Consider the following 45,988-nt stretch of genomic DNA (forward strand, 5'->3'; position numbering starts at 1 on the left):
CCGCTGAAGATCAACGTCGCCGCGATCACGCCGTTGATGTCTTACGCCTTCGCGCAACGGCACAAGATTCTCGCCGTGGCGGTCGACCGTGATGCGGTGACCGTCGCCAGCGCCCAGCCTTACGTCACCGGTTGGGAAGCCGATCTGACTCACGTGCTGAAACTGCCGATCAAACGGGTGGTGGCCAACCCGGCGGACATCCAGCGCTTCAGCGTCGAGTTTTTCCGGCTGGCCAAATCAGTCAGCGGCGCCAGCAATGCCGATGCGCAGAGCGGCAACCTCGGCAACTTCGAACAACTGCTCAACCTCGGCGCCAGCGATCAGGAGCCGGACGCCAACGACGCGCACATCGTCAACATCGTCGACTGGTTGTTCCAGTACGCCTTTCAGCAGCGCGCCAGCGATATCCACATCGAACCGCGACGGGAACAAGGCACCGTGCGCTTTCGCATCGACGGCGTGCTGCACAACGTCTATCAATTTCCGCCGCAGGTGACCATGGCGATCGTCAGTCGCCTGAAAAGCCTTGGGCGGATGAACGTCGCCGAGAAGCGCAAACCGCAGGACGGCCGGGTCAAGACCAAGACCCCGGAGGGCGGCGAAGTTGAGTTACGCCTGTCGACGCTGCCCACCGCGTTCGGCGAAAAAATGGTCATGCGGATTTTTGATCCGGAAGTGCTGCTCAAGGATTTCGATCAACTGGGTTTCAGCGCCGACGATCTGCGGCGTTGGCAGGACATGACCCGCCAGCCCAACGGCATCATTCTGGTCACCGGGCCGACCGGTTCGGGCAAGACCACAACGCTGTACACCACGCTAAAAAAACTGGCGACGCCGGAAGTGAACCTCTGCACCATCGAAGACCCGATCGAAATGGTCGAGCCAGCGTTCAACCAGATGCAGGTGCAGCACAACATCGACCTGAGCTTCGCCGCCGGTGTGCGTGCGCTGATGCGGCAAGACCCGGACATCATCATGATCGGCGAGATCCGCGATCTGGAAACCGCCGAAATGGCTATTCAGGCAGCGCTGACCGGGCACTTGGTGCTGTCGACCCTGCACACCAACGACGCACCCAGCGCGATCAGCCGTCTGCTCGAACTCGGTGTGCCGCATTACCTGATCAAAGCCACCGTGCTCGGCGTTATGGCCCAGCGTCTGGTGCGCACGCTGTGCCCGCACTGCAAGGCACCGCAGACGCTGGAGGAAGAAGACTGGCAAACCCTGACTCGCCCGTGGCAAGCGCCGCTGCCGGGCAATGCGCAACGGGCGATCGGTTGTGTGGAGTGCCGCGACACCGGTTATCACGGGCGCGCCGGGGTTTACGAAATCATGCAACTGAGCGACAGCCTGAAGGCGTTCATCACACCGGACACCGATCTGGCGGCGATTCGACGTCAGGCGTTCAAGGAAGGCATGCGCAGTTTGCGTCTGTCCGGCGCGCAGAAGGTGGCGGCGGGACTGACCACGATTGAGGAAGTGTTGCGGGTCACGCCGCAGAGTGAGCTCAAGTAACCCGTCAGGGAACTGGATCGGGGCTTGGCAATCCAACGCCCTAGTTAACCCCCAGGAGTCACCTCATCATGCGTCTCAAACTTGCTGTCGCCACCTTGGCCCTGCTGTCCCTTCCCGTTGGTTCGGCCATGGCGGACAGCTTTTGGCGTAACGTCATTTCGTCCGGTGCGACCACCGGTTCGACCTACCTGACCTTCAAGGATCACAAACTGATCATCGCCGCCCAGGACGATGCCGGCAGCTTCGTCGCCAGCGACGGCGGCATTCGCGGGCCGTACCTGGAAGCCGCGATGCAGAAAGTACGCGCCGACAACCCGGGCCTGCAGGCCACGGACATGGAACTGGCGAATGCGATTCTGGCGAAAAACGCCGTGGCTTCCGAGTAAGCCAAAAGCAAAAGATCGCAGCCTTCGGCAGCTCCTACAGGAAAATGCATTCCAAAGTAGGAGCTGCCGAAGGCTGCGATCTTTTGATCTTCAGCGGTAATCGTCTGCCAATACTTGTGTGAAGTGCCGCTCAAACGGGCGGTATTTTTTTGCCCGGATTTCCGCTCAACGCCTAACCCCTGTGGGAGCGAGCCTGCTCGCGAAAGCTTTCTTTCACCCAATATTTTCGGTGACTGAACCTCCGCTTTCGCGAGCAGGCTCGCTCCCACAGGGGAAGGTGTGCTTGCCGGGAAATCAGCGGTAATCGTCCACCGGCACGCACGCGCAATACAGGTTGCGATCGCCGTAAACGTTGTCCACCCGATTCACCGCTGGCCAATACTTGTGCGCTTTGGTGTGCGCATCCGGGGTGATGCCTTGTTCGATGCTGTACGGCCGCTCCCACACCCCGATGACATCCGCCAAGGTATGCGGCGCGCGTTTCAACGGGTTGTCTTCTGCCGGCCAGTTACCGTTTTGCACCTCGGTGATTTCCGCTCGAATGCTCAGCATCGCGCCGATAAACCGATCCAGCTCAGCCTTGGATTCACTCTCGGTCGGCTCGACCATCAACGTCCCCGGCACCGGAAATGACATGGTCGGCGCATGGAAGCCGTAATCCATCAGGCGCTTGGCGACGTCTTCTTCACTGATTCCGGTCTGCGCCTTCAATGGCCGCAAATCCAAAATACATTCATGCGCCACCCGCCCGTTACGCCCTGTGTACAGCACCGGGAACGCGCCGGACAAATGCTGCGCCAAGTAATTCGCCGCGAGAATCGCCACCTCGCTGGCATCGGCCAATTGCGGGCCCATCATGGCGATGTACATCCAGCTGATCGGCAAAATACTCGCACTGCCCCAAGGCGCGGCACTGACGGCGCCGTTCTGCGGCAGCGGCCCGTCGATTGGCACCACCGGGTGATTGGCAACGAACGGCGCCAAGTGCGCACGAATCCCGATCGGTCCCATCCCCGGCCCACCGCCGCCATGAGGAATGCAGAAGGTTTTGTGCAAATTCATGTGCGAGACGTCGGCACCAATGTCCGCCGGTCGTGCCAGCCCGACCTGCGCGTTGAGGTTGGCGCCGTCCATGTACACCTGACCGCCGTGTTGGTGGATCACTTCGCAGATTTCGCTGATGCCCTCCTCGTACACGCCATGGGTCGATGGATACGTCGCCATCAAACACGACAACTTATCCCCAGCCTCAGCGGCTTTGGCTTTCAAATCTTCCAGATCAACGTTGCCCGCCGCGTCGCACTCGACGATCACCACGCGCATCCCGGCCATCTGCGCCGACGCCGGGTTGGTGCCGTGGGCTGACGAAGGAATCAGACAAATATCCCGAGCGCCCTGTTGCCGGCTCTCGTGATATTTGCGAATCGCCAGCAGCCCGGCGTATTCGCCCTGCGCACCGGAGTTGGGCTGCATGCAGATCGCATCGAAACCGGTGATCGCGCAGAGCCAGCGCTCCAGCTCCTCGATCATCAGCGTGTAGCCGACGGCTTGCTCGCGCGGCACGAACGGATGCAGGTTGGCGAATTGCGGCCAGGTGATCGGGATCATCTCGCTGGTGGCGTTGAGTTTCATGGTGCAGGAGCCCAGCGGGATCATCGACTGGTTGAGCGCCAGATCCTTGTTCTCCAGTTGTTTGAGGTAGCGCAGCATTTCGGTTTCGCTGTGGTGCGCGTTGAAGACCGGATGGCGCAGGTACGGCGTTGTGCGCTGAAGGTTTTCCGGGATGCCCGAGGTCAGCGCCTCGGCGTCGAGATCGTCGACGCTCAAGCCGTGATCAGCCCCGAGCAAGACATCGAACAGTTTCGCCACGGTCGTTTCATCGCAGGTCTCGTCAAGGCTCAGCCCGACGCGGCCACGGCCAAGAATCCTCAGATTGATCTGCGCAGTCTGAGCGCTTTGAATAATCGCGGTTTGTGCGCCACCAACGTCGAGCGTCAGCGTGTCGAAAAACTGCGCGTTCAGGCGTTTCAGCCCATGCCGTTCAAGGCCTGCCGCCAGAATGCAGGTCAACCGATGCACCCGCTGGGCAATGCGTTTCAGACCTTCCGGGCCGTGATACACCGCGTAGAAACTGGCGATATTCGCCAACAGCACCTGCGCTGTGCAGATGTTCGAGTTGGCCTTCTCGCGGCGGATATGTTGCTCGCGGGTTTGCAGGGCCATGCGCAACGCGACGTTGCCCCGAGCGTCTTTCGACACACCGATGATCCGCCCGGGAATCGCCCGTTTATATTCCTCACGACTGGCAAAAAATGCCGCGTGCGGGCCGCCATAACCCATCGGTACGCCGAACCGTTGCGATGAACCAAACACCACATCCGCGCCCAACTCACCCGGCGGGGTCAGCAACAGCAAACTCAACAAATCCGTAGCGACGCACGCCAGCGCTTGCTGCGCGTGCAAGTGATCAATCAATGGACGCAGATCGCGCACTTCGCCGTGGGTGTCGGGATATTGCAGCAGCGCACCGAATACCTGGTGCTGCTTCAAGTTATCCACAGCGTCGATGATCAGCTCAAAGCCGAAGCCCTCGGCGCGGGTCTGCACCACGGAAATGGTCTGCGGGTGACAGTTCTCATCGACGAAAAACAGATTGCTCTTCGACTTCGCCACACGCTTGGCCAGCGCCATGGCTTCAGCCGCCGCCGTGGCTTCATCGAGCAGCGAGGCGTTGGCCAATTCGAGGCCGGTGAGGTCGATGGTCAGTTGCTGGAAATTCAACAGCGCTTCGAGCCGGCCTTGGGCGATCTCCGGTTGATACGGCGTGTACGCGGTGTACCAACCGGGATTTTCCAGCACGTTGCGCAGGATGACGGTCGGCGTCAGGGTGCCGTGGTAGCCCATGCCGATCAGGCTGCTCCAGACCTGATTCTGCTCGGCATAACCGCGCAGTTTGGCCAGCGCCGCTTGTTCGTCCAGCGCCGGCGGCAGATCGAGTGCGCGATTGAAGCGGATGCCCGGCGGCACAGTCTGTTCGATCAGTTCGGCGCGACTGCCGAGGCCGAGGCTGTCGAGCATCGCTTGTTGCTCGGCGGCATCCGGGCCGAGGTGACGACGCAGGAAGGCATCGGGATCGCGTAACTGGCTCAAGGACGGCAACTGGGACATGACGGGCTCTCTCTTGGCTGGCGCTCGGCGTCAATGCAACACGGTCAAACCAGCATAGCAGTGCCCTTGAAGATCAAAAGATCGCAGCCTTCGGCAGCTCCTACAAGGTCTACACCATCCCCCTGTAGGAGCTGCCGAAGGCTGCGATCTTTTGATCCTGAAAAAAAAGCCCCGACAAGTCGGGGCTTTGGGTATTGCTTAATGCTTACTCGCCGATGGCAGCCTTGTAAGCGCCGGCATCCAGCAGCTTGTCCAGCTCAGCCGCGTCGGTTGGCTTGATCTTGAAGATCCACGCGCCGTACGGGTCGGAGTTCAGCAGTTCAGGCGAACCACCCAGCTCTTCGTTGACGGCAATCACTTCACCGCCGATCGGCGCGTAGATGTCGGAAGCGGCTTTCACCGACTCAACCACACCGGCCTGATCTTGTGCAGCGAAGACTTTGCCGACTTCAGTCAGCTCGACGAACACCACATCACCCAGCGCTTCCTGCGCGTGATCGCTGATGCCCACAGTGACGGTGCCGTCGGCTTCCAGACGGGCCCATTCATGACTTTCGGCAAAACGCAGGTCGGCAGGGATATCGCTCATCTTCGGTGTCCTCGAGAAATTGTCAGCGGTCGTGCCCGCCGGAAAAGGTTAGATCAAAGTTTTGCCATGGCGGACGAAGGTCGGCTTGACCACACGTACCGGGTACCACTTGCCACGGATTTCCACTTCGGCGCGGTCGGCGGTTGCCATCGGAACACGCGCCAGGGCAATCGATTTGCTTAGCGTAGGGGAGAAACTACCACTGGTGATCTCTCCTTCGCCAACATCGGCGATACGAACCACTTGATGAGCGCGCAAAACGCCGCGTTCTTCCAGCACCAGACCGACCAGTTTGTGCGCCACGCCAGCGGCTTTTTCCGCCTCCAGGGCAGCACGGCCGATGAACTGCCGCGAGGCCGGTTCCCAGGCGATGCTCCAGGCCATGTTCGAGGCCAGCGGCGAAACGTCCTGATCGATGTCCTGACCGTAGAGGTTCATCCCGGCTTCAACGCGCAAGGTATCGCGGGCGCCGAGACCGATCGGGGAAATGCCGGCGCCAACCAGATCGTTGAAGAAACCCGGAGCCTGATTGGCTGGCAGGACGATTTCCAGACCGTCTTCACCGGTGTAACCGGTGCGCGCGATGAACCAGTCGCCGTCGGTATAGCCTTCGAAGGGTTTGAGGTGCTGGATCAGCGTGGCGCGGGATTGAGTCACCAGCTCGGCAATCTTGTGCCGGGCTTGCGGGCCTTGAATGGCCAGCATCGCCATCTCGGAACGCTCATGCAATTGCACGTCGTAGCCGGAAAGTTGCGCGTTCATCCACGCCAGATCCTGATCGCGGGTGGACGCGTTGACCACCAGACGATAACCCTCGTCGAGGCGGTAGACGATCATGTCGTCGACGATGCCGCCACGCTCGTTGAGCATGGTGCTGTACAACGCACGGCCGGGGCGGTGCAGGCGTTCGACGTCATTGGCCAGCAAATGCTGAAGCCAGGCCTTGGCCTGGTTGCCGGTGACATCGATCACGGTCATATGGGATACATCGAACACCCCGCAATCGCGGCGCACCTCGTGGTGCTCCTCAACCTGCGAGCCGTAATGCAGTGGCATGTCCCAACCGCCAAAATCGACCATCTTCGCGCCGAGGGCGAGATGCAGGTCATACAGAGGCGTACGCTGTCCCATGGGTTTCTCCTTCCGGGCGTGGCGAAGGTGCGGACAGCCGCTGCACGGGCGAAAGCCTTGAAATAGAAGGCTCTCAGCCGATTCCAGCGAACGGGTCTGTCAGACGAACCGCACCGAATGCCGCGCATTGTAGCCGCATGATTCAGGACTCACTACTAAGTGTTTCGATGCGCCGAGCGGCGAATCAGGCCGATGACCGGCAACAGTCCGACCAAAACCAGGGTCAGCGCCGGCAACGACGCCCGCGCCCATTCGCCTTCGCTGGTCATTTCAAAGATGCGCACGGCCAGCGTGTCCCAGCCAAACGGGCGCATCAGCAGGGTCGCGGGCATTTCCTTGAGCACATCGACGAACACCAGCAGCGCGGCGCTCAACGTGCCGGGCAGCAACAACGGCAGATACACTTTGAAAAACAGTCGTGGCCCACTGACACCGAGGCTACGTGCCGCTTCGGGCAAAGACGGCCGTATACGCGCCAGACTGTTTTCCAGCGGGCCGTAGGCGACCGCAATAAAGCGCACCAGATACGCCATCAGCAACGCCGCGAGACTGCCGAGCAGCAAGGGTTTGCCCGCACCACCGAGCCAGCCGGAGAGCGGGATCACCAACTCGCGATCGAGATAACTGAACGCGAGCATGATCGACACCGCCAGCACCGAACCCGGCAAGGCGTAACCGAGATTGGCCAGACCCACGCCGGAGTTGATCGCCGGCGTCGGCGCCAAGCGCCGGGCGAAGGCCAGCAGCAAGGCGACGCTGACGGTGATCAGCGCCGCCATGCCGCCCAGATAGAGGGTGTGCAGGATCAGCCCGGCGTAGCGCTCATCGAGATCGAAGCGCCCGCGCTGCCAAAACCAGACGATCAGTTGCAGCATCGGAATCACGAAGGCGCAGGCGAACACCAGTCCGCACCAGCTCATCGCCGCGAGGGCTTTGAATCCGCGCAGGTGATACAGCGCTTTCACCCGAGGCCGCTCGTTGCTCGCGCGGTTGGCGCCGCGTGCGCGACGTTCGCCGTACAGCACCAGCATCACCACCAGCAGCAACAGGCTGGCCAGTTGCGCCGCGCTCGACAGGCTGAAGAAGCCGTACCAGGTTTTGTAGATCGCGGTGGTGAAGGTGTCGAAGTTGAACACCGACACCGCACCGAAATCGGCGAGGGTTTCCATCAGCGCCAGCGCCACACCGGCACCAATCGCCGGCCGCGCCATCGGCAACGCTACGCGCCAGAAGGCTTGCCACGGCGATTGGCCGAGCACCCGCGCGGCTTCCATCAAGCCTTTGCCCTGCGCAAGAAACGCGGTGCGCGCCAGCAGGTAAACGTACGGGTAGAAAACCAGCACCAGCACGATAATCACCCCGCCGGTGGAGCGCACCCGGGGTAGGCGCAGGCCTGTGCCGAACCATTCGCGCAGCAGGGTTTGCACGGGGCCGGCGAAGTCGAGCAGGCCGACGAAGACGAAGGCCAGTACGTACGCGGGGATAGCGAACGGCAGCATCAGCGCCCAGTCGAGCCAGCGCCGTCCGGGGAATTCGCAGAGGCTGGTGAGCCAGGCGAGGCTGACGCCGAGCAGCGTCACGCCGACACCGACGCCGAGTACCAGCGTCAAGGTGTTGCCGAGCAGGCGCGGCATCTGGGTTTGCCACAGGTGCGACCAGATTTGTTGATCGATGGTCTGCCAGGAGAGCAGCAGAACGCTCAGGGGCAGCAGCACCAACGCGGCGATGGCGAAGACGATGGGGTACCAGCGGCGTTGGGCGGGGTGGGCCACTTCAAAGGTCTCGCGGGGAAATCGTGGAGTGTAAGGAAGAAAGCGAAAAGATCGCAGCCTCCGGCAGCTCCTACATTGGGAAATGTGATCACCCTGTAGGAGCTGCCGAAGGCTGCGATCTTTTGATCTTTACAGCAGCAGACTCAGTTCCAACCCGCCCGATCCATCATGCGGATCGCTTCAGCCTGACGCTTGCCCGCCACTTCCACCGGCAACGTATCAGCAATGAACTTGCCCCACGCCGCCACTTCTTCCGAAGGCGCCACCGCCGGGTTGGCCGGGAATTCCTGGTTCACATCAGCAAAAATCTTCTGCGCTTCCGGCGTGGTCATCCATTCAACCAGAGCCTTGGCCGCTTCCGGGTGCGGTGCATGTTTGGTCAGGCCAATCCCCGACAGGTTCACGTGCACACCGCGATCCGCCTGATTCGGCCAGAACAGTTTCACCGGCAGCTCCGGCTTCTGCTTGTGCAGGCGACCGTAGTAGTAAGTGTTGACGATGCCCACATCGCACTGCCCGGCGTTGATCGCCTCCAGCACTGCAACGTCATCGGAGAACACGTCGGTGGACAGGTTATTCACCCAGCCTTTGAGGATTTCCTCGGTCTTGGCTGCGCCGTGAACTTCGATCATGGTCGCGGTCAGCGACTGGTTGTAGACCTTCTTCGCCGTGCGCAGGCACAGGCGCCCTTCCCAGTTCTTGTCGGCCAGCGCTTCGTAAGTGGTCAACTCGCCCGGCTTCACCCGTTCGGTGGAATAGGCGATGGTGCGCGCGCGCAGGCTAAGGCCAGTCCAGGCGTGGGTGGACGAGCGATATTGCAGGGGAATGTTGGCGTCGATGGTTTTCGAGGTGAACGGCTGGAGGATGCCCATATGCTCGGCCTGCCAGAGGTTGCCGGCATCAACGGTGAGCAGCAGGTCGGCGGTGGCGTTTTCACCTTCGGCCTTGATGCGCTGCATCAGCGGCGCTTCCTTGTCGGTGATGAACTTGATCTTCACCCCGGTCTTGGCGGTGTAGGCATCGAATACCGGTTTGATCAGCTCATCGATGCGCGACGAGTAAACCACCACCTCATCAGCGGCCTGGGCCGTGGTGCTACCGATCAGGGTCAGGGCCAGTGCGGTCAGAAGACGCTTGGGTGCCAACATGGGAGTGGTCTCTCGGTCGGGAAATGTGGGCCAAATGATAAGGACTCACATTTACCACCTCAATCGAACTCTTTTTGAAGGAGTTACCAGATGTTGCATGATCGACCGCCATCCCTGTAGGAGCTGCCGAAGGCTGCGATCTTTTGATGTTGTTTTTAAGATCAAAAGATCGCAGCCTGCGGCAGCTCCTACAGGGGAATGCATTTCAAATGTAGGAGTGAGCCTGCTCGCGATGAGGCCATCAGCAGCAACGAAATGATCAAGGTTTGGCGAGGGCCGGAAGATCCCCCGTCAACCCGAGGGCCTCCCGCACAAACAGCGCCTTCGCCTCGGGCATCTGCTCCACCAGCTTCAACCCGGCATTCCTCAGCCAACGCACCGGCAAACGATCCGCCTGAAACAACCGCTCAAACCCTTCCATCGCCGCCATCAGCGCGAGGTTGTGCGGCATGCGACGACGCTCGTAACGGCTCAGCACTTTCACATCAGCCAGACGCTCCCCGCGCTCGGCCGCTTGCAGCAATACTTCGGCCAACACCGCCGCATCGAGGAAACCAAGGTTCACACCCTGCCCCGCCAACGGGTGAATGGTGTGCGCCGCGTCACCGATCAGCGCCAGCCCTTCCGCCACATAACGCTTGGCATGACGCTGACGCAGCGGCACGCACAGGCGCGGATCAGCACTGATGACTTCGCCAAGGCGACCTTCGAAGGCACGCTCCAGCTCGCGGCAGAAACCCGCTTCATCCAGCGCCATCAAACGCTCGGCTTCGCTCGGCGTGGTCGACCAGACGATCGAACACCAATCCTGCTGCCCGTCACGCTCCAGCGGCAGAAACGCCAACGGCCCGTGATCGGTAAAGCGCTGCCAAGCGATCGACTGGTGCGGCTGGCTGCTGCGCACGCTGGTGACGATGGCATGGTGCATGTAATCCCACTCGCGCGTGGCCATCCCGGTGAGACGGCGCACCGCCGAGTTAGCCCCATCAGCGGCAATCACCAACGGCGCGCGCAACTGTCGACCATCGGCGAGCGTCAGCAGCCAGTCATCGCCCGAACGGCGCATCTGTTCCAGCCGCGCATTGGCCAGCATGCCCAGATCGCAATCGTGCAAACGGTCGAGCAAGGCGTCCTGCACCACGCGGTTTTCGACGATGTGGCCGAGTACTTCGGCGTGCACGCTGCTCGCCGAAAAATGAATCTGTCCGGTGCCGCTGCCGTCCCACACGTGCATGTCGGTGTACGGGCTGCTGCGCCGTGCGGCGATGCCGTCCCAGACGCCGAGGCGTTCGAGGATTCGCTGGCTGGCCGCCGATAACGCGCTCACTCGCGGTTCAAACGCGGCTTCGGCGTCGAACGGTTTGACGCTCAGCGGGCTGCCGTCGAGCAGCAGCACTTCCAGCCCGCTATCCTGCAGCGCCAACGCCAGGGCGCTGCCGACCATTCCGGCTCCGACAATCAGCAGATCTGCGCGCATGTCCATGCTTTAAGCCTGTCTCGCTTGCGGCTTGAGCCGCACGTAAAGGGTTTTACCGACCCGCGCGACAAGGTTGCCGGCGCCGTCATGAATGTCGACCTGCAACTGCGGCAGGTATTTCTCGCCATTGGCGGTCTGCCGGCGAATCTCGCCGAGCAAGGTCTCGTCGATGCTGAACCGGGCGAACACCGGGCCTTTGCCCGGCGCGATAAAATCGATATCCGCTGCCTTGTCCCAGACGATGTACTTCGAACCGAGGTTTTCCATAAGCATCAGCATGAAAAACGGATCGACCATCGAGTACAGACTGCCGCCGAACTGCGTACCGACGTAATTGCGGTTGTACCAGCCGAGGCCCATCGTCACTTGAACGTCGCGGAAGTCATCGCTGATATGGCGAACGCGCACGCCAGCGCCAAGGTACGGCGGGTAGAAGGTCATCACCCAGCGCATCAACCGCGCCTTGCCGAATTTTTTAGTCAACCACTTAAGCATCCGGACGCGTCCCCAACCCCATGGCCTGACGCGCAAACCAGCGCTTGGCCGGTGGCAACAAATCGAGGCCAAGCAAGCCGATATTACGGCCCAGCGACACCAGCGGCTGCGTGCTGCCGAACAGGCGCGTGACCTGATCGGAGAAACCGACGGTGAGATCCTGATCGAGACGCTGACGCTCGCGATACGCCTGCAACGTGGCGAAATCGCCCAGCGGTTTGTCGCTGGCCAACAATGCAGAGGCCAAGGCATCGGCATCGCGCAGTGACAGGTTGAAACCCTGCCCGGCTATCGGGTGCAGGCTGTGCGCCGCGTTGCCGAGCACGGCCAGATGCGAGCGCACTTGCTCTTCGGCCTCGACCAGCGTCAGCGGATATAAATGCCGCGCGCCAACCTGTTTCAACGTGCCGAGGCGATAACCGAACACGCCCTGCAATTCGCTGAGGAAATCACGCTCGCTCAAATCGGCCAGACGCTGCGCGTCCATGCCCAAACGCGTCCAGACCAGGGCGCAACGGTTTTCCGGCAGCGGCAGCAGCGCCATCGGCCCTTCATCGGTGAAGCGCTCGAAAGCCATGCCGTTGTGCGCTTCGCTCGGGGTGATGTTGGCGATCAGCGCGCTCTGGTTGTACGGACGCTGGCGCACGTTGATGCCCAACTGCTCGCGCAGCCCGGAGCGACCGCCATCGGCGAGCACGGCGAGGTCGCATTCCAGCGTGGTTTCATCGTTGAGGGTCAGGCGATAGCCGTCGGCCAGCGGCTCCATGCGCGTGACTTCTGCCGGGCAGCGCCAACTTATCACCTCTTTGTCGACGTGCTGCCACAGGCAATGGCCGAGCCAGGCGTTTTCCACCACATAACCAAGTGCCGGTACGCCCTCTTCCATCGCCGACAGACGCGCGGTGGAGAAGCGACCACGGTCAGATACGTGAATCTGTTTGATCGGCTCGGCTCGGCGGGAGATTTCCTGCCACACGCCCAAGCGTTGATAAATCTGTCGCGAGCCGAAGGACAGCGCCGACGAACGTGCGTCGTAGCTCGGCTGCCAACTGTCGCCGGGGGCGAACGGCTCGATCAGCACGATCTTCCAGCCGCGCGCCTTGGCCCCGGCCTGCAAGGCCAACGCCAGACTGGCGCCGACCAGACCGCCACCGATGATTGCCAGATTGACTCGACTCATGCCGCGTGTGTCCTTGCTTGCGCCATCAGCGCTTCGATGTCGGCGACGGTTTTCGGTACGCCGGTGGTGAGGATTTCACAGCCTGTTTTGGTCACGACCACGTCGTCCTCGATGCGCACGCCAATGCCGCGCCATTTCTTCGCGACGTTTTGATTGTCCGGGGCGATGTAGATGCCCGGCTCCACGGTCAGCGCCATGCCGACTTCCAGCACGCGCCATTCGCCGCCGACCTTGTACTCGCCGACGTCATGCACATCCATACCCAGCCAGTGGCCGGCACGGTGCATATAAAAGGCTTTATAGGCCTCGCTGGCGATCAACTCGTCGACCTCGCCTTGCAACAATCCGAGCTTCACCAGCCCCGTGGTGATCACCCGAACCGTGGCCTCGTGCGCCTGATTCCAGTGTTTGTTCGGGGCGATTTCGGCGAACGCGGCTTCCTGCGAGGCCAGCACCAATTCGTAGATCGCTTTCTGCTCGGGCGAAAACTTGCCGTTGACCGGCCAGGTACGAGTGATGTCGCTGGCGTAGCAGTCGATCTCGCAACCGGCGTCGATCAACACCAGATCGCCGTCCTTGAGCAACGCGTCATTCTGCTGGTAATGCAGGATGCAGCTGTTGCGCCCGGCGGCGACGATCGAACCATAAGCGGGCATTTTCGCCCCACCCTTGCGAAATTCGTAGTCGAGTTCGGCTTCGAGGCTGTACTCGTAGAGCCCGGCCCGACTGGCCTGCATCGCGCGGATATGGGCTTGCGCCGAGATCCGTGCGGCTTCGCGCATCACCTTCACTTCTGCCGCCGATTTATACAGGCGCATGTCGTGCAGCAGATGATCCAGCGCAACGAATTCGTTCGGTGGCTGCGCGCCAAGGTGCGCCTTGGAGCGGATCACGTTGATCCAGTCCATCAGGTGACGGTCGAATTCGGGGTTGCTGCCCATCGCCGAATACACCCGGTCGCGGCCTTCGATCAGGCCCGGGAGGATGTCGTCGATGTCGGTGATCGGGAAGGCGTCGTCGGCACCGAAGTCGCGGATCGCGCCTTCCTGCCCTGCGCGCAAGCCGTCCCACAATTCGCGTTCGGCGTTGCGTTCACGGCAGAACAGCACGTACTCGCCATGCTCGCGGCCGGGCATCAAGACGATGACGGCTTGCGGCTCGGGAAAGCCGCTGAGGTATTGGAAATCGCTGTCCTGACGGTAGACGTGCTCGACGTCGCGGTTGCGGATGGCGACCGCGGCGGCGGGCAGGATCGCGATGCTGTTGGGTTCCATCTGCGCCATCAGGGCCTTGCGGCGACGGCTGTATTCCGCTTTGGGGATATGGGTCATGGGCAGATGGCTTTCCCTGGCACGCGATTAATGCAGCGACGGTTTGGCCGCTGGCGGCACGTCGGCTTTCTTGGTTTCCGAGAACAACAGCAGCGGCGCGACGCGCAGGTACTCCATGACTTCCATGTAGTCGGTCTCGCCGTCTTCGGATTCTTCCAGAGCGTCTTGCACCTGGGAGATCGCCGCCAGATCCTGCAGCACTTCGGTGGCTTCGGTGCTGAGCATGCTACTGTCGCGGCAGTTCAGGCCGAAACCGCTGAGGAAGCCCTGGCACCACTCGCCCAGTGCAGCGGCGCGCTCGGCCAGCGGCGCGTCATCGGTCGGCAGCAGCAGAACGACGGTAACGTCGTCGCCGGTGAGTTCGCCTTTGACCATCTCTTGCAGGCCGATCAAGGCGTTGCGAACGTTGTCCTGCGGCTCGCTTTCGAGCAGTTCGGCAGCGTCGATCAACCATTCTTCGGCAGTGAAACCGGCGCCGGCGCAGCTGCGTCCGAGCAGCAGGCCATGCAGTTCGGCAGGCGAGACGTTGTGGCCGCTGGAAGTCAGCAGCGTGGCGAAGGCTTGGTACGGGGAATTCTGAATGGTCATGGGCAGCTAGGCGCCAGACGGCGCTATGTCTAGAATGAAGGCCTTGTATCCTACATCGACAGACTCGCCAAGACTATTAAAGGCTGTCCGCCAGCTATCCCATCAGACAGACTCCAACTCAGTGGACACAATGGAAGACACCGACCTGCAAGCGCTGATGGCCAGACTCGAACTGTTGATTGGTCGAGTCGAGCAACTTAAGAGTCAAAACGCACTCTTACTAGCTCAGGAAAAGACCTGGCGCGAGGAACGCGCTCACCTCATTGAAAAAAACGAAATCGCCCGGCGTAAGGTCGAATCGATGATTTCGCGCCTCAAGGCCCTGGAGCAAGACTCATGAGTTCAAGCAATAGCGTCACCGTGCAGATCCTCGATAAAGAATATTCGATCATCTGCCCACAGGAAGAACGCAGCAATCTGGTCAGCGCCGCGCGCTACCTCGACGGCAAAATGCGCGAGATCCGCAGCAGCGGCAAAGTCATCGGCGCCGATCGCATCGCCGTGATGGCCGCGCTGAACATCACCCACGACCTCTTGCACAAAGAAGAGCGTCCGGATATCCAGGCCAGCGGTTCGACCCGTGAACAGGTGCGCGACTTGCTCGATCGTGTCGATCTGGTGCTCGCCGACGATCAGACCAACACCAAGGGCTGATTCGACTGGCCGCTTGCGGTATACTCGCGGCACTCCCTGGGGTGCTTGCCAGTTGACGATGTCCCTGAGCCGATTCGCACTACCCTGGAAGTTGCACGTTGGGCTGGTGTGCATGTCCGCTAGACGGAAAGCCTTAAAGTCTACTGCATCTTCCACCTTGAACTTTCGGGTTCAAGGGCTAAGTTGACAGCGGTTCATCCGGGGAGCCTGATTCGAATCCGATGTCGGTTAAACCGACATCGGATTTTTTATGCGTACGTTTTCGTCCCACCTGCCGAAGCCGAACCATGACCGAACCCGCGCTGCTGCCCCGCCCGCAACTCCGCCGCCTGCTGCGCAAGGCGCGCCGCTCGCTGAGCAAAAGCGAGCAACGCCAGGCCGCCAAAGGCCTGTACCGGCAACTGGCGCAAGACCCGCACTTTCGCCGGGCCAAACACATCTCTCTGTATTTACCCACCGACGGTGAAATCGATCCGCGCCTGCTGCTGCGTGAAGCACAGCGTCGAGGCAAGGCGACGTATCTGCCGGTGCTGAGTGCCTGGCCGCGAACCAAAATGGTCTTCCAGCGCATTCGTCCCGGCGAGAAACTCAAACCCAATCGCTTCCGCATTCTTGAGCCACGCGCCAATCTGGCTCGGCAACGCAAGGTCTGGGCGCTGGATCTGGTGTTGTTGCCATTGGTGGGGTTTGACGATGTCGGCGGGCGACTGGGCATGGGCGGCGGTTTTTACGATCGCAGCCTGGCGTATCTGGCGCGGCGCAAAAGCTGGCGCAAGCCGACGCTGTTGGGGCTGGCCCATGAATGTCAGAAGGTCGAACGCTTGGCGCAGGCGAGCTGGGATGTACCGTTACAAGGCACGGTCAGCGACAAGGCGTGGTATTTCGCGGGATAGGACGCCGCAGATCAGCGGCGTCGGGCGTGCAGTTTCAGCGCTTGAACGCGGTCGACTGTTGAACCTGTTGCGCGACTTCGATTGGAGCGTCAGCTTTGGTTGTCCACAGACTCTGCGCGTAACCGGTGGTCACGACGCCCAGGCCAAACAAAATTACCAAAGTCCATAGTAAATCCGGTTTGCGTTTCATCGATTGCCCCCCTCAAGGCACATCAACACGATGACAGCAGCGGTTTCCGTTTGTAGGCCGTGCAGCAGCGTCAAGCTTTAAAGGCCGGCATTTTGCGGCAACGTGAACCGCTGCGCAAACGCTGACGTCAACCGACTGTCGGTTTGTCATAAAATTGCCCGACAACTTGTCCACTGATCCCGCCAGGAGAACAAAACATGGCCTATTGGCTGATGAAATCCGAGCCCGACGAGCTCTCGATCAAGGGCCTGGAAAAACTCGGCAAAGCGCGCTGGGACGGGGTTCGCAACTACCAGGCACGCAACTTCCTGCGGGCGGTGGCGGTGGGCGATGAGTTCTTTTTCTACCACTCCAGCTGCCCGGAACCGGGAATAGCCGGGATTGGCAAAATAATCGAAGCGGCGTACCCGGATCCGACGGCGCTGGAGCCGGAGAGTCATTACTACGACCCGAAGGCGACGCCGGAGAAGAATGCGTGGAGTGCGATTGACGTTGAACACGTCGAGACGTTTGCGCGGGTGTTGAAGCTGGATTATCTGAAGCAGCAGACGGCGCTGGCGGAGATGCCGTTGGTGCAGAAGGGCTCGAGGTTGTCGGTGATGCCGGTCACACCTGAGCAGTGGGCGGCGGTGCTTGCCCTGCGCTGACGCGCAAAAAGATCGCAGCCTCCGGCAGCTCTTACAGGGAACCGCATTCCAATGTAGGAGCTGCCGAAGGCTGCGATCTTTTGTCTTTAATGCTTATTGAATGATCAGGTTATTGAACAACAAATCCTCAACCACCGGCTTCCCAGTCTCATCATTCATCACCTGCTGAGTCTGCTTCAACGCTTCCTGACGCAGCTTCTCTTTACCTTCGATGCTGCCCATCGCCTCGGTCGTCTGCTGAGTAAACAGCGCCACCAGTTGATTACGGATCAACGGCTCGTTGGCCTTGACCAGTTTGGCCGCGTCATCGCCGGTCACGCGCAGCGCCACGTCGGCCTTGTAGACCTTGAGTTTCGGCGTGCCGTCCAACCCGTAGTTACCCACGAACGGTGGGCTCAGGCTGATGTAGCTGACCTTCGGCGCTTCGCCCTCTTTGGCTTCTTCGGCCAGCGCTGCCACAGGCAGAGACAGGGCCAGCAACAACATGATCCACGCTTTCACAATTCGCTCCTTATCCGGTTTGCGGCCTAGCATAACGACCCGCCGCGCAAGCACAAGCTTATGGCTGACTATCAGGGTCGGGCATGCTCGTTGACCCGTTAACTGACACACCTACACTTATCGGCCATCACTCCCAAAGGAATAGCCCTGATGAAAGCCGTGCTGTGCAAAGCCTTCGGCCCTGCCGAATCGCTGGTGCTGGAAGACGTCGCCAGTCCTGTCGCGAAGAAGAACGAAATCCTGCTGGACGTGCACGCCGCCGGGGTCAACTTCCCCGACACGCTGATCATCGAGGGCAAGTATCAATTCAAGCCGCCCTTCCCGTTTTCGCCGGGTGGCGAAGCGGCGGGCGTGGTGCGCGAAGTTGGGGAAAAGGTCAGCCATCTCAAGGTCGGCGACCGCGTCATGGCCCTGACCGGCTGGGGCAGCTTCGCCGAACAGGTCGCGGTGCCGGGCTATAACGTTCTGCCGATTCCGCCGTCGATGGACTTCAACATCGCCGCCGCTTTCAGCATGACTTACGGCACCTCGATGCACGCGCTCAAGCAACGCGCCAACCTGCAGCCGGGCGAAACCCTGCTGGTGCTCGGTGCATCCGGCGGTGTCGGCCTGGCTGCCGTGGAAATCGGCAAAGCCATGGGCGCCCGTGTTATCGCCGCCGCCAGCAGCGCCGAGAAACTCGCCGTGGCCAAGGCTGCCGGCGCTGACGAACTGATCAACTACAGCGAAGCCAGCCTCAAGGACGAAATCAAACGCCTCACCGACGGCCAGGGCGCCGACGTGATCTACGATCCGGTCGGCGGCGATCTGTTCGATCAAGCCATCCGCGCCATCGCCTGGAACGGCCGCCTGCTGGTGGTCGGCTTCGCCAGCGGGCGCATCCCCGAACTGCCAGTCAACCTCGCCCTGCTCAAAGGCGCGGCGGTACTCGGCGTGTTCTGGGGCTCCTTCGCTCAACGCCAGCCACAGGACAACGCGGCGAACTTTCAGCAACTGTTCGGCTGGTTTGCCGAGGGCAAGTTGAAGCCGCTGGTGTCGCAAGTGTATCCGCTGAGCAATGCGGCGCAGGCGATCAATGACCTTGGGCAGCGTAAGGCTGTAGGGAAGGTTGTGGTGCAGGTTCGCTGAAACCACACTGTCATTCAGGCCAGTAACGCTGATGCCGCGTTACTGGCCGTTTCATTTCTCACCTTGAAACCCCTGCCTACCACACTCTACAAAGTTGTTTGGCGGTAACTATGTATCGCGACACTGCCCGTGGCGCTGCTTAGATTTACATCACAATAACTCTCGAATCTCCGCCGGCAAATAGGTCACGTATTTTCGTGTCGGATTGTCTCGACAGTTTCTGACGATGGTTGGAACGCGTCTATTCATCTTCGCAATCATCGCCAGACGTTGCTCATCCGACAATTGATGCCTGGTGAGTGAGTTTGAAAGATAGGCACGTGTATATTCAAAAACAGCCGAATCGACCCAGTCGAACTCGCTCATATTTCCGAGGTTTTCGTTAACGGCCCGGCATTTGACCGTTTTTAACCACTGATTGATATCCAACGACTGGTCTTCGAGGCGGAAGATCATGGGCGCAATGATTTCCTGTTGCTCAGGTTTATCACCTTCAACGTCCCAAGGTTTAAAGCGCCACTGCGCGATCGCAACTCGAACGGCCTCGGCAAATTCAGGGTGAGTGCTTTCCTGAATGCTGATCTCGCTGACTGAACCATCCGCGCTGGCGATGAAGCTAACCTTCACCTTGCCCGTTACTCCTGCCCTTTGCAGCTCTCGCGGATAAATCGGCTTGGGATTGTTTTCCGGTATCAAAAACACTTCTGAAGCCAGCGCAGAACCACCGATCACCAACAAAAACACCACAAAAAACCACCGCATGATTGCACCCTTCCCTAGTGAGTTGTCCTATCCGGCAACAGCACAAAGGATACGGAGCAATGGCTTTTAACTGAACGGCGCAGCTTCGCCAATGCGTGCAGGACGTTTCTCTAATCCCATCGTGAATCTGGGAGAACCCGCAGAGCGAATTAGCGAAGGTAATTTTTCTGACGGATGTTTAGCTACTTTATGGGCGCACAACATCCCCCGGCATCAAATGCTCCAGCACCTTCTCGCTACGCGACTCCACCAACTGCCCCTTGTCGTCAAAACGCAAAACAATCAGCCAGTCATAAACCCCCACCGGCCATTTCGGCTGGCCGATCAGTGCCGGGCCGTTGCCGCCGAATGCGCCGATGAGTTTGTTGATGTGGCCGTGGTGCCAGGCGATCAGGATGGTTTTCGCCTGATTGCTGTCGCGTAATTGGCTGACCAGTTTGTCGACGTCGTTATTGGCGAAGGGTTGTTCGATCGGCAGTTGCAGCCGTTGCGACAGCGGGATCAGCGTTTGTCGTGGGCGGATGCTTTGTGGGCTGTCGGCGGTGGCAATCAGGCGTTGCGGGGTGAGTGTTTCGTCGGCCAGTTTCAGCGGGGTGAAATAGTCAGCGTACGCGGCGGCGCGCTGTTGGCCTTGGGCGTTGAGCTCTCGGCCCACGTCCGGTTTTTCCGCGTGGCGGACGATCAGTACGGTGGTGTTGCGCAGCCCCGATGCGCCAGAACCGTGGGCGAAACTCAGCACCAGCACCGAAACGGTGACGACGGCCACCATCAGCAACCTCGGCAATAACCTGCGCACATTCGGGGCCATGTTTCATCTCTGCAATCAGTCATTCATTGAGCGCGAGTCTAAGACACAACGCGCTGATCGCTACAAAAACGCCCTGTTCTTACAGCTGAGCGACAGGTTCGTAAAGGAACGTGCGACTTCCAACATTTTCCGCTGTTTTGCCGATGCGAACCGGTGCTATTTTCGGTAACGAAACTGTAACATTCGCATCCGCAGTCAAAACAAGAAATCTGGAGCTCTTGAATGTTTGCTTTCTTTCGCCCTGCCGCACATCAGGCTCCATTGCCTGAAGAACAAATAGACAGCACCTACCGACGCCTGCGCTGGCAGATCTTCGCCGGTATCTTCATTGGCTACGCGGGTTATTACCTGCTGCGCAAAAACTTCTCGCTGGCCATGCCGTACTTGATCGACGAAGGCTACAGCCGTGGCGATCTGGGTCTGGCGATGTCGGCGATTGCCATTGCTTATGGCTTGTCGAAATTCCTCATGGGCCTGGTGTCCGACCGTTCCAATCCACGCTTCTTCCTGCCGTTCGGCCTGTTGGTTTCGGCGGGCGTCATGTTCGTGTTCGGTTTCGCGCCTTGGGCAACGTCCAGCGTGACCATGATGTTCATTCTGCTGTTCATCAACGGCTGGGCTCAAGGCATGGGCTGGCCGCCGAGTGGACGGACGATGGTGCACTGGTGGTCGCAGAAAGAACGCGGCGGCGTGGTGTCCGTGTGGAACGTGGCGCATAACGTCGGCGGTGGCCTGATCGGCCCGTTGTTCCTGCTCGGCATGGGCCTGTTCAATGACTGGCACGCAGCGTTCTACGTACCGGCAGCGGTAGCGCTGGGCGTGGCGGTGTTTGCCTTCATCACCATGCGCGACACCCCGCAATCGGTCGGCCTGCCGCCGATCGAGAAGTACAAGAACGACTACCCGGAAGGCTACGACGCCAGCCACGAAGACGAATTCAGCGCGAAAGAGATCTTCGTCAAATACGTGCTGCGCAACAAAATGCTTTGGTACATCGCCATGGCCAACGTCTTCGTCTACCTGCTGCGTTACGGCGTGCTGGACTGGGCGCCGACGTACCTGAAGGAAGCCAAAGGCTTCACCGTCGATAAAACCTCGTGGGCGTACTTCTTCTACGAGTGGGCGGGTATTCCGGGCACGCTGCTGTGCGGCTGGATGTCGGACAAGATCTTCCGTGGCAACCGTGGCCTGACCGGCATGGTGTTCATGGCATTGGTGACTGTGGCGACGCTGGTTTACTGGCTGAACCCGGCCGGCAACCCGACCGTCGACATGATCGCGCTGGTCTCGATCGGCTTCCTGATCTACGGCCCGGTGATGTTGATTGGTTTGCAGGCGCTGGAACTGGCACCGAAGAAAGCCGCCGGCACAGCGGCGGGTTTCACCGGTCTGTTCGGTTATCTCGGTGGCTCGGTCGCGGCCAGTGCGGCGATGGGCTACACCGTTGACCACTTCGGCTGGGACGGTGGTTTTGTCCTGCTGATCGGCGCGTGCCTGCTGGCGATGGCCTTTCTGGCCCCGACGCTATGGCACAAGCAAGTCGCCAGTCAGAGTCGCGAAGCGGTCGCCTGATCGCACTGTGACTGACAGCGCTTGAGCCGCGCCTCCAGATTTCGGTCTGGCATGGCGTGGCTGCGCAGGGCGTGTACGGTCTGCTCGACATAATCGCGAGTGGTGCCGTATCGCCCGCTGGCGCTTTCGAACACCTGACTCAGCACGTGATCCGGCAAGTTGCCGGCATAGCTGGGCAGGTGCCGCTCCAAGACAAATCCCAAAGCCTGAACCTGACTGCCATCTGCGAGCCGGCAGTTGAGCCAGTGTGGCCGATAGGACGGCACCGGCATCTCGCGTTTCCACAAGGCGTACAACGCTGCATCGAGATTGTCTTCCGGCAAGCGATAAGCGAAGCCGCTGCACGAACCGCCGCGATCCAGACCAAATACCAGACCGGGCATTTCCGGCGTACCGCGATGCTCGTGCGACCACAGGTACAAGCCGCGATGGTAGCCATGCACGCGTCCGCGCACCCTTTCCACCGCCGAACATTCCGGCCGCCAGATCAGCGAACCGTAGGCGAACAGCCACACCGGCCCGCCCTTGTGGCGCGCCATGGTCGATTGCATGGAAGCGAGAAGTTGTTCGTGCGTCAGCTGCGGCCCAAGATCGAGCCGCGGAGGGTAATTCAGATTCAGAAAAGCGTTTTCAATGGCGCTCATGGCGAATAGCGTTCAGCTCCCCGCGGGTAAAGAATTACTTAATAGAACGCACCGCTGTAACAATAAGGCACATATGTTTTAAGGCAATTTGAGTGCCATGGCACAGTTCTTAATTGATTGCCTGATTGATATATAACCTAGCGGTATTTATGCAATTACATAAATACCGATCGGCTATATAGAGAGTTATAACGAATCAGGAGCGCGGCTCAAGAGCGCGGGGCGTAGGCAAACACGTCGGCACGCATTTGATGGGCGTCCATCCCGGCTTCGACCAAGGCGTCGAGGGTGCCGTAGACCATGGCCGGTGAGCCGCTGGCGTAGACGTGCAGCGGTTTCAGATCGGGGAAATCCTCACAGACCGCTTCGTGCAGCATGCCGCAGCGCCCTTCCCAACCGCATTGATCGCTGACGACTTTGTGCAGGAACAGGTTGGGCAACTTCAGCCATTCGTCCCAATGTTCGATCTCATAGAAATCTTCCGGACGACGCACGCCCCAGTACAGATGCACGGGATGTTTGAAGCCGTTGGCGCGGCAGTGTTCGATCAACGCGTGAATCTGACCCATGCCGGTACCCGCAGCGACCAGCACCAGCGGCCCGTCCGGCAGCTCGGCCAGATGCGTATCACCGAATGGCAGCTCGACGCGCACCATTGCGTTGCGTTGCAGCTGTTCGATCAGGCTCAGTGCACTGGCTTCGCGCGCCAGCACATGGATTTCCAGATCGCGTCCGCCATGCGGTGCCGAAGCCATGGAGAACGCCGACTTCTCGCCGTTCTCGCGTTCGATCATCAAGTATTGCCCGGCGTGATAGCGCGGTGGTTTGCCCGCCGGCGCACGCAGCCGCACGCGCCAGGTGTCGCCACCGACATCGCGGCATTCGATGACCTGACACGACAGGCTGCGCACTGGCAGTTCTCCCAGCGCGAGCACGCCATCCCACAGCAGGATGCAGTCTTCCAGCGGCTCGGCTATGCAAGTGTAGAACTCGCCGTGGTCATGCACCTTGCCGGCCTGTTCGACGCGGCCTTCAACCAGCAGCGCCGCACACACGTGACAGTTGCCGTTGCGGCAGCTTTGCGGGCATTCGTAGCCCAGGCGCCGCGCACCATCGAGAATCCGCTCACCGGGCTGTATCTCGAGCACTGCTCCGGAGGGCTGCAGGGTTACACGCATCAATCTATTCCTAACTGATTCCAGATGGCATCGATCCGCTGGGTGACGGCGTCGTCCTTGACGATCACGCGGCCCCACTCGCGAGTGGTTTCGCCCGGCCACTTGTGGGTGGCATCGAGGCCCATTTTCGAACCCAGGCCGGAGATCGGCGAGGCGAAGTCGAGGTAGTCGATCGGCGTGTTATCGATCATCACCGTGTCGCGCTTGGGATCCATGCGCGTGGTGATGGCCCAGATCACGTCGTTCCAGTCGCGGGCGTTGATATCGTCGTCAGTGACGATAACGAACTTGGTGTACATGAACTGTCGCAAAAACGACCAGACACCGAGCATCACGCGCTTGGCATGCCCCGGATACGACTTCTTCATGGTCACGATGGCCATGCGGTACGAACAGCCTTCCGGCGGCAGGTAGAAGTCGGTGATTTCCGGAAACTGCTTCTGCAGAATCGGCACGAACACTTCGTTCAGCGCCACACCGAGGATCGCCGGTTCATCTGGCGGACGGCCGGTGTAGGTGCTGTGGTAGATCGGTTTGATCCGGTGGGTGATGCGCTCGACGGTGAACACCGGGAAGCTGTCGACTTCGTTGTAGTAACCGGTGTGGTCGCCGTACGGGCCTTCATCGGCCATTTCGCCCGGATGGATCACGCCTTCGAGGATGATTTCGGCAGTGGCCGGCACTTGCAGGTCGTTGCCACGGCACTTGACCAGTTCGGTGCGGTTACCGCGCAGCAAACCAGCGAAAGCGTACTCAGAGAGGCTGTCCGGCACCGGTGTTACGGCGCCGAGGATGGTCGCAGGGTCGGCACCCAATGCCACGGACACCGGGAACGGCTGGCCTGGATGCTTCTCGCACCACTCGCGGAAGTCGAGCGCGCCGCCACGGTGGCTGAGCCAGCGCATGATCACCTTGTTACGGCCGATCACTTGCTGACGGTAGATACCGAGGTTCTGGCGTTCCTTGTTCGGGCCTTTGGTGACGGTCAGGCCCCAAGTGATCAACGGGCCGACGTCGCCGGGCCAGCAGGTCTGCACCGGCAGCATCGCCAGGTCGACGTCGTCGCCTTCGATGACCACTTCCTGGCACACCGCGTCTTTGACGACTTTCGGCGCCATCGAGATGATCTTGCGGAAGATCGGCAGCTTCGACCACGCGTCTTTCAAGCCCTTCGGCGGCTCGGGTTCCTTGAGGAACGCCAGCAGCTTGCCGATTTCGCGCAGCTCGCTGACCGACTCGGCGCCCATGCCCATGGCCACCCGCTCGGGCGTGCCGAACAGGTTGCCGAGCACCGGAATGTCGTAGCCGGTGGGCTTTTCGAACAGCAGCGCCGGGCCCTTGGCCCGCAGCGTGCGGTCACACACCTCAGTCATCTCCAGCACCGGCGAGACGGGAATCTGGATGCGTTTCAACTCTCCGCGCTGCTCAAGCTGCTGCACGAAATCCCGAAGATCCTTGAATTTCATTGACGATGGCACCCTCAAAATAGGCGTACATCCTACCTGCTATGCAGCCCTGTGGCAGCCTGTCGCTGCTTACTTGGCTGCATTCGTCTGGGCTTTGCCAAGGTTTTCCTGGCGTTGCAGGTTAATGAACAACGGTTCCATGATCGGTGCCACCAGACGCGCGCCGACTTCCGACAGGTGATTGTCGTCGGTGTACAGCGAGTAGCCGTCGAGCTCGGCATGACACAAACCCTTGTCGTCACACAGACGCGGCGCCGGGTCGACGATGCGCACCGCCGGGTCTTTGGCCAACTCAGCGAACAACTGACTGATAAACACCTGGCGCTCGTGGTGAATGGCGACTTGCTGACCAACACCTTCAACCGAACGATCGAGCATCGCCAATCGCGTCAGGCGATACGGCGGGCTGTAGGGCTGCAACGGCGCCTCTTTGACCAGCCAGACGCGATGGCCGCTGGCACGCAATTGCGCAACCCGCGCACGCAGACCGTCGGCCAGACGTTGCTCGGCATAGGCGCGATCATAACGACCGTCCGGAGTCCGCAGGACGTGGCCCAGGTCGCCATTGGCTGCACCGTAGACATACAGACTCCAGCGCGCGACCAGCACCACATCGCTGACGGTTTTCTCTTTCAACGCCTGCTCGATCCGGCGATTGAAATGCGCACACACCGGGCCATGTTCCAGACCTTCCACCGGAATGCAGCCCGGTGAACTGGCGAGAATCACGCTGACGTCGTGGGCTTTCGCGCCGTCATCGAATATCGGAATCAGTGCCGTGGCGTGACTGTCGCCCCAGACCAGCGCCTGCGCGGGCACGTCGGCCACACCGTAATGACAGAACAGTTTGTCATCAGGTGTCTTGTCGTCCGCCAGACACGCCATCAACTCCGGCCGCCAGTCGTGGCCCTTGGCATATTGCAGGGCCTGATCGGACAAGCGCCACGGCAAGCCATCGGTCCAGCGCAGCGTTTGCCCGGCCAGCGCCAGCACCAGCACACCGAGGGCGCCGGCAATCAAAATCGGCCGACGACCGGCGAGCAAACGGCGCTCGCGGAACGGTGTCTCGATGAATTTCCACGACAGGTAACCCAGCACCAGGGTCAGCAGAATCAAACCGGCGCTGTCGAGCGCAGTGGTGTCTTCGACGCTGGCATAGCTGGAAAACACGAACACCGGCCAATGCCATAGGTACCAGGAATAGGAGATCAGGCCGAAACCGACCATCACCTTACTGCTCAACAATTGACCAACCACCGTCTCGCGATGACCGTTGGCAAAAATCAGCAACACCACACCCAGCACCGGCAGCAACGCCGCCGCACCGGGGAATGGCGTGGACTTGTCGTAACCGAACACCGCCAGCAGGATCAGGCCCATGCCGAGCAAACTCAGCAGTTGCGCAGCCATCGGCTTCAAGCGCCAGGCCTGCTTCGGCGCGACTGCCAGCATCGCACCGGCGAGCAGTTCCCAGGCGCGCATCGGCAGCAGGAAGAAGGCTTTTTCCGGGTGGTGGCTGACCGCCCACACGCTCAGGCCAAAGGACACCAGCAGAATCGCGAACAGCGCCAGTCGCCAGTGTTTGAGGCGACTCGACATGACGGCCAGTAGCAGCGGGAAGAGAATGTAGAACTGCTCTTCAACCGCCAGCGACCAGGTGTGCAACATCGGTTTGAGGTCAGACGCGACGTCGAAATAGCCGTCCTGACGCATAAACAGAATGTTCGAGACGAACAGCACCTGATAACGCACCGAGCGCCCCAGCTCTTCGTAATCCTTGGGCGCCATCAGGAACCAGCCCACCGCCAGCACGGCGACGATCATCGCAAACAGCGCCGGCAGAATCCGCCGCGCACGACGTGCCCAGAACTCGACGAAGCTGAAACGCCCGGCCTGACGCTGGTTCCAGATGATCGAGGTGATGAGGTAGCCGGAAATCACGAAGAACACGTCTACGCCGACAAAACCGCCGGTAAACCCCGGGACGCCAAAGTGGAAAAGGACCACGGCGATGACCGCAACGGCCCGCAAGCCGTCGATATCCCTTCGATAAGCGAGTGTGCTCATAAATCTTGAATGCCAATCAGTTGGTTATTATTTGTACAGCCTGATTCTCTTACGCGGAAACGGTCTCGTACGTTGCTGCTCATTCTGCAAGGCACAGACCTTACCAGATCGCCATCGTCCCTTCGCCCGGACAAAATACGGGCAAAAAAATGGCGCCCCCGTAGGGACGCCATTTTTATCGGCTCAATCTGCGATGTTACTTGCGCTTCATCGACAGGAAGAACTCGTCGTTGGTCTTGGTCGTTTTCAGCTTGTCGACCAGGAACTCGATCGCTGCGACTTCGTCCATCGGGTGCAGCAGCTTGCGCAGAATCCACATGCGCTGCAGTTCGTCGTCGGCGGTCAGCAACTCTTCGCGGCGGGTGCCGGAGCGGTTGATGTTGATCGCAGGGAACACGCGCTTCTCGGCGATCTTGCGATCCAGAGGCAGTTCCATGTTGCCGGTACCCTTGAACTCTTCGTAGATCACTTCGTCCATTTTCGAGCCGGTTTCAACCAGCGCGGTGGCGATAATGGTCAGCGAGCCGCCTTCTTCGATGTTACGTGCCGCACCGAAGAAACGCTTTGGCTTCTCGAGGGCGTGAGCATCGACACCACCGGTCAATACCTTGCCGGAGCTCGGGATCACGGTGTTGTAGGCACGGGCCAGACGGGTGATGGAGTCGAGCAGGATCACCACGTCTTTCTTGTGTTCGACCAGGCGCTTGGCCTTCTCGATCACCATTTCAGCTACCTGTACGTGACGGGTCGGCGGCTCGTCGAAGGTCGAGGCAACCACTTCGCCGCGCACGGTGCGCTGCATTTCGGTTACTTCTTCCGGACGCTCGTCGATCAGCAACACGATCAGGTGAACTTCAGGGTTGTTACGGGCGATGTTCGCTGCGATGTTTTGCAGCATGATCGTTTTACCGGCTTTTGGCGGTGCCACGATCAGACCACGCTGGCCTTTGCCGATCGGGGCGCACAGGTCGATCACACGACCGGTCAAGTCTTCGGTGGAACCGTTACCGGCTTCCATCTTCATGCGCACGGTCGGGAACAGCGGGGTCAGGTTCTCGAAGAGAATCTTGTTTTTCGCGTTCTCCGGACGATCGAAGTTGATCGTGTCGACCTTGAGCAGTGCGAAATACCGCTCGCCTTCCTTCGGAGGGCGAATCTTGCCAACGATGGTGTCACCGGTGCGCAAGTTGAAACGGCGGATCTGGCTCGGCGAGACGTAAATGTCGTCTGGGCCGGCGAGATAGGAAGCGTCAGCGGAGCGCAGGAAGCCGAAGCCGTCCTGGAGAATCTCCAGCACGCCATCACCGGAGATTTCCTCGCCGCTTTTAGCGTGCTTTTTCAGCAGGGAGAAAATCACGTCCTGCTTGCGCGAACGGGCCATATTTTCTATGCCCATCTGTTCGGCCAATTCGAGCAGTTCGGTAATCGGCTTTTGCTTGAGTTCAGTCAGATTCATATAGGAATGACGTAATCATTTATGGAGGGGGGGAAATTAAGCTTTTGGCTTAATGAGGCCGCGCCGCAGAGAAGGCGACAGGATCGCGTACTTATTCGAAAAGGAGTGCGTCGGCGACGGCTAGCAGGGGGCAGTGGAGAAACCACTGCGGGGCCGAATGTACCACCTGAGTTTCTGAGCGTCTAGCCCTGAATACGCAAAAAGCCCCGCAATTTGCGAGGCTTTTTTTAATGCACTTTACAGCGACGCTTAGATGTTGGCGTCGAGGAAAGCTGCCAGCTGCGACTTCGACAGCGCGCCGACTTTGGTCGCTTCAACGTTGCCGTTCTTGAACAGCATCAGCGTCGGGATACCACGCACGCCATGCTTGGCCGGAGTTTCCTGGTTTTCGTCGATGTTCAGTTTGGCAACGGTCAGCTTGCCTTTGTAAGTCTCGGCAATCTCGTCCAGAACCGGAGCGATCATTTTGCAAGGACCGCACCATTCAGCCCAGTAATCGACCAGGACAGCGCCTTCGGCCTTGAGTACGTCGGCTTCGAAGCTAGCGTCGCTAACGTGTTTGATAAGATCGCTGCTCATGGAATTCTCCAGGTTGTAAGCAAAAAAACGTGGCCCATCATAGCCGCCCTTCCCCTGTTCAGGAAGCCGCAGATGATTGAGTCTTGCTATGGCACTCGATGAGTTTGGGTATAGCTCAAGTCACGCGGTAGCGGGAGCGATGAAGGCGATTCCGGTGCGCAGCGCGGCATTGCGCACGTGTTCCTGCATGGCTTTTTGCGCGGCAGCCGAGGCCCGGCGAGCGAGGGCGCGAAGGATTTTGCGGTGCTCCTGCCAGGTTTCCATGGCGCGTTCGGCACGGATGAACGGTAGTTTCTGGCTCTCGAGGAACATCTCGGCGCTGGCGGTGAGGATGCTCAGCATCGCCTGATTGCCGCTGGCCAGGAGAATGCGCCGGTGGAATTCGAAATCGAGTTTCGCTGCCGCCTCAAAGTCGCCGGCCTTCAATTGCTCGCGCATCGCCGCGACATTATCCTCCAGCGCATCCAGATCAAACGTGCTCAACGTCACTGCCGCCAACCCGGCGGCAAAGCCTTCCAGCGCATAGCGCAACTGAAAGATATCCAGCGGCGACGCCTGCGCGGCGAATGACCAGCCCGGTGCGTTTTCACCCGATGACAGCTCCACCGGCGCCTGCACGAACACGCCTTTGCCCGGTTGAATACTGACCACGCCCAACGCACTCAGCGATGACAACGCCTCGCGCAACGACGCCCGGCTCACCCCCAGTTGCAACGCCAGATCGCGTTGCGACGGCAAGGCATCGCCGGCGCCGAAACCCTGTTCGGTGATCAGTTTGCGGATCGCTTGCAGCGCCACTTCGGGTACTGCACGGGAAATCGAATTCATGGTTTTTCAGACGCGTCAGGCCAATGTGCGGCTAGTTGTAAAGCTATTCGCCGAGTCCGGCAAGTCATGCCCCAGCGGGGTTCGGTGATCGCGACCGATGCGCTATCGCAGTGCGAAAAACAACCTGACTGTTCAGACCAGTAAGACCGAACAAAGCCGCTGAAACCGCGGCCTGCCGCGACGACAGCCACGTATTGGCACGGCGCATGCTCTGTCCGATCGCAGAAATCACTTCCCGCCGATCCGGAGATTGTCCATGACCAAGCGTTACAGCGCCCTCCTCGCCGCCCTGTTTTCCAGCCTGCTGCTCAGCCAGATACCTGCTCACGCCGACGGTCTCGATGACGTGGTCAAACGCGGCACGCTGAAAGTTGCCGTGCCGCAAGACTTCCCGCCGTTCGGCTCGGTCGGCCCGGACATGAAACCTCGTGGCCTCGACATCGACACGGCAAAACTGCTGGCCGACCAGCTCAAGGTCAAACTCGAGCTGACCCCGGTCAACAGCACCAACCGCATCCCGTTTCTCACCACCGGCAAAGTCGATCTGGTGATTTCCAGCCTCGGCAAAAACGCCGAGCGCGAGAAAGTCATCGACTTCTCCCGCGCCTACGCACCGTTCTACCTCGCGGTATTCGGCCCGCCAGACGCGGCGATCAACAACCTCGACGACCTCAAAGGCAAAACCATCAGCGTCACCCGTGGCGCCATCGAAGACATCGAATTGACCAAAGTCGCCCCCGAAGGCGTGACCATCAAGCGTTTCGAAGACAACAACTCGACCATCGCCGCTTACCTCGCCGGGCAGGTCGACCTGATCGCCAGCGGCAACGTGGTGATGGTCGCGATCAGCGAAAAGAACCCGAAACGCGTGCCGGCGCTGAAAGTGAAGCTCAAGGATTCGCCGGTTTACGTCGGCGTGAACAAGAACGAAGCGGCGCTGCTGGCCAAGGTCAACGACATCCTGACCAGCGCCAAGGCTGACGGCGCGCTGGAAAAGAACTCGCAGACCTGGCTGAAAGAGCCGCTGCCGGCCGATCTCTGATCGACTGCGCGGGAGACATTCATGGCTTATCAGTTCGATTTCATGCCGGTGGTGCAAAACACCGACCTGCTGCTGCGCGGCGCGCTGTTCACCCTTGAGCTGACGGCCATCGGCGCGCTGCTCGGGGTTGGCGTGGGCATTGTCGGGGCGTTGGTGCGGGCGTGGAACATCCGCCCGTTCTCGGCAATCTTTGGCGTCTACGTCGAGTTGATCCGCAATACGCCGTTTCTGGTGCAGTTGTTCTTCATCTTCTTCGGCCTGCCGTCGTTGGGCGTGCAGATTTCCGAGTGGCAAGCGGCGGTGCTGGCGATGGTGATCAACCTCGGTGCCTATTCGACCGAGATCATCCGCGCCGGCATTCAGGCGATTCCGCGCGGGCAGCTGGAAGCCGCAGCGGCACTGGCGATGACGCGTTTTGAAGCGTTCCGCCATGTGGTGCTGCTGCCGGCGCTGGGCAAGGTCTGGCCGGCGCTAAGCAGCCAGATCATCATTGTCATGCTCGGTTCGGCGGTGTGTTCGCAGATCGCCACCGAAGAGTTGAGCTTCGCTGCCAACTTCATTCAGTCGCGCAACTTCCGCGCCTTTGAAACCTATGCGCTGACCACGTTGATCTACCTGTGCATGGCGCTGCTGATCCGCCAGTTACTCAACTGGATCGGCCGTCGTTACATCAGCCGAAGCGGGGGCCGCGCATGAGCGATTTCACCTTCTGGGACATCCTGCGCAACCTGCTCATCGGCCTGCAATGGACGCTGGCATTGTCGCTGGTGGCGTTTATCGGCGGCGGCCTCGTCGGGCTGCTGATCCTGATCATGCGCATCTCGAAAAACCCTCTATCGAGCAACATCGCCCGCACTTGGATCGAGCTGTTCCAAGGCACGCCGCTATTGATGCAGCTGTTTCTGGTGTTCTTCGGCGTGGCCCTGGCCGGGATCGAAATCTCGCCGTGGATGGCCGCAGCGATTGCCTTAACCTTGTTCACCAGTGCTTATCTGGCGGAGATCTGGCGCGGCTGCGTCGAGTCGATCGCGCATGGCCAGTGGGAAGCCTCGGCGAGTCTGGCGCTCAATCCTTTGGAGCAACTGCGCTACGTGATCCTGCCGCAAGCGCTGCGCATTGCCGTGGCGCCGACTGTGGGTTTCTCGGTGCAAGTGGTCAAAGGCACCGCGGTGACCTCGATCATCGGCTTCACCGAATTGACCAAGACCGGCGGCATGCTCGCCAACGCCACGTTTGAACCGTTCATGGTCTACGGCCTCGTCGCCCTCGGCTACTTCCTGCTCTGCTACCCCTTGTCCCTCAGTGCGCGCTACCTGGAAAGGAGACTGCATGCCTCTGCTTAGAATTTCCGCCCTGCATAAATACTACGGCGATCACCACGTGCTCAAAGGCATCGACCTCAGCGTCGAAGAAGGCCAGGTGGTGGCGATCATCGGCCGCAGCGGCTCGGGCAAATCCACCCTGCTGCGCACGCTTAATGGTCTGGAATCGATCAACGACGGCGTGATCGAAGTCGACGGCGAATACCTCGACGCCGCCCGCGCCGACCTGCGCAGCCTGCGGCAGAAAGTCGGCATGGTCTTTCAGCAGTTCAATCTGTTCCCGCACCTGACCGTCGGTGAAAACGTGATGCTCGCGCCGCAAGTGGTGCAGAAAGCGCCAAAAGCCAAAGCGGCGGAACTGGCGAGAGAGATGCTCGAGCGGGTGGGCCTCGGGGAAAAATTTGATGCTTTCCCGGATCGACTGTCCGGCGGCCAACAGCAGCGCGTGGCGATTGCCCGGGCATTGGCGATGTCGCCGAAGGTCTTGCTCTGTGATGAGATTACTTCTGCACTCGATCCGGAACTGGTCAACGAAGTGCTCAGCGTCGTGCGGCAATTGGCCAAGGAAGGCATGACGCTGATCATGGTCACTCACGAGATGCGCTTTGCTCGCGAGGTCGGCGACAAACTGGTGTTCATGCACCACGGCAAGGTGCATGAAGTGGGCGATCCGAAGCTGTTGTTTGCCAATCCGCAGACGGCGGAACTGGCCAATTTCATCGGCACGGTGGAGCACGCCGGCTGAGCATTCAGTCGTGCAGCAACTCGAATGTGCCAGCGGCTTCGAACAGTGTTTCGTCGTGGATCTGCAACTGACGGATATCCAGTTGCGCCTGAACGTCGATCTGCGCGGTGAAGTGCCGGGCGCGCTGCGATTGAATGGTTTGCGCCGCATCGAATAGCTGTTCCGCGCGTGGCTGCGGCTCGGTATCGCGGGTCAGCATCGCCGCGCTGCCGTCTATTACCGCGTCGCTGATGCGCAGGCTGAATTGGCCCTGTTGGCCTAACCGGAAAACATTCGGGCCCGCGCTGGTGCCGTTGAAGCGCAGTTTGATTGGCGTTGGCGTCTGGCAGATCACCGTCAAGGTGAGTCGGTGAGTGTCCAGATTTACCCAATGTTGGCCGAGGGGTTGGTCGGGGAATGCGCCGCGATGTAATTGGCCGTAATCAACTTCGGACTGGCTCAATCGTGATTCGCAGTCAGCGGCGAAAATCGGTGTCATCAGCAGGTAGATGACTAGCGCGACGGCTGATTTAGCGCGCATGGCAAACGCCCTCCATGGCTTCATACAATTGATCGCTGTGAGTGTCGGGCGGCGGTTCCAGTTGCAGCTCGCAGCGGCGGTTGTTGGCGAGCTGAACGTGCAACGTCTGCGCGCCCTGCACATCACTCAAAAACGCTTTGCCGCCCTCAACGACTGAACCGAGCAACTGCCCCTGCTCCGTCAACACCGACGCGCCTCGGCTGATGGGCATTCCTTGCTCATCGACAATTTGCATTAGCACCCGACGCACGCTGATCACTTCGAAATCCAGCGTATTGAATGAGCCGCGTCCGGCCTGCACTTCTTTGAAACCATTGATCAGATCGACCCGGCGCGGCAACGTTCGAGTCATCACTTGCACGCGGCTTTGGCTGTACGCCGACAGCCCGGGAATCACCGCGCGCCCGTCGCCGTCCGTCCACACCGGGCCTGACGGCGTCGTTAACTGCACCCCCGAAAGATTTCCCACGGAAGCGATGCCGAAGGTGTCTTGAATGGCATAAGGGGAAAACGTCACGCCGTCCTCGTGCACAGCGATGCCGCCCTTGAGCTGGCCCATGTAACTGTTGCTCGCCGCGTCGCGGTTCACACCAAGCCCGACTTGGGCATAGCGCGGAAGCAGGCCGACGCTGGCGTTCAGCCGCGAACCGCGCGCCTCGCCGATGCCGTCGACGCCCAAGCGATAACTCACCGTGTCGTTGACTTGCTCGCTCAGCGCCGAGCCCAGCGTCGTTTGCGTATCGCGGTGGCTGGCATAGGTGCGCAACTGGCGCGAGCCGCCGAGGGGAATGCCGATGCTCAGGTGCATTGCCGTCGCGTTCGATTCGGCTTCGATGTTGAACGACACGCTGGCGTGCTTGAACCCCTTGCCCCACGAACCGCTCAAGCGTTGCCGGTGCTCGCCGTTGTGCAAGGCGCTGCGGCTGATTGCTGCACTGATCCCGCCCCACCGCGGATCCGCCCAACCTAGCGTCGCGCTGAATTGATTGGCGAAGCGCTGCTGCAATTGATCGGCGCTGTAGCTCTGGTTATCGAGCACATCGCGGTATTGCTCGCTGCGCAGTGTGGCGCTGAGGCCGAAACTGGCCCGTTCGAAAAATGCGCTCGATATGGAAAGGCTCTGCTGCACTCCCTGCGAATCGGTGTCGGCCTGCCGGGCTAAAACTGTGCGCCAACGCAGGTCAGCGTGCTGAAACAGACGGGTATCGATGCCCCAGCCGCTCGCCTGATAATTTGGCGTTGTCATCAGGCCGCTGCTGAGCAGCGACGTTGGCCCCAAGCCCCAACTGCCGCTGAGCGTGGCGACGGTTTGATTGTCGATCTGTTCATCCGCTCGCGAACGCAGGGTTCCCACCGCCAGGTGATAGCCGGGTCGGGCCTGACTGATTTGATGGAACGCCGAGACTGGTAACGCAAACTCCCTTGTCGCACCGTCCTCACCAATGACCTTCACCAGTAGATCATCGCTGCCGTTGAGCAAGGAAAATCCGCTCAGACTGAACGGCCCCGGTGGCACCCATGTGCTGTAGATCAGCGCGCCGGACTGGCGAACTTCGATGCGCGATGGGCTGTTGGCGATGCCATCGACAGCGGCGCTGGATTCGCTTGGCCGCACAGCGCTCTGGGCTGGAAAAAGCTGCGCGCCAGTGATGGGCACACCGGCAAACAGTGGACTGCTGGTGTTGATCTGGCCCAATTGCAACGTTGAATCGAGCCGTTGCAGATCGCGCTGGGCATAGCTGTAGAGGTGTTCGACGCCGCCAGTCTGCTGCCCGGAATTCCATTGCTGGCGACTGCGTACGATCCAGTCGGCCGTGTTGAAACCGGCCAGCGTTGAGGCCGAGATGTAGCGACTGCTGCCGGCCGAAGACGCGTTATCCAGTCCGAGCAAGTCGTAGCTGAACATCCCGGCGGTGCCGCCACGGGTGAAATTCGTGGTCGTTTGCGCCACATCGGCCAGTGCATGGGTTGGCACCAGCAGAAGCACTTCTTGTTGATTCGGCCGCAAAGTCACTTGTGTCTGTGGGTAATGCGCCTGGAAAGCAAGACAACCCTGGCTGTCGGTGATGCCTTCTTCAAGGCTGCGCAATCCAGCCTTGTTCAACAGGCTTTGGGTGAAACACAGCTCACCGGCGTTATCGAACTGCGCCTCTGCCCAGCCCTGCTGACGGCCATTGACGAACAGTGTCACCACGCGCCGGCCCTCGCTAAAACGCGGAGCCAGCCGAAAATACTCGGCCATGGCCGGGTCGATGCCGCGACTGCCGAGTACATCGGTGTCGAACTCCACCGTCCGGGATTGCGCAGCGAGTACGTGCTCACAGACACCGAGCGCCGCCAGACACACCGCTCGGGCAACCCCGCTGGCCATGCTTCAAGGCCCTTGGACATTGAGGCGAGCGTCGTAGCTGTCGACGGTGAAGCCATAAACCGTTGCCGGGTAAAACGTGACTCCCGTGGCCGATTGCGGCTGTTTATCAAGCTTGCGCTGCAGGACTTCGCCCGGCAGCACGTAGGTTCGACCGATATCGGCGACGTGATTCTGCGGGGTCAGCACGACCTCTTGGGATAGCCGTACGACGTAGGGGCTTTCATTGCGCACTTGCAGGACATCGCCCACCAGCGACCAATCAAGCAGCGTCCACGGCGTGGGATTTTTCGCCAGGCCACGCGGATGAATGATCAGCGGCAGGTTTTGCCGGATCGTAACGCCGACGGACGCCGTGTCTGCGGGTTTTCTCGGCGGTACGCCTTCGAAAATGATGCGTTTGAGGCGCTGGGTTTTCAGCGGTTCGGAGAACTGCCCGATCACCCGCACCAATTGTTTGTCCGAGGCTTCTACCCGGGTGATTGGCGGGGTTACCAGCGCGAGAAACTCGGGATCTTCCGGGAGGTTCTCGATCGACGAGTACAACAAGGCTGGCGTCGCATCGGTATTTTTTATATTGATGGTTGTTTCGCCATCCTCTTCATTAAGAATGACCACAGTAGTTTCTGGCACCATGCCGTCGGCGCGCACCGACAAACTTGCGACCAACACGGCAACAAAGAAAACAATTGGAATAACTTTAATTAAAACCATTACTCTGGCCACAGAACACCCTCACGAGCAACACAGCCTCGCGACAAAACAACGACAGTTAATTATTTAACAGCATGTTCCGGCACATCACTGTTCAGTGACATGCCGGCGGCGCTGACGACGATCAGAGATAGCTGAGTTCGAAAGTAGCCAGGCCATCCAGAGGCACATCATTATCGATGGTTAATTCCCCTGCCTTATTGATTACTGCCTGAACTTCCAGCACACCGGTTAAGGTGATGAAGGACACCGGCGCCAGCAGTCCGCTCATCCGCGACCAAGCCGCAACGTTATCTGCCTGACCGACCGCACCGGTGGCAGTTGCCAGCCAGCTGTTGCCATTGTCCACCGAAGTAATCGGCCTGATTGGCTGGCTCGCGGACAGGAAGCTGTCCGGCTTGAGGTTGATCGCATAGCCGCCAATGTGCTCGCCCTTGGCAGTCGCGCCCAGACCGTAGTTGTAGTTGTCGGTGTAATCCGCACCGATCGTGCTGGCCAGAATGCCCGGCACCTGACTGAAGCCTTTGCCGTCCTGCGCCTTCAGTCCGACCTTGGTCTGGCCCCGGCAATTGATGTTAAAGACGATCTCTTTCTTTTCCAGCACCGTGTACGAGGTCTGATTAAGATCCTCTGCCGCAATGTTGCCGTAATCGACAACGCCACCGCCCTGCAGAAACGGCACACAACTGGCCGGCACGATCGTGCCCTTTACCCGTAGATCAATAGCCGCCTGAGCATTGATAGAAACGCTGGCAATCATTGCAGCCGCCATTAAAGCACTTATTGTTTTCATAACTTGTCCACCTGACGCTTATTGACTTCAACACAGTTGAAGTCTTCATCCCTGTAAAAGAGTACAAGCAGGCAACAGCCAGCACTCATACCCGACTTACACAGTCTGAGGACATTGCCTACGAATAAGAAGAAGACACGGTGTCAAAGCCAGTAGGAAATTGCACTTATATAGCGAAGGAAGAAGTTATTAACACCCGTCGAAAAAGCTCCGCAACACCGAGGTAAAAAGCTCTATATATCGTAGGAATATATTCCACTTGCAACGTCACTCTTTGTATCAACTAACTCAGCGATAACTATATCCCGGTTCAGCATCCGATCGGCCATCTACAGCACCAACCTTGATCTCTGTGCGTTGGCGGCAGCCGTTGATCGTGGCACGATGTCGAGGTTATCGACCGAGACCCCCTGACCATGCCGCAATCCAAAGCCAAGAATTTGTCCCTGATCGCCGCAATCGACCTGGGCTCCAACAGCTTTCACATGGTCGTGGCCAAGGCCCAGAACGGCGAAATCCGCATCCTTGAGCGCCTCGGCGAGAAGGTGCAACTGGCCGCCGGCATCGACGATGAGCGCAAGCTCAACGAAGAATCGATGCAGCGAGGCCTCGATTGCCTCAAGCGTTTTGCCCAACTGATCAACGGTATGCCGCTCGGCGCCGTGCGTATCGTCGGCACCAACGCCTTGCGTGAAGCGCGCAACCGCCTCGAATTCATCCACCGCGCTGAAGAAATCCTCGGTCATCCGGTGGAAGTCATCTCCGGCCGCGAAGAAGCGCGGCTGATTTATCTGGGCGTGTCGCACACCCTCGCCGACACCCCGGGCAAACGTCTGGTCGCCGACATCGGCGGCGGCAGTACTGAATTCATCATCGGCCAGCGCTTCGAACCGCTGCTGCGCGAAAGCCTGCAAATGGGCTGCGTCAGCTTCACCCAGCGCTATTTCAAGGACGGCAAGATCACCCCGGCCCGCTACGCCCAGGCATACACGGCGGCGCGGCTGGAGATCATGAGCATCGAGCACGCCCTGCATCGCCTGACCTGGGATGAAGCCATCGGCTCCTCCGGCACCATCCGCGCCATCGGCCTCGCGTTGAAGGCTGGCGGGCATGGCACCGGCGAAGTGAATGCCGAAGGGCTGGCCTGGCTCAAACGTCGCCTGTTCAAACTGGGAGATGCCGACAAGATCGATTTCGAAGGCATCAAGCCTGATCGCCGGGCGATTTTCCCGGCGGGTCTGGCGATTCTCGAAGCAATCTTCGATGCGCTCGAACTGCAACGCATGGATCACTGCGAAGGCGCTCTGCGTGAAGGTGTGCTGTATGACCTGCTCGGCCGCCATCATCACGAAGACGTGCGCGAACGTACCCTCACTTCGCTGATGGAGCGCTATCACGTTGATGTCGAACAAGCGGCACGGGTTGAACGCAAAGCCCTGCACGCCTTTGATCAGGTCGCGGTGGACTGGGAGCTGGACGACGGCATCTGGCGCGAATTGCTGGGCTGGGCGGCGAAAGTGCACGAAGTCGGGCTCGACATTGCGCACTACCACTATCACAAGCACGGCGCTTATTTGATTGAGCACTCGGACCTCGCCGGTTTCTCCCGCGAAGACCAACAGATGCTCGCCCTGCTGGTGCGCGGCCATCGCCGTAACATTCCCAAAGACAAATTCGCCGATTTCGGTGACGACGGCGCCAAGCTGATTCGCCTGTGCGTGCTGCTGCGTTTCGCGATTCTGTTCCACCACATCCGTGGCACACAGGCGATGCCGCAGGTGGTGTTGCATGCCAAGGGCGACACCCTGGACGTGGAATTCCCGGAGAACTGGCTGGATGAAAATCAGCTGACTCAGGCAGATTTTGGCCTCGAAGCCGATTGGCTGACGCGAGTGGGCATCGTCCTCACCGTCCACTGAGTCTCGATTGGGCATAAAAAAGGCGATCCTTCTGGATCGCCTTTTTTATTGGGTGTTCGGCTGGGATTTAGTGGTGTGCGTGAGATCGATGCCCCTCACCCCAGCCCTCTCCCGAGGGAGAGGGGGCCGATCTTCGTGCTTTTCAAAATCTGAGTTCGACTCGATATGCCAGGTCGGTGTATAGCGCGAGACACCTCGGTCAGTCCCCTCTCCCTCCGGGAGAGGGCTAGGGTGAGCGGCTCTTGCCTTTGACCTTAGCTGCTCACCGGCAAAATCGGGCTACCCAACCGCTCCAGCAACGTCGCCTGCGCACTCCTCGGGTTCTGATTACCCGTCGGCGTGTTGCGGATGTAACGACCATCCGACTGCAAACTCCAGCTATGGGTATTGTCAGTCAAATACAGTTCCAGCTCTTTCTTCACCCGGGTCAGCAGCTTTTTGCCTTCCACCGGGAAGCAAGTCTCGACGCGTTTGTCGAGGTTGCGCTCCATCCAGTCGGCGCTGGAGAGGAACATCTGTTCGTCGCCGCCGTTGAGGAAGTAGAACACCCGCGTGTGCTCCAGGAAGCGACCAATGATCGAGCGCACATGAATGTTGTGCGAAACCCCGGCAATACCCGGACGCAGGCAGCACATGCCGCGCACCACCAGATCGATGCGCACGCCGGACTGGCTGGCCTTGTACAGCGCGCGGATGATCTTCGGATCGGTCAGCGAGTTGAACTTGGCGATGATGTGCGCCGGTTTGCCTTCGACGGCGAACTGGGTCTCGCGGGCAATCATGTCGAGCATGCCCTTCTTCAGCGTGAACGGCGCATGCAGCAGCTTTTTCATGCGCAGGGTTTTACCCATGCCGATCAACTGGCTGAACAGTTTGCCGACGTCTTCGCACAAGGCGTCGTCGGAAGTCAGCAGGCTGTAGTCGGTGTACAGCTTGGCGTTGCCGGCGTGGTAGTTGCCGGTGCCGAGGTGCGCGTAACGCACAATTTCGCCGGCCTCGCGACGCAGGATCAGCATCATCTTGGCGTGGGTCTTGAAGCCGACCACGCCATAGATCACCACCGCGCCGGCCGCTTGCAGACGGCTGGCCAGTTGCAGGTTGGATTCTTCGTCGAAGCGCGCACGCAACTCGATGACCGCCGTCACTTCCTTACCGTTACGCGCGGCATCGACCAGCGCATCGACGATCTCGGAGTTGGCGCCGGAGCGGTACAGCGTCTGGCGCACAGCGAGTACGTGCGGATCTTTCGCGGCCTGGCGCAGCAGGTCGACCACCGGGGTGAACGACTCGAACGGGTGCAGCAGCAGGATGTCCTGCTTGCTGACCACGCTGAAAATGTTTTCGCTGTTCTGCAGCAGTTTCGGGATCTGCGGGGTGAACGGCGTGTATTGCAGCTCTGGATGACTGTCCAGACCGGTGATGCTGAACAGCCGCGTCAGGTTGACCGGGCCGTTGACCTGATACAGCTCGCTCTCGCTCAGGTTGAACTGCTTGAGCAGGTAATCCGAGAGGTGTTTCGGGCAGGTGTCAGCGACTTCCAGACGCACCGCATCGCCGTAACGACGCGAGAACAACTCGCCACGCAGCGCGCGTGCCAGGTCTTCGACGTCTTCGGAGTCGAGTGCCAGGTCAGCGTTTCGGGTCAGACGGAACTGGTAGCAACCCTTAACCTTCATGCCCTGGAACAGGTCATCGGCGTGGGCGTGGATCATCGACGACAGGAACACATAGTTGTCGCCCGGGCCGCCGACTTCTTCCGGCACCTTGATGATCCGTGGCAACAGACGCGGTGCCGGGATGATCGCCAGACCGGAATCGCGACCGAAGGCGTCGATGCCTTCCAGCTCGACGATGAAGTTGAGGCTCTTGTTCACCAGCAACGGGAACGGGTGCGTCGGGTCGAGGCCGATCGGGGTGATGATCGGCGCGATCTCGTCGCGGAAATAGCGGCGTACCCAGGTCTTGAGCTTGACCGTCCAGTTGCGGCGACGGATGAAGCGCACCTGATGCTTTTCCAGCTCCGGCAGCAGGATGTCGTTGAGGATCGCGTACTGACGGTCAACATGACCGTGCACCAGCTCGCTGATGCGGGCCAGCGCTTGATGCGGTTGCAGGCCATCGGCGCCGGCCTGCTCACGGGCAAAGGTGATTTGCTTCTTCAGGCCGGCGACACGGATTTCAAAGAATTCGTCGAGGTTGCTGGAGAAGATCAGCAGGAACTTCAAACGCTCCAGCAGCGGATAGGACTCGTCCAGCGCCTGTTCCAGCACGCGGATATTGAACTGCAGTTGCGAGAGCTCGCGGTGGATGTACAGGCTGCTGTCATCCAGACCCGGAATGGTGATCGCCGGCACCGCCACAGCGGTTTCGGCCACCGGCGCGGGTGGCGCTGGCTCCAGTTCCGGCGGGGTCTCGGTGATTTGCTCCACCACCGGCTGAGCTTCTTTTACTGCAACTTCAGTGAGTCCTTCGGTATTCATCGAATGTTCCTGGGAGGGCTATTTCTGCTCTCGTAACAATTGAGCGGCACGGACAGCAAAGTAAGTCAGGATGCCATCTGCACCGGCACGTTTAAAGGAGGTCAGTGATTCGAGGATCACCGCTTCACTCAACCAGCCATTCTGGATCGCCGCCATGTGCATGGCGTATTCGCCACTAACCTGATAGACGAAGGTCGGCACTTTGAAGGCATCTTTTACCCGGAAAAGAATGTCCAGATACGGCATGCCCGGTTTGACCATGACCATGTCCGCGCCTTCAGACAAGTCCGCACCGACTTCGTGCAGCGCTTCGTCGCTGTTGGCCGGATCCATCTGATAAGAGGCTTTGTTGGCTTTGCCGAGGTTCGAAGCTGAACCCACGGCATCGCGGAACGGGCCGTAGTAGGCGCTGGCGTATTTGGCCGAGTAGGCCATGATCCGCACATTGACGTGGCCGGCGATTTCCAGCGCTTCGCGAATCGCCTGAATGCGACCGTCCATCATGTCCGACGGCGCCACCACCTGTGCGCCAGCTTCGGCATGGGACAACGCCTGACGCACCAGTGCGTCGACGGTGATGTCGTTCTGCACGTAGCCTTCTTCGTCGAGAATGCCGTCCTGACCGTGGGTGGTGAACGGGTCGAGCGCAACGTCGGTGATCACGCCGAGTTCCGGAAAGCGCTCACGCAAGGCGCGAGTGGCGCGCTGGGCGATGCCTTCAGGGTTCCACGCTTCAGCAGCGTCGAGGGATTTCAATTCAGGAGGCGTGACCGGGAACAGCGCCAGCGCCGGAATGCCCAGTTCAACCCACTTGGCCGCCTCTTCGAGCAGCAAATCGATGGTCAGGCGTTCTACACCGGGCATCGAGGCCACAGCTTCGCGGCGGTTCTCACCGTCGAGCACGAACACCGGCAGGATCAGATCATCAACCGTCAGTACGTTTTCCCTTACCAGCCGACGCGAAAAATCATCGCGGCGGTTGCGACGCAAGCGAGTGGCGGGGAACAGACGGTTGGCAGGGGTAAAGCTCACGGCGGACTCCTGAGCCCGCGCAAACGGGCGAGCGTGACAGTTATAGACGGCCATTATGACGAACAGATTACAGTTGTGTGAGGCCTGTGGCACGGTGACGGATTCCATTCTTATTGTAGGAATTGTTCACGTCGAGACACATTTGGACACTTTCATGAATGTGTCCGAAGGGTTAGGCTGCGCGTTCATTTCGCCAGCACCCAGACAATGCTCCAACAATTTCTGCATGACTTCGGCTACTTTGCCTTGTTTCTTGGCACGTTCTTCGAAGGCGAAACCATCCTGGTGCTCGCGGGCTTCCTCGCGTTCCGTGGATACATGGACATCAACCTGGTGGTGGTCGTGGCGTTCTTCGGCAGCTATGCCGGTGATCAGCTGTGGTACTTCATGGGGCGCAAGCACGGGCGCAAATTGCTCGCGCGCAAACCGCGCTGGCAGATGATGGGTGACCGCGCGCTGGAACACATTCGCAGGCACCCGGACATCTGGGTGCTGAGCTTCCGCTTTGTTTATGGCTTGCGCACGGTGATGCCGGTGGCGATCGGCCTGTCGGGTTATCCGCCGGGACGTTACCTGCTGCTGAACGGCATTGGCGCGGCGATCTGGGCCACGGCGCTGGCCGCTGCGGCGTACCACTTCGGCGCGGTGCTGGAAGGCATGCTCGGCAGCATCAAGAAATACGAGCTGTGGGTGCTTGGCGCCTTGCTGGTGCTCGGTGTTGGCCTGTGGCTGCGCCGCCGCTTCAAGAATGCGCGTCTGGCGAAGAAGATTTACGAAGACGAGCAAATTGCAAAAGCCGAACAAGCTGCCAAGGCTGAGCAACTGCAACTCGCCGAGCCAGCCAAGTCCGCCGAACCTAAACCGCCAGTCGAGTAACGCGCTGACGGCAGTTATACAGCCCGATGCCGCTGAGCAGGCTGTACCCGAGCAAGCCAGCCCAGATCATCGGGCTGGCCGGCCACAATCCAACCAGCGGCGCCAGCCACACCAGTGGCACATTCAACCCCAGCCGCAACAGCTCGACCTTCAGCGCCCACGGGCGATTCTCCAGGCTCACGCCCAACGCAAACACCCCGAACGTCACCGCGCCCCAGCCAAGCAACAGCGCAGCGGTCGGCAGGCTGCGTTCCAGATTCATCAGATAACTGCCCAGCGCGATGTAAAGGCAAAACTGCAGCGCCACGTAAAACTGCTGACGACGCTCAAGCGGCACTTCGAATTTACGGAAGCGGGCCAGATCCGGCTTGCTCATCGGGTACTTCGCCGCGACGTCCGCCGGGCGCCAACCGGTGCGCATGAACCAGATCCGCAGCTTGTCCCACTTGCGCTCGGCCCGCCGCGCGTCATCCCACAATTGCGCATAAAACTGTAGGTTGGCCCACAGCGGATTCCAGCTCGCCAGCGGCGTGGTCACGCCGAAAATCACCGGTTCGTTGTCCTCCTCTTCCTGAAACGAGCCGAACAGACGATCCCAAAAAATGAACACCCCGCCGTAGTTGCGATCCATGTAGAGAGCGTTCTGTGCATGGTGAGCCCGATGATTGGACGGCGTAACGAAGAACCACTCGAACCAGCCGAGCTTGGGAATGTGTCGGGTGTGGACCCAGAATTGATAGAGCAGGTTCAGCGCCGCGACGCTGACGAACACCAACAAAGGCACGCCAAGCACGGCCATCGGCAGGTAGAAAATCCAGCCGAGCAGAAACCCGGTGCTGGTCTGGCGCAGCGCGGTGGAGAGGTTGTACTCCTCGCTCTGGTGATGCACCGAATGCGCGGCCCAGAGGATGTTGCGTTCATGGCCCATGCGGTGCAGCCAGTAGTAGCAGAAATCGTAGAGGACGAAGGCCAGTACCCAGACCCAAACGCTGTCTGCCGGCAGTTTGAACAGCGCCAGATGCTCGAGGGCGAAGGCGTAGGTCAGCAGCCCGACGCCTTTGGTCAGCAGCCCGGTGGTGGTCGACAACACGCCGGTGCTGATGCTGTTCACCGCATCGGCGAGGCGATAGTTGCTCACCCCGCGCCAGCGGTCGGCGATCAGTTCGAGCGCAATCAACACGAGGAAAAACGGCACCGCATACAGAATCAAGTCCATGACGCGCCCTGCTCGCAATCGTATGAACAGATCCTAGGTGTAGCCGCCCGTTTACCCTATGGCAACGCGCGACAATTTAGTGGACATTTAGCGCCATGAATCTGGAGAGAAACCCATGAGCAAAAAAGTTGCAGTGATCCTGTCCGGCAGTGGCGTGTACGACGGCGCCGAGATCCATGAAAGCGTCATCACCCTGCTGCGCCTTGATCAACGCGGCGCGCAGGTACAGTGCTTCGCCCCGAACATCGCGCAATTGCACGTGATTAATCACCTGACCGGCGAAGAAATGCCCGAGACCCGCAACGTGCTGGTCGAGTCGGCACGGATTGCCCGAGGCAACATCAAGGACATCCGCGAGGCTGACGTCGACGACTTCGATGCGCTGATTGTGCCCGGCGGTTTTGGGGCGGCGAAGAACCTTTCCAACTTTGCTGTCGAAGGCGCGGGCTGCAGCGTACAGCCTGAAGTGCTGGCGCTGGCCGAGGCGTTTGCCGAAGCGGGTAAACCGGTGGGTTTGATGTGCATTTCGCCGGCTCTGGCCGCGAAGATCTACGGCCCGGGCGTGACCTGCACCATCGGCAATGACGCCGACACCGCCACGGCGATGAACAAGATGGGCGCGACGCATGAAGATTGCGCCGTGACCGAAATCATCGAAGACAAGGCGCGCAAACTGGTGACAACCCCGGCTTACATGCTGGCGCAGAACATCAGCGAAGCGGCTTCGGGGATCAACAAACTGGTCGATCGGGTATTAGAGCTAACCCACGAAAACGACGCTTGATCCAAGACAACACACAAAACCAAA

43 protein-coding genes and 1 other RNA gene (1 of these 44 cut by a window edge) are annotated in these 45,988 nt (G+C 59.9%); 16 read left to right on the plus strand and 28 right to left on the minus strand.

Annotation, left to right across the window (positions count from 1 at the left end):
- Positions 1 to 1,515: the 3' portion of a type IV pilus assembly ATPase TfpB gene (gene tfpB / locus KFS80_RS14370; RefSeq protein ID WP_212545124.1), read on the plus strand. It extends 270 nt beyond the left edge of the window; the window shows 1,515 of its 1,785 coding nt (coding positions 271–1,785); its start codon lies off the left edge, out of view; its stop codon occupies positions 1,513 to 1,515.
- A gap of 65 nt (positions 1,516 to 1,580) precedes the next feature.
- Positions 1,581 to 1,901 carry a DUF2388 domain-containing protein gene (locus KFS80_RS14375; RefSeq protein ID WP_171057234.1) on the plus strand — a complete coding sequence of 107 codons (321 nt, stop codon included), beginning with the start codon at positions 1,581 to 1,583 and terminating at the stop codon, positions 1,899 to 1,901.
- A 294-nt stretch (positions 1,902 to 2,195) separates the two neighbouring features.
- Here KFS80_RS14375 and gcvP read toward each other — a convergent pair whose 3' ends face one another.
- The 10 genes from gcvP to KFS80_RS14425 form a co-directional block, all read right to left on the minus strand.
- Positions 2,196 to 5,069: an aminomethyl-transferring glycine dehydrogenase gene (gene gcvP, locus KFS80_RS14380; protein WP_212545125.1), complete on the minus strand. Its 2,874-nt coding sequence runs from the start codon at positions 5,067 to 5,069 to the stop codon at positions 2,196 to 2,198.
- 205 nt (positions 5,070 to 5,274) lie between these two features.
- The gene (gcvH, locus tag KFS80_RS14385; RefSeq protein WP_053124868.1) at positions 5,275 to 5,658 is read right to left on the minus strand and encodes a glycine cleavage system protein GcvH; all 384 of its coding nucleotides are present in this window, start codon (positions 5,656 to 5,658) and stop codon (positions 5,275 to 5,277) included.
- Between the two features lie 48 nt (positions 5,659 to 5,706).
- Complete coding sequence (gene gcvT, locus KFS80_RS14390; protein ID WP_053124871.1) at positions 5,707 to 6,789, minus strand: glycine cleavage system aminomethyltransferase GcvT; 1,083 nt, start codon at positions 6,787 to 6,789, stop codon at positions 5,707 to 5,709.
- Positions 6,790 to 6,944: 155 nt separating this feature from the next.
- Entirely contained in the window at positions 6,945 to 8,561 is a 1,617-nt protein-coding gene (locus tag KFS80_RS14395; protein WP_008081442.1) for an ABC transporter permease, read from the minus strand.
- Between the two features lie 143 nt (positions 8,562 to 8,704).
- Complete coding sequence (locus KFS80_RS14400; RefSeq protein ID WP_212545126.1) at positions 8,705 to 9,709, minus strand: extracellular solute-binding protein; 1,005 nt, start codon at positions 9,707 to 9,709, stop codon at positions 8,705 to 8,707.
- 259 nt (positions 9,710 to 9,968) lie between these two features.
- Positions 9,969 to 11,186, minus strand: a complete 1,218-nt coding sequence (locus KFS80_RS14405; protein WP_212545147.1) for a 2-octaprenyl-3-methyl-6-methoxy-1,4-benzoquinol hydroxylase — start codon at positions 11,184 to 11,186, stop codon at positions 9,969 to 9,971.
- A gap of 9 nt (positions 11,187 to 11,195) precedes the next feature.
- Positions 11,196 to 11,681: a DUF4442 domain-containing protein gene (locus KFS80_RS14410; protein WP_212545127.1), complete on the minus strand. Its 486-nt coding sequence runs from the start codon at positions 11,679 to 11,681 to the stop codon at positions 11,196 to 11,198.
- Positions 11,674 to 12,861: a 2-octaprenyl-6-methoxyphenyl hydroxylase gene (gene ubiH, locus KFS80_RS14415; protein ID WP_212545128.1), complete on the minus strand. Its 1,188-nt coding sequence runs from the start codon at positions 12,859 to 12,861 to the stop codon at positions 11,674 to 11,676. Before ubiH ends, KFS80_RS14410 begins: the two co-directional genes overlap by 8 nt.
- Positions 12,858 to 14,192: a Xaa-Pro aminopeptidase gene (gene pepP / locus KFS80_RS14420; protein WP_102901403.1), complete on the minus strand. Its 1,335-nt coding sequence runs from the start codon at positions 14,190 to 14,192 to the stop codon at positions 12,858 to 12,860. Before pepP ends, ubiH begins: the two co-directional genes overlap by 4 nt.
- 27 nt (positions 14,193 to 14,219) lie before the next feature.
- Complete coding sequence (locus KFS80_RS14425; protein WP_053124884.1) at positions 14,220 to 14,780, minus strand: YecA/YgfB family protein; 561 nt, start codon at positions 14,778 to 14,780, stop codon at positions 14,220 to 14,222.
- Positions 14,781 to 14,910: 130 nt separating this feature from the next.
- Between KFS80_RS14425 and KFS80_RS14430 the strand changes: the two genes are divergently transcribed.
- From KFS80_RS14430 to KFS80_RS14445, 4 genes are all read left to right on the plus strand, one after another.
- A complete protein-coding gene (locus KFS80_RS14430; protein ID WP_007911197.1) occupies positions 14,911 to 15,120 on the plus strand; it encodes a TIGR02449 family protein in 210 nt (69 codons plus the stop codon).
- Positions 15,117 to 15,434 (plus strand): cell division protein ZapA, encoded by a 318-nt coding sequence (locus tag KFS80_RS14435; RefSeq protein WP_008081434.1) that lies wholly within the window; start codon positions 15,117 to 15,119, stop codon positions 15,432 to 15,434. Before KFS80_RS14430 ends, KFS80_RS14435 begins: the two co-directional genes overlap by 4 nt.
- A 30-nt stretch (positions 15,435 to 15,464) precedes the next feature.
- Positions 15,465 to 15,643, plus strand: a non-coding RNA gene (gene ssrS / locus KFS80_RS14440) — 6S RNA.
- 78 nt (positions 15,644 to 15,721) lie between these two features.
- Positions 15,722 to 16,327 carry a 5-formyltetrahydrofolate cyclo-ligase gene (locus tag KFS80_RS14445; protein ID WP_123454492.1) on the plus strand — a complete coding sequence of 202 codons (606 nt, stop codon included), beginning with the start codon at positions 15,722 to 15,724 and terminating at the stop codon, positions 16,325 to 16,327.
- 34 nt (positions 16,328 to 16,361) lie between these two features.
- On the opposite strand, the gene KFS80_RS14450 is transcribed toward KFS80_RS14445, so the two are convergent.
- Entirely contained in the window at positions 16,362 to 16,517 is a 156-nt protein-coding gene (locus tag KFS80_RS14450) for a hypothetical protein (RefSeq protein ID WP_008081430.1), read from the minus strand.
- 197 nt (positions 16,518 to 16,714) lie between these two features.
- Between KFS80_RS14450 and KFS80_RS14455 the strand changes: the two genes are divergently transcribed.
- The gene (locus KFS80_RS14455) at positions 16,715 to 17,164 is read left to right on the plus strand and encodes an EVE domain-containing protein (protein WP_212545129.1); all 450 of its coding nucleotides are present in this window, start codon (positions 16,715 to 16,717) and stop codon (positions 17,162 to 17,164) included.
- A 93-nt stretch (positions 17,165 to 17,257) separates the two neighbouring features.
- Here the strand turns inward: KFS80_RS14455 and KFS80_RS14460 are convergent, their stop codons facing one another.
- Positions 17,258 to 17,665 carry a flagellar basal body-associated protein FliL gene (locus KFS80_RS14460; RefSeq protein ID WP_053124890.1) on the minus strand — a complete coding sequence of 136 codons (408 nt, stop codon included), beginning with the start codon at positions 17,663 to 17,665 and terminating at the stop codon, positions 17,258 to 17,260.
- 150 nt (positions 17,666 to 17,815) lie between these two features.
- On the opposite strand from KFS80_RS14460, the gene KFS80_RS14465 reads away from it, so the two are divergent.
- Entirely contained in the window at positions 17,816 to 18,793 is a 978-nt protein-coding gene (locus KFS80_RS14465; RefSeq protein ID WP_053124892.1) for an NADPH:quinone oxidoreductase family protein, read from the plus strand.
- A 150-nt stretch (positions 18,794 to 18,943) separates the two neighbouring features.
- Here the strand turns inward: KFS80_RS14465 and KFS80_RS14470 are convergent, their stop codons facing one another.
- Together KFS80_RS14470 and KFS80_RS14475 are read right to left on the minus strand one after the other, a co-directional pair.
- A complete protein-coding gene (locus KFS80_RS14470; RefSeq protein ID WP_212545130.1) occupies positions 18,944 to 19,555 on the minus strand; it encodes an energy transducer TonB in 612 nt (203 codons plus the stop codon).
- A 187-nt stretch (positions 19,556 to 19,742) separates the two neighbouring features.
- Entirely contained in the window at positions 19,743 to 20,363 is a 621-nt protein-coding gene (locus tag KFS80_RS14475) for a phosphoglycerate mutase family protein (protein WP_212545131.1), read from the minus strand.
- A gap of 222 nt (positions 20,364 to 20,585) precedes the next feature.
- Here KFS80_RS14475 and glpT point away from each other — a divergent pair, with 222 nt between their 5' ends.
- Positions 20,586 to 21,935, plus strand: a complete 1,350-nt coding sequence (glpT, locus tag KFS80_RS14480) for a glycerol-3-phosphate transporter (RefSeq protein ID WP_053124897.1) — start codon at positions 20,586 to 20,588, stop codon at positions 21,933 to 21,935.
- Here glpT and KFS80_RS14485 read toward each other — a convergent pair.
- From KFS80_RS14485 to KFS80_RS14515, 7 genes are all read right to left on the minus strand, one after another.
- Positions 21,911 to 22,579, minus strand: a complete 669-nt coding sequence (locus KFS80_RS14485) for a gamma-glutamylcyclotransferase (protein ID WP_053124899.1) — start codon at positions 22,577 to 22,579, stop codon at positions 21,911 to 21,913. The genes glpT and KFS80_RS14485 overlap by 25 nt on opposite strands.
- Before the next feature lie 209 nt (positions 22,580 to 22,788).
- Positions 22,789 to 23,757, minus strand: coding sequence for a CDP-6-deoxy-delta-3,4-glucoseen reductase (locus KFS80_RS14490; RefSeq protein WP_053124901.1), 969 nt, complete (start codon positions 23,755 to 23,757; stop codon positions 22,789 to 22,791).
- Positions 23,757 to 25,223 carry a 4-hydroxy-3-polyprenylbenzoate decarboxylase gene (ubiD, locus tag KFS80_RS14495; protein WP_008081413.1) on the minus strand — a complete coding sequence of 489 codons (1,467 nt, stop codon included), beginning with the start codon at positions 25,221 to 25,223 and terminating at the stop codon, positions 23,757 to 23,759. Before ubiD ends, KFS80_RS14490 begins: the two co-directional genes overlap by 1 nt.
- Positions 25,224 to 25,292: 69 nt before the next feature.
- Positions 25,293 to 27,290 (minus strand): acyltransferase family protein, encoded by a 1,998-nt coding sequence (locus KFS80_RS14500; protein WP_212545132.1) that lies wholly within the window; start codon positions 27,288 to 27,290, stop codon positions 25,293 to 25,295.
- A 196-nt stretch (positions 27,291 to 27,486) separates the two neighbouring features.
- On the minus strand, positions 27,487 to 28,746 hold the full coding sequence (rho, locus tag KFS80_RS14505) for a transcription termination factor Rho (RefSeq protein ID WP_003229334.1): 1,260 nt from the start codon (positions 28,744 to 28,746) through the stop codon (positions 27,487 to 27,489).
- 249 nt (positions 28,747 to 28,995) lie between these two features.
- The gene (trxA, locus tag KFS80_RS14510) at positions 28,996 to 29,325 is read right to left on the minus strand and encodes a thioredoxin TrxA (RefSeq protein ID WP_003206727.1); all 330 of its coding nucleotides are present in this window, start codon (positions 29,323 to 29,325) and stop codon (positions 28,996 to 28,998) included.
- A 120-nt stretch (positions 29,326 to 29,445) separates the two neighbouring features.
- Positions 29,446 to 30,153, minus strand: a complete 708-nt coding sequence (locus tag KFS80_RS14515) for a FadR/GntR family transcriptional regulator (protein WP_159814345.1) — start codon at positions 30,151 to 30,153, stop codon at positions 29,446 to 29,448.
- Positions 30,154 to 30,409: 256 nt separating this feature from the next.
- Here KFS80_RS14515 and KFS80_RS14520 point away from each other — a divergent pair, with 256 nt between their 5' ends.
- The 4 genes from KFS80_RS14520 to KFS80_RS14535 are packed head-to-tail and all read left to right on the plus strand — an operon-like array spanning position 30,410 to position 33,262.
- Positions 30,410 to 31,195 (plus strand): transporter substrate-binding domain-containing protein, encoded by a 786-nt coding sequence (locus KFS80_RS14520; RefSeq protein ID WP_053124906.1) that lies wholly within the window; start codon positions 30,410 to 30,412, stop codon positions 31,193 to 31,195.
- Positions 31,196 to 31,216: 21 nt separating this feature from the next.
- Positions 31,217 to 31,891: an amino acid ABC transporter permease gene (locus KFS80_RS14525; RefSeq protein ID WP_053124909.1), complete on the plus strand. Its 675-nt coding sequence runs from the start codon at positions 31,217 to 31,219 to the stop codon at positions 31,889 to 31,891.
- Positions 31,888 to 32,538 (plus strand): amino acid ABC transporter permease, encoded by a 651-nt coding sequence (locus tag KFS80_RS14530; RefSeq protein ID WP_159814351.1) that lies wholly within the window; start codon positions 31,888 to 31,890, stop codon positions 32,536 to 32,538. The genes KFS80_RS14525 and KFS80_RS14530 overlap by 4 nt, the downstream gene beginning before the upstream one ends.
- The gene (locus KFS80_RS14535) at positions 32,525 to 33,262 is read left to right on the plus strand and encodes an amino acid ABC transporter ATP-binding protein (protein ID WP_212545133.1); all 738 of its coding nucleotides are present in this window, start codon (positions 32,525 to 32,527) and stop codon (positions 33,260 to 33,262) included. Before KFS80_RS14530 ends, KFS80_RS14535 begins: the two co-directional genes overlap by 14 nt.
- 4 nt (positions 33,263 to 33,266) lie before the next feature.
- Here the strand turns inward: KFS80_RS14535 and KFS80_RS14540 are convergent, their stop codons facing one another.
- The 4 genes from KFS80_RS14540 to KFS80_RS14555 all read right to left on the minus strand — a co-directional run bounded on the left by KFS80_RS14540 (position 33,267) and on the right by KFS80_RS14555 (position 37,624).
- Entirely contained in the window at positions 33,267 to 33,782 is a 516-nt protein-coding gene (locus KFS80_RS14540; protein WP_212545134.1) for a DUF1120 domain-containing protein, read from the minus strand.
- The gene (locus KFS80_RS14545) at positions 33,772 to 36,153 is read right to left on the minus strand and encodes a fimbria/pilus outer membrane usher protein (RefSeq protein WP_212545135.1); all 2,382 of its coding nucleotides are present in this window, start codon (positions 36,151 to 36,153) and stop codon (positions 33,772 to 33,774) included. Before KFS80_RS14545 ends, KFS80_RS14540 begins: the two co-directional genes overlap by 11 nt.
- Before the next feature lie 3 nt (positions 36,154 to 36,156).
- Positions 36,157 to 36,864 carry a fimbria/pilus chaperone family protein gene (locus tag KFS80_RS14550; protein WP_212545136.1) on the minus strand — a complete coding sequence of 236 codons (708 nt, stop codon included), beginning with the start codon at positions 36,862 to 36,864 and terminating at the stop codon, positions 36,157 to 36,159.
- A gap of 124 nt (positions 36,865 to 36,988) precedes the next feature.
- Positions 36,989 to 37,624, minus strand: coding sequence for a DUF1120 domain-containing protein (locus KFS80_RS14555; RefSeq protein ID WP_212545137.1), 636 nt, complete (start codon positions 37,622 to 37,624; stop codon positions 36,989 to 36,991).
- 449 nt (positions 37,625 to 38,073) lie between these two features.
- Between KFS80_RS14555 and ppx the strand changes: the two genes are divergently transcribed.
- The gene (gene ppx / locus KFS80_RS14560; protein WP_212545138.1) at positions 38,074 to 39,576 is read left to right on the plus strand and encodes an exopolyphosphatase; all 1,503 of its coding nucleotides are present in this window, start codon (positions 38,074 to 38,076) and stop codon (positions 39,574 to 39,576) included.
- Positions 39,577 to 39,830: 254 nt separating this feature from the next.
- Here the strand turns inward: ppx and ppk1 are convergent, their stop codons facing one another.
- Positions 39,831 to 42,056: a polyphosphate kinase 1 gene (gene ppk1, locus KFS80_RS14565; protein ID WP_053124923.1), complete on the minus strand. Its 2,226-nt coding sequence runs from the start codon at positions 42,054 to 42,056 to the stop codon at positions 39,831 to 39,833.
- Between the two features lie 18 nt (positions 42,057 to 42,074).
- The gene (gene hemB / locus KFS80_RS14570; RefSeq protein WP_212545139.1) at positions 42,075 to 43,088 is read right to left on the minus strand and encodes a porphobilinogen synthase; all 1,014 of its coding nucleotides are present in this window, start codon (positions 43,086 to 43,088) and stop codon (positions 42,075 to 42,077) included.
- A gap of 207 nt (positions 43,089 to 43,295) precedes the next feature.
- Between hemB and KFS80_RS14575 the strand changes: the two genes are divergently transcribed.
- Positions 43,296 to 43,964, plus strand: a complete 669-nt coding sequence (locus tag KFS80_RS14575; RefSeq protein ID WP_053124926.1) for a DedA family protein — start codon at positions 43,296 to 43,298, stop codon at positions 43,962 to 43,964.
- Here KFS80_RS14575 and KFS80_RS14580 read toward each other — a convergent pair.
- Entirely contained in the window at positions 43,945 to 45,180 is a 1,236-nt protein-coding gene (locus KFS80_RS14580; protein ID WP_212545140.1) for a sterol desaturase family protein, read from the minus strand. The two genes, KFS80_RS14575 and KFS80_RS14580, sit on opposite strands and share 20 nt — an antisense overlap.
- Positions 45,181 to 45,295: 115 nt before the next feature.
- Here KFS80_RS14580 and elbB point away from each other — a divergent pair, with 115 nt between their 5' ends.
- Positions 45,296 to 45,964 carry an isoprenoid biosynthesis glyoxalase ElbB gene (gene elbB, locus KFS80_RS14585; protein ID WP_008084520.1) on the plus strand — a complete coding sequence of 223 codons (669 nt, stop codon included), beginning with the start codon at positions 45,296 to 45,298 and terminating at the stop codon, positions 45,962 to 45,964.
- Positions 45,965 to 45,988 lie beyond the last annotated feature (24 nt).

Origin of the sequence: Pseudomonas rustica (assembly GCF_018336155.1) — a bacterium.
Lineage (GTDB): Bacteria > Pseudomonadota > Gammaproteobacteria > Pseudomonadales > Pseudomonadaceae > Aquipseudomonas > Aquipseudomonas rustica.

Coding starts and splice junctions, on each gene's coding strand:
- gcvP (WP_212545125.1), bottom strand. CDS start 5,069: ATGTCCCAGTTGCCGTCCTTGAGCCAGTTACGCGATCCCGATGCCTTC.
- gcvH (WP_053124868.1), bottom strand. CDS start 5,658: ATGAGCGATATCCCTGCCGACCTGCGTTTTGCCGAAAGTCATGAATGG.
- gcvT (WP_053124871.1), bottom strand. CDS start 6,789: ATGGGACAGCGTACGCCTCTGTATGACCTGCATCTCGCCCTCGGCGCG.
- KFS80_RS14400 (WP_212545126.1), bottom strand. CDS start 9,709: ATGTTGGCACCCAAGCGTCTTCTGACCGCACTGGCCCTGACCCTGATC.
- KFS80_RS14405 (WP_212545147.1), bottom strand. CDS start 11,186: ATGCGCGCAGATCTGCTGATTGTCGGAGCCGGAATGGTCGGCAGCGCC.
- KFS80_RS14410 (WP_212545127.1), bottom strand. CDS start 11,681: ATGCTTAAGTGGTTGACTAAAAAATTCGGCAAGGCGCGGTTGATGCGC.
- ubiH (WP_212545128.1), bottom strand. CDS start 12,861: ATGAGTCGAGTCAATCTGGCAATCATCGGTGGCGGTCTGGTCGGCGCC.
- pepP (WP_102901403.1), bottom strand. CDS start 14,192: ATGACCCATATCCCCAAAGCGGAATACAGCCGTCGCCGCAAGGCCCTG.
- KFS80_RS14425 (WP_053124884.1), bottom strand. CDS start 14,780: ATGACCATTCAGAATTCCCCGTACCAAGCCTTCGCCACGCTGCTGACT.
- KFS80_RS14430 (WP_007911197.1), top strand. CDS start 14,911: ATGGAAGACACCGACCTGCAAGCGCTGATGGCCAGACTCGAACTGTTG.
- KFS80_RS14435 (WP_008081434.1), top strand. CDS start 15,117: ATGAGTTCAAGCAATAGCGTCACCGTGCAGATCCTCGATAAAGAATAT.
- KFS80_RS14445 (WP_123454492.1), top strand. CDS start 15,722: ATGACCGAACCCGCGCTGCTGCCCCGCCCGCAACTCCGCCGCCTGCTG.
- KFS80_RS14450 (WP_008081430.1), bottom strand. CDS start 16,517: ATGAAACGCAAACCGGATTTACTATGGACTTTGGTAATTTTGTTTGGC.
- KFS80_RS14455 (WP_212545129.1), top strand. CDS start 16,715: ATGGCCTATTGGCTGATGAAATCCGAGCCCGACGAGCTCTCGATCAAG.
- KFS80_RS14465 (WP_053124892.1), top strand. CDS start 17,816: ATGAAAGCCGTGCTGTGCAAAGCCTTCGGCCCTGCCGAATCGCTGGTG.
- KFS80_RS14470 (WP_212545130.1), bottom strand. CDS start 19,555: ATGCGGTGGTTTTTTGTGGTGTTTTTGTTGGTGATCGGTGGTTCTGCG.
- KFS80_RS14475 (WP_212545131.1), bottom strand. CDS start 20,363: ATGGCCCCGAATGTGCGCAGGTTATTGCCGAGGTTGCTGATGGTGGCC.
- glpT (WP_053124897.1), top strand. CDS start 20,586: ATGTTTGCTTTCTTTCGCCCTGCCGCACATCAGGCTCCATTGCCTGAA.
- KFS80_RS14485 (WP_053124899.1), bottom strand. CDS start 22,579: ATGAGCGCCATTGAAAACGCTTTTCTGAATCTGAATTACCCTCCGCGG.
- KFS80_RS14490 (WP_053124901.1), bottom strand. CDS start 23,757: ATGCGTGTAACCCTGCAGCCCTCCGGAGCAGTGCTCGAGATACAGCCC.
- ubiD (WP_008081413.1), bottom strand. CDS start 25,223: ATGAAATTCAAGGATCTTCGGGATTTCGTGCAGCAGCTTGAGCAGCGC.
- KFS80_RS14500 (WP_212545132.1), bottom strand. CDS start 27,290: ATGAGCACACTCGCTTATCGAAGGGATATCGACGGCTTGCGGGCCGTT.
- rho (WP_003229334.1), bottom strand. CDS start 28,746: ATGAATCTGACTGAACTCAAGCAAAAGCCGATTACCGAACTGCTCGAA.
- trxA (WP_003206727.1), bottom strand. CDS start 29,325: ATGAGCAGCGATCTTATCAAACACGTTAGCGACGCTAGCTTCGAAGCC.
- KFS80_RS14515 (WP_159814345.1), bottom strand. CDS start 30,153: ATGAATTCGATTTCCCGTGCAGTACCCGAAGTGGCGCTGCAAGCGATC.
- KFS80_RS14520 (WP_053124906.1), top strand. CDS start 30,410: ATGACCAAGCGTTACAGCGCCCTCCTCGCCGCCCTGTTTTCCAGCCTG.
- KFS80_RS14525 (WP_053124909.1), top strand. CDS start 31,217: ATGGCTTATCAGTTCGATTTCATGCCGGTGGTGCAAAACACCGACCTG.
- KFS80_RS14530 (WP_159814351.1), top strand. CDS start 31,888: ATGAGCGATTTCACCTTCTGGGACATCCTGCGCAACCTGCTCATCGGC.
- KFS80_RS14535 (WP_212545133.1), top strand. CDS start 32,525: ATGCCTCTGCTTAGAATTTCCGCCCTGCATAAATACTACGGCGATCAC.
- KFS80_RS14540 (WP_212545134.1), bottom strand. CDS start 33,782: ATGCGCGCTAAATCAGCCGTCGCGCTAGTCATCTACCTGCTGATGACA.
- KFS80_RS14545 (WP_212545135.1), bottom strand. CDS start 36,153: ATGGCCAGCGGGGTTGCCCGAGCGGTGTGTCTGGCGGCGCTCGGTGTC.
- KFS80_RS14550 (WP_212545136.1), bottom strand. CDS start 36,864: ATGGTTTTAATTAAAGTTATTCCAATTGTTTTCTTTGTTGCCGTGTTG.
- KFS80_RS14555 (WP_212545137.1), bottom strand. CDS start 37,624: ATGATTGCCAGCGTTTCTATCAATGCTCAGGCGGCTATTGATCTACGG.
- ppx (WP_212545138.1), top strand. CDS start 38,074: ATGCCGCAATCCAAAGCCAAGAATTTGTCCCTGATCGCCGCAATCGAC.
- ppk1 (WP_053124923.1), bottom strand. CDS start 42,056: ATGAATACCGAAGGACTCACTGAAGTTGCAGTAAAAGAAGCTCAGCCG.
- KFS80_RS14575 (WP_053124926.1), top strand. CDS start 43,296: ATGCTCCAACAATTTCTGCATGACTTCGGCTACTTTGCCTTGTTTCTT.
- KFS80_RS14580 (WP_212545140.1), bottom strand. CDS start 45,180: ATGGACTTGATTCTGTATGCGGTGCCGTTTTTCCTCGTGTTGATTGCG.
- elbB (WP_008084520.1), top strand. CDS start 45,296: ATGAGCAAAAAAGTTGCAGTGATCCTGTCCGGCAGTGGCGTGTACGAC.